This is a genomic window from Pseudoalteromonas sp. L1 (genome assembly GCF_021728095.1).
In the GTDB taxonomy this organism is placed as follows: Bacteria; Pseudomonadota; Gammaproteobacteria; order Enterobacterales; family Alteromonadaceae; genus Pseudoalteromonas.
The window spans coordinates 1-57,671 of the sequence record NZ_JAKKCT010000010.1 but is presented as its reverse complement, the minus strand read 5'-3'; the positions used below and the strand labels follow the sequence as shown (position 1 = coordinate 57,671).

Here is a 57,671-nt window from a genome sequence, read left to right as displayed (position 1 = left end):
TGGCTCATCAACATAAAAATCGACGCTATCAACAAATTCGCTTTTTGCTTGCGTGATGCTCATTACTGTTGGTTGGCCAGTTAAATTTGCACTTGTTGAAACCAGTGGTTTACCAAATTGCTGGCACAATTTTTTTACTGTTGGATGGTTCGTTACACGCACAGCAATAGTATCAAACTGACCTGTTAACCATTTTGGTGTCTGCTTTGCGGCTGGCATTACCCACGTAATCGCCCCTGGCCACTGCGAGAAGATATCTGCCCGCTTATCCATTGGGATTTTAGCATCATCAACATACTTTAATAACTGACCATAATTATCAGCAATTAAAATTAAGCCTTTTTCAATTGGACGCTGTTTAATTGCTAAAAGCTTTTCTACAGCTGCTTGGTTATCAGGGTCACAACCAAGACCAAATACAGCTTCAGTTGGATAAACAATCACACCGCCTTGGTTTAAGGCTTCAATAGGATTGGCTGGTTGAGCAACAGGATCGGACAAGAATATCTCCTAACTATAATAGGGAACGAATATGTTAAGACTCTGCAAGCTTATGCATACAGGCTTTTTGTGGGCATTGTAACACAACGCCCGATGCAGTTTTCTTCTCTGTCATTATAGGCCAATCACAAGCGGGACATGTCTTAGACACAGGTTTGTTATTAAGGGTATATTTGCAACGAGGATAACAGTCGCATGAATAGAATGTTTTACCAAATTTATTGCTACGGGAAACCAACTGGCCTTTTTTGCATTTTGGGCAGCTAGGAAGTGCCTCTGTATCACCAGACTCTTCATCATGCGCAATATAATGGCAATCAGGATAGCCTGTGCAACCAATGAACATGCCATAGCGGCCATTTTTAATTACCAATGGCTTGCTACACTCAGGACAAGCACTGTCTTCGAGTACTTTAATTTGCTGACTATCATGATGAGCCAAAGGACGAATAAAATCACACTTAGGGTAGCTTGCACAGCCTAAAAAAGGCCCTGACTTTGAATTTCGCATGACCAATTCAGAACCACATTTAGGGCAAACCTCATATTCTTTCTCTAATGCGTGTTTATCTGCAGAAAAAAGAGAATGATCGATTTTACTCATAAGGTTCCTGTTAGGCTGGCTAATTTTCGCCTAATATACCCAAACTCAACAAAGATACAAGCAAAGTCGAACTAATGAAGCACATCAGCAGGCTCGTCAAAGATCAAATCTTCCATTTGTGCATACGCTTGTTCAGATCCTGGCACATTAAACAGCACCATTAACACCACCCATTTTAAGTCCTCAAGTAAAATAAACGGTTTATCAAGCGCGCATAATCTATCTATTACCATTTCACGCGTAATGCTATTTATGACGCCTATTTGCTCAATAAACATTAAAAAGCCGCGGCACTCCGTGCACAGCATTTGGCATTCACTGTCGGTATAAATACGCATAGCATGTTGTGGCTGCGCGTTTAGGTACGGATACACGTCACTTTGCTGCAAGTCAGCCAATTGCTCAAGCCAGTCAAGTGCTTTATAAATTTCAGGTTTATTAAACCCAGCTCGAACCAACTCATCAGTAAGCTCGTTCTCTTCAGTAAAAATTTCAGCTTCACTATGGATATAGTTTTCAAAAAGATACATGAGGATGTCAAACATGTTTATGTCCTCCAAGTCTTATATAGCCATCTAGCACTCGCTCTACTTTATCTGCGAGCTCTAGGTCAAGTAACCGAGCTTGTACTTCATCAACAGGTAACTGAGTGCGTTGAGTAATAACATCGACACTTGTTACCTCGAACCCGATACTTTGAAACACGGGACAGTCGTGTTCTTCGATGATGGGCTCTTCTGTTATATATAGACTGTTTTCACAAAAAAAGCTCACTTCATCAAGAATATCACTTATATTTTCGACTAATTTAGCACCTTGCTTTATCAAAAAATGGCTAGCTTCTGAAAGCGGGTTTTTAATTGAGCCGGGCACTGCAAAAACATCCTTATTTTGCTCAAGTGCATAACGTACAGTGACTAAAGAGCCGCTTTTTATTTGTGCTTCAACAATTAAAACACCAAGTGAAAGACCTGATATTATTCGGTTTCTACGAGGAAAATTCGCTGCATTAGCAGCTGTACCAGGCAAGAACTCCGATATAAGCAATCCTCGTTCTGCTACCTGCTTTGTCAGTAGTTTATGACGTTTAGGGTAAGCAATATCTAACCCTGTACCAAGCACAGCAATGGTTTTTCCAGAACCAGCCAGAGCCCCTTTATGTGCCGCACCATCAATGCCAAGTGCCATACCAGAAGTGACTGTAATGCCTGCACAACTTAATTGGTGTGCAAATTCAGCGGCGATCTCGAGCCCTGTAGGAGTTGCATGTCGGCTGCCAACAATCGCAACTTGTGGTGAAGTTAAAAGTTCAATATTCCCCACACAAAATAGTAATAAAGGTGCACTGGCAATTTCCTTTAACTGTGTGGGATAGTGATCATCAAAGTAACAAATGGTGGTTATTTGGTAAGCATGAATAAGTTCTTCGTAGTAAGCGACTTTTTGCCAATCAGTATTAGCGAGATTATCAGCTTGGTTTTTTGTTAAACCTAAATTCTGCAGCTGTGTACTTGTAAGCGAAAAAAGCTCACTTAAGATGTGGTTTTGGGCCAATGCTATAAGGCTTTTAATTCCCAGCCCTTTACATAAATAAAAGGCAAGCCAATGAGATAGCTTGCCTGAAACCTGTTCCATGCTCCCTCCTTAGAGCATCCTGAGTGTGGGTTAGTTTATGACAGCATAGTCACCAACTCGAATAGGATGCTGATTTTTCACAATCAATGCATAGCTCACGTTATCGTATACCTTAAACACCATGAGTTCGCCTACTTTCTCTTTAGGCATGTGCCATACCTTGCTATCTTTGTCTGCTTCCACACCAAAGTACTCATTGGTATCTGTGATTAGCTTCTCAAGACTCGTTGAGTCTTCACGATAACGAGGGCCACTTCGACCATCAAATACCTCTGGAGATTGACGCTCAATATCAAGTACAAAGCCAGGCTTGACCTGTTCTGCACCTAAATTTAAAACAACAATATCCATGGTGCTAAATTCTCGCAGCTCACTTACTGACGCGATAATTGTACCGTTCAGCTCACCTTCTGGACGTTTCATATTGAAATAGGCTGGTAACATTTGTCCATCCATTGCAGGCATTAAGAAATCATTCGGTTTAATTTCTTGTTTTACCATCTCAATCTTAACGGACGCTGGTACACCATGTTCAACATCACCACTTCTAAAGGCACGTACAATTGCAACTAATTCAGCTTTATTGGCTAACACTTCATTTGTATTAGGGTCTACTAACTCATTTCCTTTACGATAAACGCCATATGCTTCATTTAAATTTAAATTACCTTTCACATAAAGAATATGACCCATGGTATTCATTTTTGTATTCACACTAGCACCTAAAATATATGGCTTATCTGCCATAACCTGACGATCAATTGCTTGCTCGTAGGTCAAATATGGGCGCAGTAGTTCAAGGGGTAATGTGGGTACAGCCTGTTTACCTTTAGGTGTAATACGCCCCTCTGGAGAGAGTTTTTTATACCGGCTATTTTTAACTAAACGCGGTTTTCCATCTTTATCGTAAATTAAAGTAAGCGCATCACCTGGGTATATTAAATGAGGATTGGCTATTTGAGGGTTCATTTGCCATAGCTCTGGCCATTGCCATGGATGATTAAGATATATACCTGATATATCCCAAAGCGTGTCCCCTTTTTTTACAACATATTGTTTTGGAGCATCTTTTTTTATTGTTAACACATCAGCTGCTGCTGAAAATGCACAGCTAATGGCTAATAAAGCCGCAACTAACGGATATTTCATTTGGCTTCCTAGTGTTGTTTTTAGATTATTATCAACCAAAACCTGTTAAAGGTGAACACGAATGGCTAAAATAAAAGCATACAATACCCTAAATGAATCACAAGTGTAAAAGGTAACTATGGCTAGGTTAGATGTTTTAAGATTTCCGGATGAGCGTTTACGTACAATCGCGAAAGAAGTACCAGAAGTAAACGATGATGTTCGTCAAATCGTCAAAGACATGCTTGAAACTATGTATGACGAGAACGGTATCGGCTTAGCAGCAACGCAAGTAGATATCCACCAGCGAATTGTGGTGATCGATGTCTCAGAAGAGCGCGACCAACCGCTAGTATTAATCAACCCAGAAATCACCAAAAAAGATGGCTCAACGGTGAGTGAAGAAGGTTGTTTATCTGTGCCTTATTCTTATGCGAAAGTTGACCGTGCAGAAACAGTGACTGTAAAAGCACTGAATGAAAATGGTGAGGAATTCAGCCTAGACGCTGACGAGCTATTAGCGATTTGTATTCAGCATGAGCTTGATCACCTAAAAGGCACTCTATTTATTGATTATTTATCGCCTCTAAAGCGCCAACGTATCCGTAAGAAGCTTGAGAAAGAAGCGAAGCTGGCAGCTAAATCATAAATTAATCAATAGGAATACCTGTGACACAACCATTACGTATTATTTTTGCTGGTACGCCGGATTTCGCCGCGCGCCACTTACAAGCCTTAATAGACTCAGAGCATGATATTGTTGGTGTTTATAGCCAACCAGATCGCCCTGCTGGCCGTGGCAAAAAGCTTAAAGCCAGTGAAGTAAAAGAACTCGCACTTGCTCACGATTTACCCGTATTTCAACCGCAATCGCTAAAATCAGATGAAGCACTTGCAGAGCTTACAAGCCTGAACGCCGATATTATGATTGTGGTGGCATACGGCTTACTGCTACCAAAAGCAATTTTAGATGCACCGCGCTTAGGCTGCTTAAACGTGCATGGTTCTATTTTACCACGCTGGCGTGGTGCTGCACCAATTCAACGCGCTATTTGGGCTGGCGACAGTGAAACCGGTGTAACAATAATGCAAATGGACGAGGGATTAGATACAGGCGATATGCTACACATCAGCCGCTGCCCTATTTATAACACAGAAACCAGTAGTTCTTTATACGATAAACTGGCTGCACTTGGACCTGATGCTCTGATCAGTACTATAAGTCGTCTCGCTGCAGGTGAAATCACCCCAGAAAAGCAAGATGACGCACTAGCAAATTACGCCAAGAAGCTATCAAAAGACGAAGCTAATATTGATTGGTCAATGGATGCTGCGCAAATTGAGCGTAATATCCGTGCCTTTAATCCATGGCCTGTTTGCTTTACTGAAATGGCAGGACAAACGGTAAAAATTTGGCAAGCAGAGGTTGTATCGCAAACTGCACAAGCAGGTAAAATCATTGCTGCTGATAAGCAAGGTATTACCGTTGGCTGTGGACAAGATGCACTTAAAATCACCCTTCTTCAACCACAAGGTAAAAAACCAATGTCTGTAACTGACTTTTTAAATGGTCGCAGTGATTGGGTAGCGCCTGGCTCAGTATTAGGTCAAAGCAATGAGTAATGTAAGAGCACTGGCTGCTGAAACCCTTTACAACGTGGTCGATAAAGGCGCGTCGCTTAATCAAGAGTTGCCTTTTGCAAGCCAAGGTTTATCACCGAAAGATAAAGCCCTACTGCAACAAATTTGCTACGGTGTGCTGCGCTATTTACCTAGTTTAGAGAATTATTGCCAACAACTTTTAGATCAACCGCTAAAAGGTAAGCGCCGTATTTTCCAGTTCTTGTTGTATGTAGGTATTTACCAACTTCAACATATGCGTGTACCGCCTCATGCAGCAATCAGCGAAACAGTAAACGCACTTCAGCAAATGCGTGCACTGGGTTTAAAAGGCCTGATTAACGCTATTTTACGCAGTTTCCAACGTGAACAAGCTGAACTTGAAGAAAAAGCAAAGCAAATTCCGGTTTGCAAATTTAACCACCCTGGTTGGTTCATCAAACAAGTAACCGCTGCCTACCCTGACAACTGGCAAGAAATCCTTGAAGCGAATCAGCTACAAGCTCCTATGTGGTTACGGGTAAACCAAGCGCAATACAGCACCCAAGAATACAGCGAGATGCTAAAAGCGAATGATATTGAGCATACCCTTAATGCTGATTTTCCTGATGGTATTAAACTAGCAAAACCATGTGATGTATACGCATTACCAGAATTTGATACCGGTGCCTGCTCTGTACAAGATGCTGCGGCACAATTAGCGGCACGCTTTTTAGATCCACAAAATGATGATGTCATTTTAGATGCGTGTGCGGCGCCAGGTGGTAAAACGTGCCACATCCTAGAGCTTGCCGATGCCGACGTATTAGCACTTGATAGCGACAGCGAACGCCTAGAACGTGTTAAACAAAACTTAGTACGTATTGGTTTAGCTGCCGATCTACAATGTGCCGATGCTTCACAACCCCATATTTGGTGGGATGAGCAGCAGTTCGACCGTATCTTGCTTGATGTGCCTTGTTCCGCTACCGGCGTTATTCGTCGTCACCCTGATATTAAATGGTTACGTCGTGCATCTGATATTGAAGATCTGGCTAATTTACAAGGCGATATCCTAAATAGTATCTGGCCTCTACTTAAGCCAGGTGGTACGTTAGTTTATGCGACTTGCTCTGTATTACCGCAAGAGAACCAACAACAAGTTGCTAAGTTCCTTGCCAATAATCAAAGTGCTGAACACATACCTCTGCATGAAAACGACACCCCGACTTTACCTGGCCTACAATTACTGCCTGGTGAAAGTGACGGTTTCTATTATGCAAAGCTAGTTAAAAAACACTAATAAGAACACGCTATGAAAATAATCATACTCGGTGCCGGACAAGTTGGTGGCACACTGGCAGAAAACCTCGTAGGTGAGCAAAATGAGATCACCGTTGTCGATATCGACGGTAATCGTTTGCGAGAGCTACAAGATAAGTACGACTTACAAGGTGTTACTGGCCACAGTGCGCATCCCGATGTATTGCGTCGCGCAGGCGCAGAAGACGCCGATATGATTATTGCCGTAACCAGTTCAGATGAAGTGAACATGGTTGCATGCCAAGTTGCTTATAGTATTTTTAACACACCAACCAAAATTGCCCGTATTCGCTCAGAGCAATACTTAAAGTACCGTGAAAAGTTATTCCATAACGATGACTTACCTGTTGACCACTACATTGCTCCAGAAGCGCTGGTAACTAAGTATATTCGTCGCTTAATCGACTATCCGGGTGCTTTACAGGTATTACAATTTGCCGATGGCATGTTATCGCTGGTTGCGGTGAAAGCCTATTACGGTGGTTTACTGGTGGGTTATGCACTTTCAGCCTTGAAAGAGCACATTCCGAATGTCGAAACCCGGGTAGCGGCTATTTATCGTCAAGGTAAAGCGATTAAACCACTTGGCACCACGGTTATCGAAGCAGACGATGAAGTGTTCTTTATCGCTGCAACAAAGCATATTCGAGCAGTTATGAATGAGCTGCAAAAGCTCGAACGTTCATACAAAAAGATCATGATTGCTGGTGGTGGTAATATCGGTGCAGGCCTTGCGCGTTCACTTGAGAAAAACCACAGCGTGAAGCTGCTTGAGCGTAATAAAGAGCGTGCAGCACAGCTCTCTGAAATGCTTGATAACACCGTTGTGTTTTGTGGCGATGCCTCCGATCAAGAGCTGTTATCTGAAGAACATATTGAACAAGTGGATGTATTCATCGCAGTGACTAACGACGATGAAGCAAACATTATGTCTGCGATGCTGGCAAAGCGCATGGGCGCACAAAAAACCATGGTGCTTATTCAGCGTGGTGCTTATGTTGACTTAGTACAAGGTGGTGAAATTGATATTGCTATTTCACCTCAGCAAGCCACTATATCGGCGCTGTTAACACATGTTCGCCGTGGTGACATTGTTAATGTTTATTCGTTACGTAAAGGCGCTGCGGAAGCCATTGAGGCTGTCGCTCACGGTGATGAGCATACTTCTAAGGTTGTTGGCCGAGCAATTGCTGATATCAAACTACCCGCAGGAACAACCATAGGTGCAATTGTGCGTAACGATGATGTACTGATTGCCCATGACGATACAGTGATTCAATCGGGAGATCATGTGATTATGTTCTTAATCGATAAGAAACATATTACAGTTGTTGAAAAGCTATTCCAGGTAAGCGCTATATTCCTTTAGTTTTTGGCATAAAAAAAGCAGCAAATCTTAATGATTTAGCTGCTTTACGACTCTTGAAGTGAAAAAACTTAACTATTGAATCTGTGCAAATTCTTCTTTAGAAAGCTCACCATTGCCATCAGTATCTAGCTCTGGGAATAATTTCTCTAGTTGCACATTTGCTGATGCTTCTTCTTTACTGATAACACCATCACTATTAGTGTCAAACGTTGAGAAGCTTACACCTTGTGCAAATGCCGCTGATGAAGTTGCTAGTGCTAAAATTGCAAGTGTTGTATTGATCTGTTTCATAATAATTACCTTCATTTTTTAAGAGTGAAATCCGTTTCTGAGATCCCTGTTTAATGGAAACTGGTTAATTGCGAGTTTGTTTTACTCTGCTTCTGAAAATTCGGCTTCAGTGAGTACGCCATCGCCATCTACATCAAGGGTTTTAAATTGCGCCATGATGTTAGCATCGACAGATGCTTCGCTTTGACTGATAACACCATCTCCGTCTACATCTAATGTATCGAAATCTGTGCCTGCAAATGCTGCTGACGAAGAGGCTAATGCGATAAGTGCTAGTGCTTTGTTAACTGTTTTCATAATCATAATCCTTCAATATCTACTCAAAAAAGTGTTAGCTGATCACACTCTCCTTGCTATCCTTTATCATGGATTCCCTTATCCATTTAGGTTGTCTTTGGCAACTCAGAACTAATCAGCTAAATTAATGGGTTTACTAAATACATCATTAAGCTTTAGAGAACTCTTCTTTTGATAACTCACCGTTACCGTCTGTATCAAGTTCTGTGAAAATACTCATTAACTCTGCATCAACTGATGCTTCGCTTTGGCTGATGGCACCGTTTCCATCCACATCTAATGTGTCAAAATCGCTCATTGCAAATGCTGCAGATGAAGATACAAGTGCGACTAGTGCTAATGTTTTATTTACTGTATTCATAATGTTATTCCTTCAAAGTGTGTTGTCTTGTGTAGAAAATCCTTTTCAGAGTTTCCCTACTGTAAAATTATGCTTTTGCGAATTCTTCTTCAGAAAGTTCGCCGTTGCCATCTGTGTCTAATTCTTTAAACTGACTCATTAAAGTTGCATCAACTGACGCTTCACTTTGGCTAATTGCACCATCGTCGTTAACATCAAGTGTTTCGAAATCTGTCGCTGCAAATGCTGCTGAAGAAGATACTAGAGCTAAAAGTGCAAATGTTTTGTTTACTGTTTTCATAATCACTATTCCTTCAATGTTGTCTTAACTGTGTTAGAGGTGTGAAACTTCTAATCACTTTTCTCTGTGTTCGCTAAGACTATTTCAACTTCGATGCCAAAGTTTAAAATCCCTTAATTTTCATTGAGTTAAAGCGAATTTGGTGATTTTACGTGGAAAATGAGCTAATTTTCTGTTGCTTTTTAGCAACACACATAAAGCTTAAAAAATTATTTCTTTATTAATCATTAGGTTAAAAAATATAAAACAGAGACATTGAGTGCTATTAGCTACCTAAACACTAAAAATGTTCGAACGTGAGTCTAAACCTTGTATGAACGGTGAAAATAATAAAAATAAATAAAAATATTTTTTAAATTTAACTAGCTGATTTATTTGACTTTTTAATAATTTACGAAAATTTTTTTACTTTATTTCCAATAAAAGTATAAAAAACAACCGCTTTGTTGCAAAACGGCGGATCAGGGAAAGTGAATGGCTTCAATCAAGTACTGAAAAGTCTATCAGGTGCTCTTTCATGAATGACTTCATTTGTTCTTCACCCGTATTTAACTGAAGTCCTAATTGGTAGCTAGACGCATTTTTACGAACACTGCACACCTTTCCAGCAAATTCATGTTTATTTAGTACAAGGTTACAGCTTTGTTCTTTTAGAAAGCTGAGATCGACATCACTTTTAATATCAAACTGAACGCCTGTAAGAGAGATATCTTTAATGAGTCCTTGGTATTTCTGCTCATCGGTGTTTAAACAAGCACTGAAGAGTGTTGGAATACGGGTTTCACTGCGAAGACTGAATAACTGAACGTGTTTAGGAAAGTCTAAAAAGATTAAACGATAGGGGTGCGAAGCGACGGCCTTAATTTGTTGGCGAAATGCAATCACCTGCCCACCGCCACTTTCGAGCACTGCGCGCACAATGACCATCACACCTTCTTTGATCAACTCGCCACTATTAATTAATCGCCTTGCTGAGGGGTAATTAAGAATAATATGTTGTTCGTTGAGTAAACCTATAAACTCCGTTTTAACTCGCTTACTATCTATCGGAGTGATTATCTCAACATCAACAATACTACCTGCAGGTATATAAGCTAGCTTATCTAAATTACGCTGTAGCTGTGTCTTTGCCATTTATTAAGTCCTTTAAAATATAAACGGCTCACTAACCACGCCAGAAAGTTGGAGTGAACAATACCAGCAAGGTAAAAATTTCAAGACGACCAAATACCATTGCGATGGTCAATAACCACTTAGCAGTATCGGATATCGCCCCATAATGGGCGGCAACTTCACCCAAGCCAGGACCTAAATTATTTAGACACGCTGCGGTTGCTGAAAACGCACTAATGTTATCCATACCTGTGCCCATTAGTGCCAACATGATAATCACAAACACTAAAGCATAGGCTGAGAAGAATCCCCAGACAGCTTCTACCACTTTATCTGGAAGTGCTTTGCGACCTAGTTTAATTGAATAAATTGCACGCGGATGTACAAGACGATTAAGCTCACGAATACCTTGTAAGTAAAGTAAGAACACACGCACAACTTTCATTCCGCCACCGGTAGACCCTGCACAACCACCAATAAAGCTTGAGAATATTAATAAAATAGGCAAAAACAATGGCCATGCAGAAAAGTTATCTGTAGCGAAACCTGCGGTGGTACTCATTGACACGGCCTGGAACATAGCTTGATCTAATGTTTCGTCACCGTCTGCATAAATGTTATTAGATGACAGTACAGTAAAACAGACAATCACTAGAGCGAGCTGAATAAGTAAGAACACTTTAAATTCAGGGTCACGTAAATAAACACGAATACTGCGCGAGGATACCGCCGCATAGTGCAGCGAGAAGTTTATTGCGGCAATAAGTAAAAACACCACACATATAAAGTTAATCAGTGGACTATCAAACTGCCCCATAGACGCATCATAAGTAGAGAAACCGCCAATCGCAATCGTTGAGAAAGCATGACAAATAGCATCAAACCAGTCCATTCCCGCTCCCCAATAGGCAAGCGTACACGCAATAGTAAGTGACACATAAATGTACCAAAGGTGTTTGGCGGTATCGGCAATACGGGGCGTCATTTTTGAATCTTTAACTGGGCCAGGAGTTTCGGCACGGTACAGCTGCATACCACCGACCCCAAGCATGGGTAACACAGCAACGGCAAGTACGATGATCCCCATACCACCAAGCCACTGTAGTTGTTGGCGATAAAAAAGCACTGATTTTGGTAGGTACTCAATCCCAGTTAAAACGGTTGCCCCTGTTGTTGTAAGGCCTGAAAATGCCTCAAACACAGAGTCAGCTAACGACAAACTTGGCTCTTGTAAAAAAACTAATGGTACAGCCGCAAAGCTGCCAAGTACCAACCAGAACAACACCACAATTAAAAAGCCTTCGCGCGCTTTTAAGTCGCCATGCTCATGGCGGTTTGGGTAATACGCTGCTAAACCAATAACAACACTAAAAATAAACGCAAGAACGAACGGCACACCACCACCATCTTTATAGATTAAAGATACCAGTGCTGGCGGCACCATGGTGATACTAAATAAAGCCACCAGCTGGCCTAGGATTTTTATTATGGTACGAAATTGCATCTGTGCGTATCGCTTTTTAAATATCTGATTTAGCTATTAGAGTTTATTGTCTTACAGGCTTAACTGTAAGTAAACGCTGTATGTTTATTTCATGGCGTATCTTTTTTAACGGCGAACTCAACGGCACCATGTGTTAACTCATGTATCTCTTTGATTGCCAGCTCTACTTGGCGACTATCTATTTGGATTTTCCAAGCAATATTTTCAGCAAACTGTTTTTCTATATTTAATACTTGATATTGGCTTTTCAATAACTGCTCTATAGCTCCCTGAGCGCTGTAATCACTGTATCCGACTAACTCAACGCTCGGTACTTTGGTGATTGTTTTAAGCTCACGCATGGCATTGTTTAAACTTCCGCCATAAGCACGCACAAGTCCACCGGTACCCAGCTTAATACCGCCAAAATAACGCGTTACAACAGCGGTGATCTCACCAATTCCAGACCCCGTCAGCACATTAAGCATTGGTTTTCCTGCGGTGCCATTAGGTTCTCCATCATCTGAAAAGCCATATACATGGCTACCACCTGGGTTTCCTGCAACATGTGCCCAACAGTTGTGACGCGCATCACTGTATTTATTTTGAATCTCTTTGATGAATGCTTTTGCTGACTCTAAGTTAGGAGTATGGGCAATATGCACAATAAATGTACTTTTTTTTATTTCTTCTTGGTAAAAAACAGGCTCTGCCGGATATTGATATTCAGACATATTCTTCTATCCAAAAAAATGGGGCCATTTGGCCCCTCTTGTTAATCTCGTTTTTATTAGTCTAGATGCAGATCACGGGTCATGTTTTCTAAGCGATCATCATGAACGATAATATTATCTTCAATACGGATACCGCCGAATGGTTTAAGCGCTTCAACTTTTTCCCAGTTAATAAACTGTTTATTATCGGTTTGCGCAAGGTCACCCAGTAACGATTCAATAAAATATAAACCCGGTTCAATAGTAAAGACTTGGTTCTTTTCGATTAAGCGAGTGCAACGTAAGAACGGGTGTCCTTCAGGTGGTGCTTGATGTGCACCTTTATCATCAGCCATAAAACCACCCATATCATGCACTTGTAAGCCGAGGTGATGGCCAAGACCATGCGGGAAGAAGGTTGACGTAATACCACGTTCAACAATTTCAGCCGCCGGTAGCTTCACAATGTTAAAGTCGCTCAACACCTGTGCTATACGCTGATGACAGTCCAAATGCAATTCGCCATATAACATACCTGGTTTTAATGCTTTACCTAAGGCAATTTGATGCTCCGTCATGACCTTAATTAAGTCACTAAACTCACCCGACTGATTAAAATCATAAGTACGCGTGATATCAGCTGCGTAGCCATTAAAATTTGCACCAGCGTCAATTAGGAATGAGCGATGTGTCTCTGGCGCTTTAGGCTCAAAGTGCGTGTAGTGTAAGATTGCACAGTTTTCATTAAGCGCAACAATATTACCGTATGGCATTTCATTTTCACTTTGACGCGTCGCCATTAAGTAAGCCTGTTGAATATCAAATTCAGAGCCACCAGCAAAGAAAGCATCACGTGCCGCTTTATGACCATCGACGGCAATACGGTTAGCTTGACGTAAACACTCAAGCTCGTATTGTGTTTTATAGGCACGATGAAAGTGCAAATAGTTCATAACTGGCTCTGGGTTCATAATGCTAAAGCCCAGCGCTTGCGCTACGTCTAAATATTCACCGATATAGGCAAATTTTGCCTTATCGTAAGGAAGCAGTTTTTCTACCTGATCTGGCTGTACTAATAATTCAATATCAAAATACTCAGCCCAAAAATCACGAGGCTCATCAGGTACTTTATGCCAAAAATCAACTGGGCGATAAAATATCAGCTTTGGTTTAGATGCACCGTCTACAACTATCCAACAATGAGGGTTATCAATTACAGGTAACCAAGCTTTGAATTGCGGGTTAACCTTAAACGGGTAGTACATATCATCTAAAAACTGGCGCTTTGCCTGACCAGAGTGAATAACAAGGCCTTCTAAACCTTCACGCTCTGTAATTGTACGCGTGCGCTGTTGCAAGGTTGCAATATGTTCGGCATATAACACCGCTAATTTATCCATAGTAAACCCATATAAGTAAATTCGACTTAGTCGCAGTCTATCATAGTCGACCTTAACGCCCAACACAGGGGGTTAAGGTCAATTAGTCAGCCGCCCATTTTCATATCTAAAATTGGCGCAAGCACATTACCATCTCGCCCTAAACGCGTATGGTAAACTTGCCTGTAAGCAAATACATTCTTCACGTAATTGCGAGTTTCAGTATAAGGTATAAGTTCAATCCATAACTCTGCAGGCATTGCTTGTTCAGGGATCCAACGTTTAATACGGTGATAACCTGCATTATAAGAAGCGGTTGCTAATATTTCGTTGCCACGATTTTTCTTTTTTAAATATTTCAAGTATTCACTTCCTAAACGAATATTCGTTTTAGGGTGAAACAATTTTCGGCGTGAAACAGTACTTCTATTAATGTATTTAGCAGTACTCGGTAATAACTGCATTAAACCATAGGCGTTTGCATGAGAGCGGGCATCGGGCGCAAATGAGCTTTCACGACGTGAAATTGCAATACTCCATGCCATGTCTATATGATTACGGTTACTGTAGCTCTCAAATACATCTTTAAACGCAAATGGGAAACGCAAATCAACATAATCCCATTCTTTAATTTGTGCCAAGGTATAAATAGTGCTGTCATACCAATCAAGCTCAGCAGCAAGTATTGATGCCGCGAGTTTTTCTTCTTTGGTTGATGTACCTGTTAAGTAATTCCACTCCCTGCGAGCTGACGTGTAGCGCTCAAGCTCATAGAGTGCACGCGCACGCTTAAAGCCTGGTGCATTTGCGACCTCTAGTTGGAGCTTATCAGAAATTTGCAACTGTTGATTGTTTAAACTAACCGGAATACCTAATCGGGCAGACGCTAAAAAGCCGTAATAATCGCGCTCTTTGGCAACTTTTTGCCAAAGAGTGCGGGCATCTTCAACTTCGCCACGCTGATTTAAGCTATATGCTAACCAATATTGCTGACCTAGGCTTAGGTTTTCTTTACCGGTAAAAAACGCCACAATACCAGACCAATCTTGCAGTTCGAGCATATTAGCAAGCTGCCACTGCATTAACTTCGTTGTTTGACGCTCTTTAGGCACCTTATTTAACCAAAAGCGAGCTTGTTTATGCCCACTTGAGGCAAGCGATAGTGCAAAGTTGTAGTACACATCTGCTTTTTGTTCTTCCGTGTAAACAAACATTTTTTCAAGCTTTTCCCATGCTCGAAGCGCTAACTCTTTATCACGCCAAACTAAGCGTTTCACCCCGTATAATGCTATTTGCCCTTCTTTGGCTGTCTTTTTCTTGAAGCGATATAAACCAGCCGAAGCACTCGGGTCTTTGCGTACTTTTAAATATAAATCAGCTAGGTACTGCTCACCTTTAGGGAGTAATGACTTTAGGTAAGGCAATAAGCTTGACGTACCGCCTTCTGCAGCGAGAGAAACTCGTTGCCAAATACGTTCTTGTGTTTGATAACCTTCTTTTTTCCAAAGTGAAAAAAGTGTGTCGCATTCTTTTGGTTGAGAATGCCCTACCACCCATAAATCACTAACTTGATTCATTATTGCTTCTTTAGGCGCACCTAAGTCCAATTGAAAGCTTAAATAAGGACAAGTCAATTCGTTATTACTGGTCTCTCTGTAATTACGAATATAAGCGGCTTTTTTATTGTACTGTTTTAAATAGTTAAGCCATGCTTTACGCACAGGCCACTCTAATGGCGTATTACGATAAACATTAAGATAGTTTTCTATTTCTGTTTGATGCTTCAAACTTGGGTTTCGTTGCCAATAGGCTTTTTCGACGTAAGGCTTTAGCGGGTGGTCTAATCCATTGGCCGCCTCTTTCATATCGTCATAATCACCGTATCGCGCCTTTTTTTCTGCTTTTAAAAAAGCGTCATGTTTGTCGTTGGCTTCAGCTGCAAAAAAAGGAAAAAGTAATGCGGCAGCTGTCCAACCAAGGAGTTGTTTTTTCATGATGACCTTTAACAAAAATTAAAGAATTAATAACAAAAAACTTCTTCTACACCTTAGCACCAAACCAGCTATATTTTAACCAATAGCGATAAAGCGCAGTAAATTTTTCGTTGCATTTTCATTTTAAAGCAAGCACACTGATTGAAATGCAAACTCATCGTACCAGTCTTAGTTAATAAACTAGGGAGAATAATAATGTTATATAAAAGCGATTCATTTGAAGTTGCTTTCATCAAGGACAACATCGCCGAGTTTAAGTTCTGTGCAGACGGCTCAGTAAATAAACTTTCGCAGCAAACCTTGCAAGATTGCGCTTTAGCATTAAAAGAATTGGCAACAAACTCAGATATCAAAGGCATGGTGTTCACCAGCGATAAAGATCATTTCATTATCGGTGCCGACATTTTCGAATTTTTACCTACTTTCACTAAACCGCAAGAAGAATTGGTTGCATGGATCAAAAATGCTACTGACGTTTTTGACGCGATTGAAGATTTACCTTTCCCAACGCTAAGTGCTGTAAATGGCATGGCGCTTGGCGGTGGATGTGAGTGGGCACTTGCTACCGATTATCGTATTGCTAGCTCTAACGCTAAAATTGGTCTACCTGAAGTAAAATTAGGCATTATGCCTGGTTTTGGTGGCACAGTTCGCCTTCCACGCCTTATTGGCGCTGATAATGCGATGACATGGATCACCACAGGCAAAGAAAACCGTGCAGCGGATGCCCTAAAAGTAGGTGCATTTGACGCAGTAGTTAGTGCTGACAAACTTTTAGAGTCAAGTATTGCAACACTTGAGCAAGCAATTGCTGGCAAGCTAGATTGGCAAGCAAAACGACAAGTAAAATTACAGCCACTGAAAATGAACCGTGTTGAGCAAGGTATGAGCTTTGCGATGGCGGAAGGCATGGTAATGGGTCAGACAAAAGGTCACTACCCAGCACCTGTTATGGCTGTAAAAACAATCAAAGCTGCAGCAAACTGTGAACGCGCTGAAGCAATGGCGATTGAAAACGCTAACTTTGCAAAACTTGCAGCAACAAGCGAAGCAGCAGCACAAACCGGTATTTTCTTAGCTGACCAATACATTAAAGGTAAAGCGAAGAAGCAAGCTAAGCACAGTGAACTTGAAATTAAACAAGCCGCTGTATTAGGTGCAGGTATTATGGGCGGCGGTATTGCATACCAGTCTGCTTATAAAGGCACACCTATTATCATGAAAGACATCAACCAAGATGCACTTGATTTAGGTATGGGCGAAGCATCTAAGCTACTTGGTAAAAAAGTACAACGTGGCCATATGGCGATGGAAAAGATGGTTGCTACATTAGGCAAGATCAAACCGACGCTAAATGATGCAGACCTACAAAGCGCTGACATCGTTGTTGAAGCCGTGGTTGAAAACCCTAAAGTGAAGCAAGCCGTTCTTGCTGGTCTTGAAAAAGATTTACCAGCGGGCACTATCCTAACTTCAAATACCTCAACAATTCGTATTGACGAGTTAGCATCTGCACTTGAAAAACCAGAAAACTTCTGTGGTATGCACTTCTTTAACCCAGTGCCAAAAATGCCATTAGTAGAAATCATCCGTGGTGAAAAAACATCAGAAGCAACAATTAATGCGGTTGTTGATTACGCATTAAAACTGGGCAAATCACCAATCGTTGTAAACGACTGCCCAGGCTTCTTTGTAAACCGCGTACTTTTCCCTTACTTTGCAGGTTTCAGCAAACTTGTTGTTGAAGGTGCTGACTTCACTAAAGTTGATAAGGTAATGGAAAATGTATTTGGTTGGCCAATGGGTCCTGCCTATCTTCTTGATGTTGTAGGTATCGATACCGCTTACCATTGTACTGGCGTAATGGCAGATGGTTTCCCTGAGCGTATGGCTCGCCAAGATAAAGACCCTGTTACTGTATTTGCAAACGAAAAACGCTTTGGTCAGAAAAATGGTGCTGGTTTCTACCAATACGCGCCAGACCGTCGTGGTCGCCTGAAAAAAGCAAAAGATGCAACAGCAACAGAGTTACTAAGTGCTATCACTGATGCACCTAAAGATTTCGACAAACAAGAAATCATTGACCGTTGTATGATCCCGATGATCAACGAAGTACTACTTTGTTTACAAGAAGGTATCGTAGCGTCTCCACAAGAAGCTGACATGGCGCTAATTTACGGCATTGGTTTCCCTCCATTTAGAGGCGGTGCATTCCGTTACTTAGATCAAACTGGTTTAGCGAACTTTGTTGCAACAGCAGATAAGTACGCTCACTTAGGTGCGATTTACCAAGTATCTGATGAAACTCGCAAGTGGGCCGAAGAAGGCCGTGTATTCTATAAGGTGGAAGGATAATTAACATGAATAATCCAGTAATCGTAGATTGTATCCGCACACCAATGGGTCGTTCAAAGAACGGCGTATTCAAAAACAAGCGTGCGGAAGATTTAAGTGCTCACTTAATGAAAGGTTTGTTAGACCGTAACCCAGCCGTTGATCCAGCATCAATTGATGATATTTACTGGGGCTGTGTACAACAGACTTTAGAGCAAGGTTTTAACATTGCTCGTAACGCAGCACTACTAGCCGGTATCCCTCACTCAGTACCAGCAGTAACAGTTAACCGTCTATGTGGTTCATCAATGCAAGCATTACACGATGCAGCACGCGCTATTATGACTGGCGCTGGTGATACCTACATCATTGGTGGTGTTGAGCACATGGGTCACGTACCTATGACTCACGGTAATGATTTTCACCCAGGTTTATCAACGTCTGTGGCACAAGCTGCTGGCGTAATGGGTTTAACAGCAGAGTACCTTGCAACGCTGCACGGCATTAGCCGCGAGCAACAAGACGAATTTGCTTACCGCTCACACCAACGTGCACACGCTGCAACAGTTGAAGGTCGTTTCCGTCGTGAAATCCTAGCAATGGAAGGTCACGATGCAGATGGTTCTTTAATTTTAGTTGAAGACGATGAAGTAATCCGCCCAGAAACAACTGTTGAAGGCTTATCGCAACTACGCCCTGTATTCAATCCAGCATCAGGTAGCGTAACTGCAGGTACTTCATCTGCACTTTCTGACGGCGCGTCAGCAATGCTTGTAATGAGCGAAGAGAAAGCTAAAGAGCTTGGTTTACCAATTCGTGCGCGTATTAAATCAATGGCTGTGGCAGGTTGCGATCCATCAATCATGGGTTACGGCCCTGTTCCTGCCTCGCAAAAAGCACTTCAACAAGCAGGTATCACTATTGACGATATCGATGTTGCAGAGCTTAACGAAGCGTTCGCAGCGCAATCTCTACCAGTATTAAAAGACCTAGGCCTGATGGACGTGGTAGATGAAAAAGTTAACCTAAATGGTGGTGCAATTGCACTTGGTCACCCACTTGGTTGTTCTGGTTCACGTATTAGCACAACGCTTGTTCACCTAATGGAAGACAAGAACGCTAAATACGGTCTAGCAACTATGTGTATTGGTTTAGGCCAAGGTATTGCAACTGTATTTGAGCGCGTAGAATAACGAGCTCACACCAAACATCTTGGTGATAAAAAGGCGTACTGAATTACTCAGTGCGCCTTTTTTATTTGCTTTGCTTTCGGTTATTGAAACTGGCGGCAATAGAAAGTTAAAATAGCCGCCTATTAATCGTCTCTTTCACCTAAAAGGTCAGCCATGAGTTTTGATAATCCCGATCACCAATTAGATGCACTTGGCCTACGTTGTCCAGAACCTGTCATGATGGTACGTGGCGCAGTACGTAAAATGAAAGATGGCGAAACCTTACTTATCATCGCCGATGACCCATCAACCACCCGCGATATCCCAAGCTTTTGTACTTTTATGGATCACACGCTAGTGGCTAAAGATGTTGAGCAAGCACCGTATCGATACTTAGTGAAGAAAGGGTTATAACGAGCTATCAGCTATCAGCTATCAGCTATCAGCTATCAGCTATCAGCTATCAGCTATCAGCTACAAGCTAACAAGGCTGATTGATATCATATTTATTTAACAGTCTATAAGTTTCATTCAAACTAGTTTTGACTTCTACATTTTCATTCAAGTTGAACAGTAAAGCTTGGTTTAATTTTGCAAGCAGGAATGACATCAAGAAATACAGCATTTCTGTATTTACTCTCTTTTTTATACCATTTTCATCTTCAGCCAATTGAGCATATGAATCATAGCCAGAATGTGAAAAGCCACATAAATATGAATATTGCATTTTAAAGAATTTAGGTAATGATGTTTCTTCCAATCTACTAGTTATGGATCTTGCTTGCCAGCCTTTCTCAATAATTTTATTTATATGAGCTTTGCTCTTACCTAATTCAGCCCCTTTAGATTCAATCACCTTTTTTAAATTCTTCATTGCAATCGCTTCTTTGCTTATTTTTTTCCTCACTTCATCACTTGAAATATCATTATGATTTAGTTTTTGTCGACTTTTCAAACCAGAGTATTTAAATACTGTAAACCTGAATTCCTTTTCTCTTAAATTTTCATTTCCCTGAAACCAATATAGCGAAGTAAGTGTTACATATATCTCTAAGGCACTTCTCAGTAACACCTTTGCTGAAGAATGATCTACTTGGTCACTATTTTCGATAGCTTCAAAGTAAGTTCCATTCAAAATAACTGATGCACTATTACAATGATTTAAAAGTTTCTTTATAGATAGGTATAGTAATCGACCTTCTTCTGAGTTTTGATAATAAAAACGATAGGTCTCTTGAAATAAAAGAGCAGCTTCTTTTAGGATGTTTTGAAACTCATTTTTAGTTATATATTCAATCTCCATATAGTTCATTTGACCTCCTTGTCACCTATCTTAAAATAAACTTCATTCAGCTTAAAACTGACAGCTGAAAGCTTAAAGCTATTTCTTCGTTACTGTCACTTTTGGCTTATTACTATTGCGGTAATCAAAGCTCACTACATACACGCCTTTTGTAGCTGGTTTAAAACTAAAGTAGTTGTAAATAGTATTACAATCGGCGATGGCAGCCTGACCTAATAATAGTGCTTGTCCTGCGGGGTCCATGTCACTGTAACCACAGTTATAGCCTTGACTAAAGTTAGCATCAGCTACTTTAAATTCATAGACTTTCCCTGGTGTTGAGAACGTTACTTCTGCTTGGAAGATACCTGATGCAACTTGCTCAAGTATATATTGTGGTTCAGCATCCCATAACGTAAAGTCGCCACGCAAGTACATGGTACGATCTAAGTCTTTGCTGGGCAGCATGTCGTCGATGCTTGGCATTTGTATTTGGCTCGTACAGGCTGTTAATAAACCTGCTAATGCTAAAGTAATTACACGTTTCATTACTGTTCCTTATGCTACTAAAAAGCCAGCACAAAGCTGGCTTTTATTAATTGGCTACTACTTACTTCTGAAGTACAGAAATATCAGCAATATCTAAAAACAGACGGCTTAACTGACTTAATAATGCTAAACGGTTTTGTTTAACCGCTTCATCATCTGCCATTACCATGACGTTATCGAAGAAGTTATCAACACTCTCACGGATACCCGCAAGTTGTGACAATGCTTCTTGATAATCGCCATTTGCATATAGAGGTGCAAGCTCAGTTGCAAACTTAGCAACGTGTGACGCTAATACTTTTTCTGCATCATCGCTTAATAGGCTCTCATTTACATCACCTTGCGTTGTGATGTCATTCTTAGCCAAGATGTTGCTTACACGTTTATTTGCTGCTGCAAGCGCTTCTGCTGCGTCTAGTGTACGGAAGTGACTTACCGCTTTAACACGACGGTCGAAGTCAACTGGTTTAGTTGGACGACGTGCTAGCACAGCTTGAATGACATCAACTTCAATACCTTCATCTTGATACCATGCGCGGAAACGGCCTAGCATAAACTCAAACACATCTGTTGATACGTTTAGGTTTGTTAGCTTTTCACCGAATAGCGTTTGTGACTTAGCAACAAGGTCTAAGATATCTAGCGGTAATGATTTTTCTACCATGATGCGTAATGCACCAATGGCAGCACGGCGAAGTGCAAATGGGTCTTTGTCGCCTTTTGGCGCTTGACCAATACCAAAAATACCCACCAGCGTATCAAACTTATCAGCAATTGCTACAGCACAGCTGATCACATTTGTTGGTAAGTTATCGCCCGCAAAGCGTGGCATATATTGTTCGTTTTGCGCAAGCGCTACTTCTTCGGCTTCACCGTCGTGACGAGCGTAATGCATACCCATTACACCTTGTACGTCAGTAAACTCCATAACCATTTCGGTCATTAAGTCTGTTTTACTTAATAAACCTGCTCGCTTAGCAAGCTCGGCATCGGCACCTAATTGCTCTGCAATGTAACCTGCAAGTTCACTAATACGCTCAGATTTATCTTTCAGCGTACCAAGTTGCTTTTGGAATAAAACAGTATCTAGCGATTCTAGGCGACTCTCTAGCGTTTTCTTCTTATCCGTTTCGTAGAAGAACTGTGCATCAGCTAAACGAGGGCGAACAACTTTTTCGTTACCGGCAATGACCACACTTGGATCTTTACTTTCGATATTAGAAACAAACAGGAACTTGTTAAGTAAGTTGCCATCTTGGTCTAATAACGGGAAGTACTTCTGGTCGTCCTTCATGGTATAGATTAGGGCTTCTGAAGGAACATCTAAGAATGCTTCTTCGAATGTTGCTGTCAGTGTTACTGGCCATTCTACCAACGATGTTACTTCTTCAAGTAAGTCTTCATCCATCGCTACTTTTGCATTTACAGCGCTAGCTGCTGCTTCAATCTGTTCGCGAATTTGTGCTTTACGCGCTTCGAAGTCAGCGACAACGTAAGCAGATTTCAGCACATCAAACACATCATCAGCGTGGTTGATTGCGACTTTTTCTGGATGATGGAAACGGTGACCTTGTAATTGGTTGCCAACTTGCTTACCAAGGATTTCACCTTCGATTAGCGTGCTACCAAACAAAATAGTTGCAGTGTGCACTGGGCGAATAAATTGTGTTTTATTTGCACCCCAACGCATTGGTTTAGGGATAGGTAATTTAGCAAGTGCTTTGTTTACAGCATCACTCATAAGCGATGTCGTTGCTTGACCTTCAACCTGTGCTTTATGTAATAACCAAGCGCCTTTATCTGTTTCTAGTGTTTGCGCATCGCTTACATCGATACCACAACCACGAGCCCAACCCATTGCTGCTTTAGTTGGATTACCATCGGCATCAAACGCTGCTGCAACTGCAGGGCCGCGCTTTTCTACAACCTTGTCACTTTGCTTAGCTTCAAGTGCAGTAACACGTAACCCTAAGCGACGAGGTGATGCGTACCAGTTAACGCCTTGATGATTTAACTCTAAGCTTGCAAGCTCAGCTGCTAAGTTCTCAGCAAACGACTCAGCAAGTTTACGAAGTGCTTTCGGTGGCAACTCTTCAGTGCCAATTTCTACTAATAAATTTTCTGCTGACATGCTAATTCTTAATCCTTACAAAGCGGGAAACCAAGAGCTTCACGGGCATCATAGTAACTTTGCGCACATGCTTTTGATAAAGCACGAACACGTAAGATATAACGTTGACGTTCTGTTACTGAGATAGCGTGACGAGCGTCTAATAAATTAAACGCATGTGATGCTTTCATTACTTGCTCATAAGCGGGTAATGATAAGCCTGCTTCAATTAGCTTTTCGCTTTCTTTTTCACAATGATCAAACTGTGCAAATAAGAACTCAACATCCGCTTGTTCGAAGTTATAAGCTGACTGCTCTACTTCATTTTGATGGAATACATCACCGTATGTCACACGACCCATAGGACCGTCTGCCCATACTAGGTCATAGATACTATCTACGCCCTGAATATACATTGCTAAACGCTCAAGACCATAAGTGATTTCACCGGTTACTGGTGAGCACTCTAATCCACCAACTTGTTGGAAGTAAGTGAACTGAGTTACTTCCATGCCGTTTAACCAGATCTCCCAACCTAGACCCCAAGCACCTAATGTAGGTGACTCCCAGTTGTCTTCTACAAAGCGAACTTCATCAGTTAGTGTATCGATACCAACAGCAGCTAATGAGCCTAAATACAGCTCCTGGATGTTTTCTGGTGATGGCTTTAATACTACTTGGAATTGGTAGTAGTGCTGTAAACGGTTCGGGTTTTCACCATAACGACCATCAGTTGGACGGCGGCATGGTTGAACATACGCGCTCGACATTGGCTCAGGGCCAATTGACTTTAAGAAAGTTAACGGATGAAATGTCCCTGCTCCCACTTCCATATCGAGTGGTTGAGCAATCACACAGCCTTGCTGTGCCCAATAGTCCTGTAAAGCCAGGATCAAACCTTGGAAGGTTTTAACGTCATATTTTTGCATATTTGGCTTATAGTATCTGGTGCGTTTAGTCTGAAAATTGCTCTCAGTATACCTTGTGTGCAGAAAGGTTTTAAGCAGTTTGTGCTTTTTCAGCAATAAAAAAAGGAGCCTGTAGGCTCCTTTTTAATTCTTAATTTAGCGTTATACGTCTAGGTTAACTACACGTAGCGCATTCGTTTCGATGAAGTCACGACGCGGCTCAACTTGGTCACCCATTAGAGTCGCGAACAATTGGTCTGCAGCTACGGCATCTTCAATTGTTACTTTCAACATGCGACGTGCATCTGGGTCCATGGTGGTTTCCCAAAGCTGATCTGGGTTCATCTCACCAAGTCCTTTATAACGTTGAATATAAAGACCACGCTTCGATTCATTGATCAACCACTCTAATGCATCCACAAAGTTATCAACAGCTAAGGTCTTTTCACCACGTTGAACATATGCGCCTTCTTCAAGTAAGTTAGCAATGTTTACGCCTGTCGCTGCAATGCGTTTGTAGTCACGAGATGTGATGAAGTCATGGTTTAGTACATGTGCTTTATCCACACCATGCTGGCGAATATTCACAACAGGATAATACATGTTGCGCTCAGTATCGTGCTCAGTGCCGGCGTGGAAGATAGTTGCATCTTCATCACGTGCAATTAAGTCGTCAACAAGGATGTTAGTCCACTCTTTAACTTTTGCTTCATCTGCTAAATCAGCTTCGGTAATTTCGCTTTGATAAATTAAACGTTCCATAACCGAATTTGGATATTTACGTTTTAAGCGCTCAATCACTTTAACTGTATTTTGATAGTCGTGAACAATTCTTTCTAATTCTCCACCTTCAAGTGCAGATGCACCTTCGCTTGTATAAAGTGCAGCATTGTTTAATGCTAATGATGTTAAGTAATCAACAAGCGCTGGGTCATCTTTAATGTAGCGTTCTTGCTTACCTTTTTTCACTTTATAAAGTGGCGGTTGTGCAATATAAATAAAGCCTTTCTCCACAATCTCTGGCATTTGACGATAGAAGAAAGTCAGTAGTAAAGTACGAATGTGAGAGCCATCCACGTCCGCATCGGTCATGATAATGATACGATGATAACGTAGTTTTTCTGGGTCATATTCATCACGACCAATGCCACACCCTAATGCTGTAATGAGAGTTGCGACTTCTTGAGAAGAAAGCATCTTATCAAAGCGTGCTTTTTCTACGTTAAGAATCTTACCTTTAAGTGGCAAGATAGCTTGGTTTTTACGGTTACGACCCTGCTTAGCTGAACCACCTGCAGAGTCACCCTCCACTATGTATAGTTCAGAAAGTGCTGGATCTTTTTCTTGGCAGTCTGCCAATTTACCTGGTAAACCAGCTAAATCCATTGCACCTTTACGGCGTGTCATTTCACGAGCTTTACGCGCTGCTTCACGAGCTCGTGCTGCATCAATAATTTTGCCAACAACTGTTTTCGCATCAACAGGGTTTTCTAATAAGAACTCTGTTAGTTTTTCTGCCATTGCTTGTTCTACAGCAGACTTAACTTCACTTGATACTAGTTTGTCTTTAGTTTGCGATGAGAACTTAGGATCAGGAACTTTAACACTTACAACCGCAGTTAAGCCTTCACGCGCATCATCGCCCGTCGCATTGCTTGTTGTTTTTGCTTTTTTGTTAAAGCCTTCTTTTTCCATGTAGTTATTTAGCGTACGCGTTAATGCCGCTCTAAAGCCAGCTAAGTGCGTACCACCATCACGTTGTGGAATGTTGTTTGTGAAACAGTAAATGCTCTCTTGGAAACCATCGTTCCACTGCATTGAAACTTCTACACTAATACCGTCTTCTTCACGCTCATGGGTAAAGTGGAAAACACTTTTATGTACAGGTGTTTTGTTACGGTTTAGATATTCTACGAATGCTTGGATACCACCGTCATATTTGAAGTGGTCATTCTTAGATTCTTCACGCTCATCAGTAAGAATGATACTTACACCTGAGTTCAAGAACGAAAGCTCACGTAGACGCTTAGCTAAAATATCGTAGTGAAAGTTAAGGTCAGTGAATGTTTCACCACTTGGCCAGAAACGTAGTTCAGTACCTGTGTCTGTTGCATCACCAATTACAGCTAATGGCGCATCTGGTACACCCATAGTATAAGTTTGTTGATGTACTTTACCTTCACGGCGAATTGTTAGTTGAAGCTTTTCAGAAAGAGCGTTTACTACCGAAACACCTACGCCGTGTAAGCCGCCCGATACTTTATATGAGTTATCATCGAACTTACCACCAGCATGAAGTACTGTCATGATAACTTCAGCCGCTGACACTCCCTCTTCTTCGTGAATAGATGTAGGAATACCACGACCGTTATCTCTTACAGAGACTGAACCGTCTAAGTGAATCGTTACAAAAATATCATCACAATGACCAGCTAAGGCTTCATCGATAGAGTTATCAACAACCTCAAACACCATGTGGTGAAGGCCTGTACCGTCATCGGTATCCCCTATATACATTCCTGGACGCTTTCTTACAGCGTCTAATCCTTTAAGTACTTTAATACTCGACGAATCGTAATTCTCAGACATGGTTAATCCCACTTATCTTGTTATTAGGTTGCCATGTTTCACGTGGAACATTTTTAGTTCTCGTTGCATGGGTTCCACCACAGCAGAAATACTTTCAGATAAAATTGATGAGATAAAAAGTTGCGAATCGCAATGAGTCAAAAGCTGACCCACTTTTTCTTTTGTATCTTCACCTAATTCTGAAGGTAAGTCATCTATTAGCAATATAGATTGCTTATCTGTTTCTGACTCAATTAAGCTATTTTGCGTTACTTTTAACGCATAAAGCAAGAGCTTCAATTGACCACGAGAAAATGTATTTTCTACACTGTTACCAGAAACACTAAAACTAAAATCAGCTTTATGCGGACCTTTACTTGTGAAACCTTGTTTGGCATCACGTTCAAAGCTTTGCTCAAGCGCCTCTGAGAGCGTTTCACTCTCTTTCCAGCCCGCATGAAAGTTAATTTCTAAATCGCTTACAAGCGTTAATTCTGCACACATTTTATCAAAAAACTGCTGCTTAAACCTACTTATATACGCGATTCTTAAATTATTTATTTGTTCAGCTAGTCTAACAAATTCTTTGTCCCAAAACTTGATCTGTTCGAAATAATCTCTAGGTTTACTTTTCAATAAAGCATTACGCTGTTTAAGCACTTTATTAAAGGATTGCCATAAATAAAAAAAGTCATGTTCCACGTGGAACAATCCTAAATCGAGAAATTTTCTGCGCTCTTTTGGGCCACCAAAAAACAATGAATAGCTTTCTGGAGTAATAACTTGCACAGGTACTAGCTGGGCTAACTCAGAAATTTTACGGCTCGTTTTACCCTGAATCTTTAAAGATGTTTCACCCGCTTGGTTTTTACTTATACCAATCGGAATAGACAAATCATGCAGCGCTTTGCGACCATGAATCACAAACTTGTCTTGTTGATGCTGAATAATATTTTTATGTTTGGCGGTACGAAATGATTTACCATGAGAAAGGAAATATATCGCCTCAAGGAGGCTGGTTTTTCCGCTGCCATTCTCGCCATAAATTATATTAATTCCATTTACTGGCTCAAGTGTCAGCGCCTCAATATTACGAAAATTATTGAGGCTTAAATGACTTAAACTCATACAAGCTTATAGGCGCATCGGCATAACAACGTACATAGCTTCTTCGTCGCCCGCACCTTCAATTAGCGCACTGCTATTAGAGTCTGCAAGCGTAAACGTTACATCTTCGGTTTTTAATGTATTCAGCACATCAAGTACGTAAGAAACGTTAAAGCCAATTTCAAGTTCGCCGCCTTGGTACATTACTTCAACTACCTCTTCAGCTTGTTCTTGCTCAGGGTTATTTGCCGTAATTTTCAATAAACCTTCAGACAGATTTAGTCGTACTCCACGGAACTTTTCATTCGATAAAATAGACACACGTTGGAAAGCACTACGTAACCACTCTCTGTTAGCAGTAATGACTTTGTCACCTCCACGAGGAAGTACACGGCGATAATCAGGGAAACGACCATCAACCAGTTTACTGGTAAACGTAAATTCAGTATCAATAATACGAATATGGTTAGCACCAAATTGAATGGTTACTAGCTCATCATCAGCCACCATTAGGCGCATAATTTCTTGCACACCTTTACGTGGAATAATTAACTGACGCTGCGTATTTAAAGATTGTGGTAATTGTTTTTGTGCAATCGCCAAACGGTGACCATCTGTCGCCACTGTCTTAATATCTGTGTTATCAACCTCAAATGACATACCGTTCAAGTAATAACGGACGTCTTGATTCGCCATAGAAAAATGCGTGCTTTCTAAAAGCTTACGCAGCTCTAAACGTGTTAGTTGAAATTCAACTTCACCATCCCACTGCTCAAGATTCGGAAAATCTTCAGCAGCCAACGTTGTTAAAGAAAAACGGCTTTTACCACTTGTTAGTAGTAACTGATGATCTTGGCTACTTAACGTAAGGTCAGAGCCATCGGGTAAACTTTTACAAATATCGAGTAATTTTTTAGCTGGTAAAGTTAGCTTGGTATCTGCCGTATCTTCACCAACAAAAACACTGGCCACTAACTCAATTTCAAGGTCTGTGCCTGTCATTGAAAGTTGCCCGTTTTCAACAACTAACAAAACGTTCGATAAAATTGGTAAGGTGTGCTTACGCTCAATCGCACCTGACACTTGAACTAAAGGTTTTAAAAATTGCTCTCTTGATATTGTTATTTGCATAATAAAGTCGGCCTTAAGATGACAAGGTTCTTATTAAGTTTTGATAATCTTCTTTCACTTCGTGGCTTTCATCACGTAGTGATTTAACTTTACGACAAGCGTGTAATACAGTTGTGTGATCACGACCACCAAATGCATCACCTATTTCAGGTAAACTATGATTTGTTAGCTCTTTTGACAATGCCATCGCCACTTGGCGTGGTCTTGCGACTGAACGGCTACGACGTTTAGATAGTAAATCTGACACACGAATACGGTAATACTCAGCAACAGTACGTTGAATATTATCTATCGTTACCAGTTTATCTTGCAGCGCAAGTAAGTCACGTAGCGCTTCTTTTACAAAGTCGATTGAAATTGGACGACCAGTAAAATTTGCATTAGCAATAACGCGGTTTAACGCCCCTTCTAATTCACGCACATTTGAGCGTAACTTTTTCGCGATAAAAAAGGCAACTTCGTGAGGTAAATTTATTTTACTTTGCTGCGCTTTTTTCATCAAAATAGCAACGCGCGTTTCAAGTTCTGGCGGCTCAATAGCAATTGTTAAGCCCCAACCAAAACGTGATTTAAGGCGATCTTCAACCCCTTCGATCTCTTTTGGATAGCGGTCTGAAGTTAATATAATCTGTTGATTTCCTTCAAGTAAAGCGTTGAAGGTATGAAAGAACTCTTCTTGTGAGCGTTCTTTATTAGCGAAAAATTGAATATCATCGATCATCAATGCATCAACACTTCGGTAATAACGTTTAAATTCTTCGATGGCATTATTTTGTAGCGCTTTAACCATGTCTTGCACAAATCGCTCTGAGTGCATATAAACAATTTTCGCGTCTGGCTTATTAGCCATAATACCGTTACCAACAGCATGCAATAAATGCGTTTTACCTAAGCCAGTACCACCATATATAAATACAGGGTTAAATGCTGAACCTGGGTTATCTGCAACTTGAGTCGCTGCAGCTTTTGCTAATTGGTTTGATTTACCTTCAACGAAGCTATCAAAGGTGTAATTTTCTTTAATGTTTGATTTATAGCCTGATTTAGGAGCAGGCTCTACTGCTTTTTTCTCAGGCTTTGGCTGTTGTTTTTCAGTTGTGTGTTGTGCATTCACTGGCGCACTTACTTCAGCAGCAGCGGGCATCGTTGCCGCTTGGGCATTTAGAATAGGCTTACTACCAACATCAAAACGAAGTTCAGGTGCTTCATCGCCACAAATTTCAACAAGCAATTCATTAATACGGTTTAAATATTTTTCTCTCACCCAATCTAATACAAAACGATTTGGTGCATATATAGTTAACGTATCTTCGGTACTTTCTGCTTGAAGTGGTCTTACCCACATACTGAATTGCTGCGACGGCAATTCATCTTGCAATACATATAAACAACTTTGCCAAACCGACAGATACACTATTAAACTCCTAGAGATTTAATTTTATTCCCGTTCATCTTAAATGATGGAAAATCAAACATTTATTGCTAATCTTTGACCGATTTTATCGACCCAGACCGACTATTATGAAGGCACTTTATCCACAAGTACAAGATTGATTTTTCTGAAAAATATGATCTCGCGCAAAAAAACAAGTAACACCATGATTTATAGAGTATTTATTTTTTAAGCCTGAACACTGATCATAGCAAATTTGCAGGCGGATCGCGATCGAAATCTACGATCTAATTTACTTTTCCCAAGCTTTTATTCACTTTTTATACAGAGGCTGTGGAAAACTTCTTATTTATGATGATCCTATATGATCAAGGTAAAGGATCCTTTATAATTACTACCTCTGCAGCGTTTTAATGATTGACTTTTGTGGTCTTCATCTATAATATCTCGCGCTCGCAATGGCACCTGTGCCAGGATCGCGACCTGCATAGGATGTTTTAACCTTAACCGATCGGATGGAATTGTTATGAAAAGAACTTTTCAACCTAGCGTTTTAAAACGCAAACGTACACACGGTTTCCGTGCTCGTATGGCATCAGCAAATGGCCGTAAAGTATTAGCTCGTCGTCGTGCTAAAGGCCGTAAAGTACTTTCTGCTTAATATATAAGTGGAAGACTTTAGCTTCAGCAGGGAGTTACGTTTGTTAACTCCCTCGCATTACTCCCGCATTTTTAATGAACCAGCACGCGCTGCGACTCCTTTCTTTACTTTATTAGCCAAACGCAATGACCAAACTAATCCTCGATTAGGTCTTACGGTTGCAAAAAAACGCGTTAAAAAAGCCTGTCAACGTAATCGAATTAAACGCCTTGCTCGCGAAAGTTTCCGTTTAAATCAACATAAACTCGATAACATTGATATAGTGCTCATGGTTAAAAGCGGTATTGATGAGCAGTCAAACGAAGAGCTAACCAAACAATTGAATAAATTGTGGCGAAAAATTAATGAACGCTGCAAGCCAGGTGCTCCAAAACCACCTCCTTTTAAAAAACGCCCCAATAAATCGGCTAAATCTAATAAACAAGCCTGATAGCAATAGAATTACAGGCTTAATTAGGGTATCTTTAGCTCACCTTTTAATCATGCATTTAAAATTCTACATTGGGAATTTAAATTCATGGTATCCATTGACTAAATTAACGCAGGGGCTGACACATCATGAGGTTACTTAAACCACTTGTTGCTATTCCAAAGCGCTGTTTAGTCATGCTTATACGTGGCTATCAAAAGTGGATAAGCCCGTTATTAGGCCCGCATTGTCGTTTTAACCCAACCTGCTCAAGTTATGCTATTCAAGCAATTAATTTGCATGGAAGTGTAAAAGGCAGTTGGTTAGCTGTTAAACGCATATTAAAATGCCACCCTTTACATGCTGGTGGGGATGATCCCGTACCGGCAAAAAATCATATTAACCACCAACACGAGAAATAAGAGCTGTTATGGAATCGCAACGCACGTTTTTATTAATCGGCTTGATGCTTGTGTCGTTTTTATTATTCCAAGAATGGAATAACGACTACAATGCACCAAAAGCTGATCCAAGTGCCACAACACAAACACAAGGCGCAACAACACCAGAATCAGATGAGTTTATTCCGGCATCATCTGACGGTGAAGTACCTGCAGTTACAACAGCAAAGCGCTCAGTTATTGATGTAACAACTGATGTGTTTACTGTAAAAATTGACACCCGCGGTGGTGACATTATTGAAGCAGACCTACTTCAATATGAAGAGACAAAAGGTAGTGATACTCCTTACATGCTCCTAGGTGTGTTTGACGGTAAACAATACTTCTCACAAAGTGGCTTGATAGGTTTAAATGGCCCCGACGCAACAGTCAAAGGCCGCCCTGTTTATAAAACCACACAAAAAGCATTTACATTAAATGGTGATGAGCTGCGTGTTCCACTTGAATTTACTGACAGTAAAGGTGTGACATTTACTAAAACCTATATATTCAAAAAAGGCGACTACGCTGTAGGTCTAGAGTACACAGTAAACAACGTAACAGCAGATCCTATTCAAGTTCAGCTATACACGCAAGTTAAGCGTACTGTACAAGAAAAAGGTAGCTTAGTAGATCAAAACTACTTAGGGGCAGCTTACGGTACTGAAGAAGAGCCATACGAAAAGTATAGCTTCTCAGACATGGCTGATAAAAACCTCAACATCACCACATCTGGCGGTTATATCGCATTTATCCAACATTACTTCGTAAGTGCATGGGTGCCAAAGCAAGATCAACAAAATACCCTTTACAGCAAACTAGTTGCTGGTAATGCAGCCATTATTGGTACTAAAGGTGAAGCGGTAAACGTTCAGGCAGGCACACAAACTACTCTTTCTTCTACTTACTACATGGGCCCGAAAGAGTCTGATGTACTAGAAGCAATTCACCCAGACTTAGACCTCACAGTAGACTATGGTTGGTTATGGTTTATCTCACAACCATTATTCGTATTACTGAAGTGGTTACACAGCATCTTAGGTAACTGGGGTCTGGCAATCATTGCAATTACGGTTATCGTTAAAACTGCAATGTACCCACTGACAAAAGCGCAATATACGTCAATGGCGAAGATGCGCGCATTACAACCTAAAATGGCTGCACTAAAAGAGAAGTATGGCGATGATCGTCAAAAATTCGGTCAAGCTATGATGGAAATGTATAAGAAAGAAAAAGTGAACCCTATGGGTGGCTGTTTCCCTCTTTTACTGCAAATGCCTATTTTCTTAGCATTATTCTACGTATTCCTAGAATCAACTGAGCTACGCCATGCTGAATTCGTTTTATGGTTAAATGACTTATCAGCAATGGACCCATACTATGTATTACCAATTCTATTTGGTTTAAGTATGTTCGTTACTCAGAAGCTGCAACCTATGACAGTTCAAGATCCTATGCAGCAAAAAATGATGACCTTTATGCCTGTAATATTCTCAATTTTCTTCTTGTGGTTCCCATCTGGCCTAGTACTTTACTGGTTAGTATCGAACCTTATCTCAATCGCACAGATGCTAATCATCTACCGCGGTATGGAGAAAAAAGGTATTAAGGTAAGAGGCTAAACTCTTAACTCAATAAAAAAGGCGCTAACTGCGCCTTTTTTAATGCCTGAAAATGGCTAACCCAGAATAGGAGAATAAACCTGATTGGGTACACTGCGCTCAGTAAAGCTCAAACTTGTTGTGAGTAGCGAAGCAACCACCAAACCGATTGCAATCACCCCAGATAAACCAAGCCACTTTATAGCCGTTGTTTTACGCTTAACCCTAAGCCAACTCATATAGATACCAGCAGCACTTACAAAGCTCATCAATGCACCAAATAACCCCCAAATAAGCTTAGTACCAATTCCTGCAAAGTTGCCAAAATGTAGTGGATCAGCGGTATCGATGATTCTTGCGACAATAGGTAATTGTTCCCCTTTTTGTATGCCAAGAACTTCACCGGAGCTTGGCTCCAAATACACACGATTAGCACGTAAACGAAGTAAAATATCATCGTTATATCCACGCACTTCAATAGGCTGATCCGCTTTATTAGGATAGCGGATATAGCGAATATCAAGGCTCGGAAACGCCTGCTTAGCTGCCTCATATGCTGCAGTTAAACTAATTGGCGATAGATGCTTTTCAATACGTTGTTTTTTAAAGTCACTTACCGCTTGTGGTAAAGAAACTGTGTGCGGCACTTTAGCGGTTTGCAGCCCATGTTCGACTAAATACCAAATCCCAGTAATGGCCATCACCGCAATAAACCATAAACTCCAAAGTCCAAACAGTTTGTGCCAATCAGCCCAACTACTGCGCTTATCAAGGCAAAGCGCAGCAGGCTTTTTCATAAAGCCTTGCCACCAGCGCCGATACACATAAAAACTCGAGACCAATAAAATAACGAGTAACACACTCAAACTGGTGACGATTAATTTACCCGTCCAGCCCATCGACAAGTTCATATGCCAGTTACGTAAAAACCGCGATATCCGCGCCCACTCTCCTTCACCGAGTAAGGTGCCAGTAGCGGCATCTAAATAAACAAAACGAAATGAATCACCGGCTTTAAGGGCCGCCTCAGTGGCAAGGTAATCTTGTTTATGGCGTTGTATATAGAGTATCTGAGCTTGCGGATAATGCTTATTAAGGGTGTTTTCGATAGCTGAGTAGTTAGTAGAGGCAGAAGAACTTAAAGCACGGTATTTTGCGTCTGTTAAGTACTCGAGTTCATGGCTTAACGTAGCGAGTGTGCCCGATACGCAAGTAACAAAAAGCAGGGCTCCAACAAAGAGCCCTGACCAAGAATGTAAGTTAAACCAACTTTTAGCGTTCACACGCCACCATTAAAAGCTATATTTAGCACTTAAATAGACACGGCGCGGTTCACCAGGAAAGTGCCCTGTTCGCTCGATAAAGCCGCTGCTTGCGTATTCTTTATCAAACACGTTCTTAACTGATAGCTGCCATTGCCAGTTATCAACCCTTGTTTGCCACGCCATGTTGTAAACAGTGTAAGGTTTAACGTGTTGGCCACCTAAACTAAGCTGTTCATCAACATAATCTAGGCCAGCAGAAATAGATGATGATAAGCGAGGTAGCTCATAGCGTGTCCATATACCTAGGGTATTTTGCGGCGCGTTAGCAAATTTATCGCTATCAGGAATTTGGTTACTAATGCTGTCGTTGGCTTTAGTAATACGGGTATCATTATAAGCGTAGCTTGCAGTAACTACCCAGCGCTCAGTGATGTCACCAACCACCTCAAGTTCAAAACCCTTACTTTGTACTTCACCAACGGCAACTAAGTCATCAACGCCGTCACCTGCAACATCACCTAATAAGCTAGGCTGTAGGATGTTTTCGCGGACAATATCGTACACAGCCATATTAACAGCAAGCGTATCTGCTAATAGCTTGGTTCTTAAACCTAACTCGTTAATACGGCTAGTCTCTGGCGAGAATGGGCCGCCTTTAGCTGATTCCTGATTACTGGCACTTTGCGGTACAAAGCCAGTACCATGTAACGCATAAGGGAAGAACATATTGTTAATGTTATAGCTAGTACCAATACGGTAAGTGAGGTCGCTATCAGAAAACTCTGTTTGATTTAACAGATCTTTATCTTCAAAACGGTCATACCTTAAACCAGCTGTCACGCTCCAATTAGCTGTGATATCTAGTTGATCTTGCAAGTAGGCACCAAAGCGGGTGCTATTCGTTTTGCCAAGCCTTGGTGTAATACTATCAAGGTTATAATCAGCAGCAGAGGTTAAACCATACTCAGGGTTATTAAGATCAAGTCCTGGTACTGGGCCACCTTTACTTTGTTGCGTAGCTGTACGGTAAACGCTTTCAAAATCATGTTCATACCAATCACTACCAAACAACACTTGATGCTGCATGTCTGCAACTATAAATTCTGCAATCGCATTAGCTGTTAAGCTAAAACCTTCGTTCTCACGTACTTGATCACGAAACTCACGGTGGCTCCAATCAACAATACCGTCGTCATCTGTATCTACGAGGCCTCTTGGTTCATGGTAGTTTTGCACTTCTTTGTTATCAAAATAACGTGCTGTAACATCTGTGCGCCAAACATCATTAAACTCATGTTTTAAAGTAGCCTGATAAACATGGGCTTCAACATTTTGAAAGTCTGTCGCCTCGTTATGGTTCCAGCTAATATCAGTTAGAAAACTGCCATTATCATCAGCAGGAACACCACGTAAACGTGCCCCACCCAACTCTTGCTCTATATAGGTATACTGAGTGGTCAATTCGGTTGCACTATTTATAAGCCACGTATAACCAAGATCAACAATGGTATTATCGCTGCTAGTATTTGCACGAAATGGTTTTTCAGTATCACGGTAAAGACCAACACGATAAGCATGGTTATCAAGTGACTCACTTAAAGTCCCCGTGCTTTCTAATGCACCACTGAAGAAGTCATCATTCCCCACTTCCACTTCAATACTGTGCTCACTGGTGAATTTAGGCTTCTTAGTTACATAGTTAATAATACCGCCCGGATTCCCACTGCCGTATATAGCACCAGCAGGTCCTTTTAACACCGCAACTTGTTCTATATTAAATAATTGCGGTACAGCAAAGCCATTGAAAGGATCGCCCTTCACACCATCGTATAAAATCTCATCTTGGCGAAAGCCACGGAATGTCACGCCCGAATAACTAAAAGCATTAACACCAGCAATATTGCTATAAAGGTCGGTAATTTGGCGAGCAGCCTGATCACTGATCAGCTCCTGCGGTAAAATTTGAATTGACTGAGGAATTTTCTCCAAAGGTGTATTGGTACGAGTAGCAAAGCTTGATTCAGTTGGGCGATATAAAGAGAACGCACGGCCAACAACTTCTATTTTTTCGAGTTCTTTAGAATCATTTTGATCAGAAGTAGTCACTTCATTTTGAGCATGGGCAACGCCCGAAAAACCAGCAGCAAGTGCAATAAAAACAGCAGAAAGACGCATAATAAAAACAATAAGATTTAGAATGCGAAACATGGTAATGAATATAATTATCATTTGCAATGGGCATTTATTATTAATTAAAGCTAAATAAAGTATTACTTACATCAGACTTTTGCTACTTCATTACTCAAACAGCTATTCGCATGAAATTAAGCCATAGGTTACAATAGAGCCAGCATTCATTCTTTTATTGGCATTATTTCATCGCATGATTAATCAAGACACAATTGCAGCACAAGCGACCGCACCAGGTCGTGGTGGGGTTGGTATTATTCGCGTCTCTGGCAGCTTAGCTAAAACAGTGGCAGAACAGATTATTGGCCGTTGTCCTAAAACACGTTACGCAGACTATGTACCATTTAAAAGCTTGAACGGTGAACAGCTTGACCAAGGTATTGCTATCTACTTCCAAGGGCCAAATTCATTTACCGGCGAAGACGTACTAGAACTACAAGGTCACGGCGGCCCTGTCGTTTTAGATATGCTATTAAAAGAAATTAGCCAAATTGACGGTGTACGTTTAGCAAAACCAGGTGAGTTCTCTGAGCGCGCATTTATGAATGACAAGCTAGATTTAACTCAAGCAGAAGCAATTGCTGACCTTATCAATGCAACCAGTGAACAGGCAGCAAAAAGCGCCCTCCAATCACTGCAAGGTGAATTCTCTAAACATATTGAAACGCTGGTGGAGAAAGTCATTCACCTACGTATGTATGTTGAAGCCGCAATTGATTTTCCAGATGAAGAAATCGACTTTTTATCAGACGGTAAAGTATCCGCAGATCTCAATGCCATTATTGATCAATTAGAGAATGTTACTCAGCAAGCTAAACAAGGTAGCATCATGCGTGAAGGTATGCGTGTTGTTATTGCTGGTCGCCCTAACGCTGGTAAATCAAGCCTACTTAATGCGTTAGCTGGCCGTGATGCTGCTATCGTTACCGAAATAGCCGGTACAACACGTGACGTATTACGCGAACATATCCACATTGATGGTATGCCACTACATATTATTGATACCGCTGGCCTACGTGAAAGCCCAGATAAAGTAGAGCAAATTGGTATTGAACGCGCATGGGAAGAGATCAATCAAGCCGATCGCGTACTATTTATGTTAGACGGCACAGATACATCAGCCACCGACCCTCATGATATCTGGCCGGAGTTTATGGCCAAGTTACCAGAGGGTATGGGTGTGACTGTGATCCGAAATAAAGCCGATATTTCCGGTGAAAATGTCGGTATGGATGAACATGATCAATATCCAGTGATCCGCTTAAGTGCTAAAAATGCAGAAGGTATAGAGTTAGTTCGTACTCACTTAAAGGCATGTATTGGTTTCCAAGGTGCCACAGAAGGTGGATTCATGGCACGCCGTCGTCACCTAGATGCACTCGATCACGCAGCCTATCATTTAAACACAGGTAAAGAGCAATTAGAGATGCATATTGCTGGTGAGATCCTCGCTGAAGAGTTACGTCTAACTCAACAGTTCTTAAATGAGATAACGGGTGAATTTACCTCTGATGACCTACTAGGGAAAATCTTTAGTTCGTTCTGTATCGGTAAATAATTTCCGGACATCAATATTTATAAAAAGAGTCTTTCGACTCTTTTTTTGTTTTTAATCCAGCAATCAATTATCGGTTCAGGGCCGAAATCAGCCAGTAATTAATTTCATATCAATTAGTCTAGCGATGTTTTTAAACGGAGGACATCATGGACAAATATCAACTCTTTCATCAATTACACCACCAGCAAAGAGGCTTTGTACTCGCTAATGCGTGGGATCTTAGTTCAGCACAATTCATCCAAGCTGCGGGAGCTAAAGCTGTAGCAACAACCAGCTGGGGGATTGCTGCCAGTTTGGGTTTAGCTGATGGTGAGAACATCTCTTTTCAAACTCAGTTAGCGCTGGTTAAAAGCTTGACCAAACACCTTCATATTCCGCTCTCTGTCGATATAGAGTCAGGCTACAGTAATAATCCGCTGCAAATTAGCCAAAACGTTTTAGCGTTAGCAAGTTTAGGAGTTGTAGGCATCAACATAGAGGACTCAGACAAAGACACTAACGCACTGAGATCTATCGAACAGCAATGCACTATTATTAGTGAGATAAAGAAAGTACTTAACGAAAATGGCTTCGGTCGTTTATTTATAAACGCCAGAACCGATACCTACTTTCTAAGTGAATCCCCTTTTCAAGCAACATTAGAGCGCGCAAAAGCGTATCAAGATGCAGGAGCAGATGGTCTGTTTGTACCCGGTCTCACTAACATAGAGCAAATAACCAGCTTAGCAAACGCGATAGATATTCCACTAAATGTGATGGCAATGAATAATTTTAACTCAGCAAAAGCCGCTTTTGCTGGTGGCGCAAAACGTTTTTCATTGGGTAATTCTCTCTATGATCTAGTTGGGAATACGATAAAAACCAGTTTAACTCAGATCGAAAACTAACTTAGCGAGCTAAAAAATTAGATCAAAACAGCTTTTAAGATCGAATTTAGCTAAAAATGTTATCCACATTTGGGGGTTTTTTAGATCTAAAGGCTGATTTGATCATAAAAAAAACGCAGAAATTTAAATTTATTTGTCATCAACAGCCATTTTTCACCGTTAATTTTCTTTAAAATAGCCTTTATAGGCACTTATTTAGCATTTTTTCGATCTATTTTATTGATCGCATATTGCAAACCGATCGTTATCAACAAGCGATCTATCCACAAAACGATCATGACCCGAACTTTACCTTGATCTAAAAATAAAAGCGCTTACACACAATTAAAGATCAACAACTTAGCAAAGTTATACACTTTCCAATATTTAGCTTGATCAGAACTTTCCCCAAATTTATTAACAGCTTGATCAAAGGGTTTAATTTATTATGATATTTAAAAAACCATTAAAAACAGTACTTTAAAATTATTATTAAATTAAAGCCTGTATTTTGAGCTTAAAAACTTATTCAGATCGTAATTCAACGCTTTACTCACACCCTAACTTCGTTATCATGTGGCCACTTATTTAATTACATGATCAAACACATGCAATCAGTAAATATCATTGTTGGCAGCCAAATGGGATCTGCTGAATACGTAGCAGAGCAACTAGCAGAAGCCCTTGAACAACAAGGGATCCAAGTGCAGCTTTATGAACAGCCTGTGTTTGATGATATTGATCAGCAAGATACTATTTGGTTGATGTGTACATCGACATATGGTGCGGGAGACTACCCTGAGAACCTACTGCCATTTGTTGAATCTATTAACCAACAAGCTGATCTTAAAGGATTAAACTACAGTGTGATCGGTCTAGGTGACACCAGTTACGACACCTATAACTATGCTGGCCGTAATCTTGATGAGTTATTAGCGAGTAAAGGCGCAAGCCGCGTCGCAAAACGCTTAGAGCTCAATATTCTTGATGAAGCATTGCCAGAAGACACGGCATTAGCCTGGTTACCAAGCTGGATCGAATCAGTAGGACTCAGTTAAGCCGATCGGTGTTGATCGTTGTTATAAAAGTTACCCACAATTTACTGATAATTTAGATCGGATTGTGGATAAGCACTGATCTAACTGCGATTTTAAGCTAATTTATCCCTTGGATAAGATCCAATCGATATTGCCCTGTGAATAAATAGCCCTTTTGATCAAAGCTTGTACGCTGGAAGATCCGATCATATTAACACCTTTAGATCTGCTTTAAGATCATGTTTTAAAAAGCAAAGCAGACATTATCAACAGATCTGCTGAGTACTAATAGTAAAAACAACAAAAGATCTCTTTAAAAGATCCTTTATATTATTAGAGATCACCCACTTAGATCTTGAGCACTGTTTAATCATTTATCTTCTCTAAATTTCTAGGTAGAATACGCTCCCTTTACAAAGTTTTGCTGGTCGATTAAGTAGGATCCCATAAATGATTTTTCACGAACGTTTTGATGTTATTGTTGTAGGTGGTGGACATGCAGGTACTGAAGCTGCATTAGCATCTGCTCGCATGGGCATGAATACCCTATTGCTAACTCATAATATGGATACCCTTGGTCAAATGTCTTGTAACCCGGCAATAGGCGGCATTGGTAAAGGCCATTTAGTTAAAGAGATCGATGCACTTGGTGGTGCTATGGCTCAGGCTATCGATAAAGGCGGTATTCAATTTCGTACTTTAAACTCATCTAAAGGCCCTGCTGTACGTGCTACACGTGCACAAGCAGACCGTGCTTTGTATAAAGCGGCTATTCAACATACATTACAACATCAAGAAAATTTAAAGATCTTCCAACAATCATGTGATGATCTGATTGTTGAAGGCGATCGAGTAGTCGGTGTTGTAACGCAAATGGGTCTTCGTTTTAGCGCGCCTTCAGTTGTACTTACAGTGGGCACTTTCTTAGGTGGCCAGATCCATATTGGTTTAGAGAATTACAAAGGCGGTCGTGCTGGCGATCCACCTTCAATTGCTCTTGCACAGCGTTTACGTGAATTACCATTCCGTGTTGATCGCTTAAAAACAGGCACGCCACCTCGTATTGATGCGCGTACTGTTGATTTTAGCAAGATGCAAGAACAGCCTGGTGATACCCCTACTCCTGTATTCTCGTTTATGGGTAAACAATCGGATCACCCACAGCAGATCCCGTGTTACATCACTTATACAAATGAAAAAACACATGATGTGATCCGCAATAACCTGCATCGCTCACCTATGTACTCAGGTGTTATCGAAGGTATTGGTCCACGTTACTGTCCTTCAATTGAAGATAAGATTGTACGTTTTGCTGATAAAGACAAACATCAAATCTTTGTTGAACCAGAAGGCTTAACATCATACGAATTATATCCAAATGGTATCTCAACGAGTTTACCGTTTGATGTGCAACTTGAAATTGTGCAATCAATCACTGGTTTTGAAAATGCACATATTTGTCGCCCTGGTTATGCTATTGAATATGACTTCTTTGATCCACGCGACTTAAAGCAATCATTAGAAACGAAATTTATTAATGGTTTATTCTTCGCAGGACAAATTAATGGTACAACCGGTTACGAAGAAGCAGGCGCGCAAGGTTTAATTGCGGGTATGAACGCGGCATTACAAGTACAAGGTAAAGAGTCTTGGACACCTCGTCGTGATGAAGCATACACAGGTGTACTAATTGATGACCTAGCAACATTAGGTACTAAAGAACCGTACCGTATGTTTACTAGCCGTGCTGAATACCGTTTATTACTTCGTGAAGATAATGCCGACATTCGTTTAACAGCTAAAGGCCGTGAACTTGGCTTAGTTGACGATGCTCGTTGGGCTGCCTTTAACGAAAAAATGGAAATCATCGAAAAAGAAACGCAACGCTTAAAAGAAACGTGGATCCATAAAGATCATGTTGCTGTAGAACAAGTAAATGCGTTACTTAAGACTCCATTGACGCGTGAGGCAAGCCTTGAAGATCTGATCCGTCGTCCTGAAATTCGTTATAACGACCTAATGGCAATTGATGGCTTAGGCTCAGAGTTTGATAATCAAGCTGCACTTGAGCAAGTTGAAATTCATACTAAGTACGCAGGCTATATTGCTCGTCAACAAGATGAGATCAATAAACAATTGCGTCATGAACAAACTGTATTACCAAAAGACTTTGATTATTCAACTGTTTCTGGTTTATCAAATGAGGTTATTGCAAAGCTTACTGATAGTCGTCCAGACACAATTGGTCAAGCGTCACGTATTTCAGGTATCACCCCTGCTGCTATTTCGCTATTATTAGTTTATCTGAAGAAGCAAGGCTTACTGCGCAAGACTGCGTAGTCGGTGAGGAATACAGTGTTACAACAACAATTAACTTCACTGTTAGCGCAAACTGATATTGCGCTAACAGAAAAACAGCAACAACAACTTGTGCAATATGTTGAATTACTCGACAAGTGGAACAAAGCATATAACTTAACCTCTGTTCGTTTACCTGAAGAAATGATGGTTAAGCATATTATGGATAGCTTAGTTGTTGCACCACACCTTAAAGGCAAACATTACATTGATGTAGGTACGGGGCCTGGTTTACCGGGTATCGTATTAGCCATCGCTTTACCTGATACACAATTTGTGTTGTTAGATAGTTTAGGGAAACGCGTGCGCTTTTTAATGCAAGTAAAACATGCTCTTGGCCTTGAAAATGTAACCCCAGTGCAGTCTAGAGTTGAAGAATATCAACCAAGTGTTAAATTAGATGGTGTATTAAGTCGTGCATTCGCTTCATTGCAAGATATGGTTGACTGGTGTGCGCACTTGATTGATCATTCAGGTAAATTTATCGCCTTAAAAGGCGTATTTCCAAGCGAAGAATTAGACTCATTACCTAAAGGTATTAAGTTTGATGAAAAAATCAGCTTAGAAGTACCTGAGTTAGATGCACAAAGACATCTAATCATTCTATCTAAAGACTAGGGATCAGACACTGTGGCAAAAGTCATCGCATTAGCAAACCAAAAAGGGGGAGTTGGTAAAACAACCACCGCTGTGAATCTTGCGGCATCTATGGCTGCGACGAAGCGTAAAGTGTTATTAATCGATCTTGATCCGCAAGGAAACGCTACCATGGGTAGCGGTGTCGATAAATACGGCGATGTAGCAACGATTTACGATTTATTAATTGAAGAAACTCCAATTGAAGAAGTTATTAATAAAGAAACGTCAGGTGAATATCATTTAATTGCAGCTAATGGCGATGTGACAGCCGCAGAAGTTAAATTAATGGAATTGTTTGCACGTGAAGTTCGCTTACGCAATGCACTTGAACAAATTCAAGACCAATACGATTTCATTTTTATCGACTGCCCACCTTCACTTAATATGCTAACGGTTAATGCGATGGCTGCCGCAGATTCGATTTTAGTTCCGATGCAATGTGAGTATTATGCCCTTGAAGGTTTAACCGCATTGATGGATACCATCACACAACTGTCTAAGTTAGTAAATCCAGCGTTAACAATTGAAGGTATTTTACGCACCATGTATGATCCGCGTAATCGCCTTGCAAATGATGTATCTGAACAACTAAAACAACATTTTGGCGATAAAGTTTATCGTACCGTTATCCCACGTAATGTCCGTTTAGCAGAAGCGCCAAGTTTTGGTGCTCCTGCCATGTATTATGACCGTGCATCAAGTGGCGCTAAAGCATACTTAGCCCTTGCCGGTGAAATGTTACGTAGAAAAGAGAAAACTTCTTCAGCAGTAGCCTAACTTTGAGGTAAAAAAATAACATGTCTGCTAAAAAACGCGGTTTAGGCCGAGGACTCGATGCTTTATTAAGTTCATCAAAACCTGCCCCTAGTGCAGATAATCAGCAACAAGCTACAGCAAAGCCAGAACAAGTCTCTGAGGTTGTTGCAGAGCAAAGTAAAGGTGAACTGCAAAAGTTAGCGATTGAGTTTTTACAGTCGGGTAAATATCAACCTCGTAAAGACATGTCTGAAGAAGCGCTAGAAGAGTTAGCCAGCTCAATTCGAGCACAAGGTATTATTCAGCCGATTGTTGTGCGCCCTATTAGTGCAAATAAATACGAAATTATCGCTGGTGAGCGTCGTTGGCGCGCTGCCCAATTAGCAAAGTTAGATACTGTGCCTTGTATCATCAAGGACGTACCAGATGAAGCCGCTGTTGCTATTGCCCTTATTGAAAACATTCAACGTGAAGACTTAAATGCAATGGAAGAAGCGATTGCTCTTAATCGTTTGTTGAATGAATTTGAACTGACTCATCAACAAGTCGCGGAAGCCGTTGGTAAATCTCGTACGACTGTCACTAACTTACTGCGTCTGAATAACCTTAACGACGATGTTAAAATATTGTTAGAGCATGGCGACATTGAAATGGGTCATGCGCGCTGTTTATTAGCACTTGAAGGTGAAGCGCAATCTGATGCCGCAAGATCGGCTGTCGCTAAAGCATTAACAGTGCGTGAGACAGAAAAATTAGTACGCTCTATTTTAGAACCTGCACCTGAAAAAGAAGTGCAAGAAAAAGATCCAGATGTCAAACAGTTAGAGCAAAAGCTCGCTGAAAATTTAGGCGCTAAAGTTGAAATAAACTACAACAAAAAGGGCAAAGGCAAGCTGGTTATTTCATATACAAATCTTGATGAGTTAGATGGCATTTTAAGCCGTATAAATTAAGACTATTCCCGTCATTAATTAATAACATGTCCAAAAAGAGACATTTGTGGTGTTTTTGCACTACAAAGGGTCGACTCAAGTTGCAAAACTGGTAGGAATCAGTATAATTTCGCCAGTTTTCATACCCTGACAATTTGAACGTTCACAAGGTTAATAAAACGTGACTAATAAGTTAGCAAAGCCATATCGGCTTGCCGCATTTAAATTAATTTGTCTTCAGGGTATCGTAGCGCTTATCGCTGCAGTAATTGTTTTTGTAGGTTGGGGAGTCAATGCCGGCCAGTCAGCGCTTGCTGGCGGAGCTGTTGCACTACTCCCTAATTTTGTATTTGTCGTCTATGCATTTAGATATATGGGTGCTAGTCGGACAAATCAAGTGTATGCCTCGCTCAAGCGCGGCAACGGATTAAAATTTATGCTAACAATCGTATTGTTCGCACTAATACTGAAGTCTTATACGGTTATTTTATTACCGTTTTTTTGTGTGTATGTATTGGTGTTGTTCAGTGGATTGTTTGCGCCCGTTTTTTTTAATCATTAACTTTTGGGATATAACATGGCTGCAGAAGAAGTAACTCTATCAAGCCATATTCAGCACCACTTAACGAACGCTAAGATGTGCTCGACCGACGCTGGTCTTGCCTTCAACAAAGCGTGTGCAGACAGTGGTTTCTGGACATGGAATATAGATACCCTTGCATGGTCAATCGGTTTAGGTCTTGTATTTTTATGGATCTTCCGTAGTGCCGCTAAAAAAGCAAATACCGGTGTACCTGGTAAATTTCAGTGCTTCATTGAAATGATTGTTGAGTTCGTTGGCGACAACGTACGTGACACATACCACGGTAAAAGCGCATTAATCGCTCCATTAGCTCTGACGATTTTCGTTTGGGTGTTCTTAATGAACTTAATGGACTTGATCCCGGTTGATTTCCTACCTGCATTCGCTGGCTTCGTTGGCGAGCAAGCATTTGGTATGGACCCTCACGACGTTTACATGAAGATTGTACCGACAACAGACATCAACATGACAGCTGCACTGGCTATTGGTGTATTCATTCTGATGATCGGTTACGCAATCAAAATCAAAGGGATTGGCGGATTCATAGCTGAATTAACGCTTCACCCATTTAGCTCTAAAAACAAGCTAGCGATGGTGTTCTTAATCCCATGTAACTTATTACTAGAAACAATCGCTTTAGTTGCTAAGCCATTCTCGTTAGCACTGCGTTTATTCGGTAACTTATATGCTGGTGAGTTGATTTTCATCTTGATCGGCGCAGTTGGTTTAATGCAACTACCGTTGCACTTTATTTGGGCTGTATTCCACATCTTAGTGATCGTATTACAAGCATTCGTATTCATGATGCTGACTATCGTTTACCTAAGCATGGCAAGCTCAGATAATCACTAATTTTTACACTTTTAAAATTTAATTTTAATTTACAATTGAAACTTTGGAGAAAAAAATGGAACTAGTATTAGGTCTTAAGTATATCGCTGTTGCTCTACTTATCGGCTTCGGTGCAATCGGTACTGCAATCGGCTTCGGTAACATGGGTGGTAAATTCCTAGAAGCATGTGCACGTCAACCTGAGCTTGCACCTTCATTACAAGTTAAGATGTTCATCCTTGCTGGTCTAATCGATGCCGTAGCTATGATCGGTGTTGGTATCGCAATGGTATTGTTGTTCGTACTTTAATATTATTTTTTGAACAGCTTACTATTTTAAGGAGGAGCGGTCGTGAACTTAACAGCCACTCTTATCGGTGAATTAATTGCATTTACGGTTTTCGTACTTTTCTGTATGAAATACGTATGGCCACCACTAAATGGTGCAATTGAAGCTCGCCAGAAGAAAATCGAAGATGGTTTAGCTGCCTCTGATAGAGCCGAAAAAGACTTAGAACTTGCGCAAAAGAAAGCTGCTGAGCAGCTTAAAGAGGCAAAAGCTCAAGCGGCTGATATCATTGAACAAGCTAAAAAGCGTGCCACGCTAATCGTTGACGAAGAAACTGTTCGTGGTCAACAAGAGCGTGAAAAAATTATTGCTCAAGGGCACTCTGAAATCGAAGCAGAGCGTAACCGTGTAACAGAAGAACTACGTAAACAAGTAGCGACGCTGGCAGTGGTTGGTGCTGAGAAGATTTTAGAGCGCGAAATCAATCAAGCCGCACACAGTGACATCGTTGAAAAACTTGTCGCTGAGCTGTAATTAGGAGGGTATGAGCATGTCTGAATTGGCTACTATCGCTCGCCCATACGCTAAAGCGGCTTTTGAACTTGCCGTTGAAAAAGGCACTGTTGAAAGTTGGAACGACATGCTGTTCTTTGCTGGCCACGTTGCCAGCAATGAGCAAGCCGCTGCCGCGCTAGCTGGATTGCCTACTGCTACTGAACAAGCCGATCTGTTTATCAAGATCTGTGCAGAGCAGCTCAACGAACAAGGTCAGAACCTAATCAAGGTGATGGCTGAAAATGGACGTTTAGTTGCACTGCCTGCTGTTGCTGAGTTATTCGCTGAATTTAAAGCGGACTACGACAAAGAAATCGACGTCGATGTGGTTTCTGCAACACCGCTTGCTGCTGAGCAGCAAGCATCATTGGTAGCGGCACTTGAAAAACGTTTCGCACGCAAAGTTAAGCTGAATTGTAGTGAAGATACTACAGTTGTTGGCGGTCTTATCATTAAGGCGGGTGACACTGTAATTGACGGCTCTGTACGTGGCAAATTAGCCCGCTTAGCTACATCACTACAATCGTAATTGGGAAAAAGAGCATGCAACTTAATTCCACTGAAATTTCAGATCTGATCAAACAACGTATTGAGCAGTTCGAAGTTGTAAGTGAAGCTCGTAACGAAGGTACTATCGTATCTGTTACTGACGGTATCATCCGCATCCACGGTCTTGCTGACTGTATGCAAGGTGAGATGATTGAGCTTCCTGGCAACCGTTATGCTATCGCACTAAACCTTGAGCGTGACTCAGTAGGTGCAGTAGTAATGGGTCCTTACGCTGACCTTAAAGAAGGCGTAAAAGTTAAATCAACTGGTCGTATCCTAGAGGTTCCTGTTGGTCGTGGTCTACTTGGTCGTGTTGTTAACACACTAGGTGCACCTATCGATGGTAAAGGCGCTTTAGATAACGACGGTTTTGAACCTGTTGAGAAAATCGCACCAGGCGTTATCGAACGTCAATCAGTAGATGAGCCAGTACAAACTGGTTATAAATCTATCGATGCGATGATCCCAGTAGGTCGTGGTCAACGTGAGCTTGTGATCGGTGACCGCCAAACTGGTAAAACTGCATTAGCAATCGATGCTATCATCAACCAAAAAGGTACAGGCGTTAAGTGTGTGTACGTTGCAGTTGGTCAAAAAGCATCTACTATCGCTAACGTAGTACGTAAATTAGAAGAGCACGGTGCATTAGAAAACACGATTGTTGTTGTTGCATCTGCTTCTGAATCTGCGGCACTTCAGTACTTAGCACCATTCTCTGGTTGTACTATGGGTGAATACTTCCGTGACCGTGGTGAAGACGCGCTAATCGTATATGATGATTTATCTAAGCAAGCTGTTGCTTACCGTCAAATCTCATTACTACTTAAGCGTCCACCAGGCCGTGAAGCATACCCAGGTGACGTATTCTACCTTCACTCACGTCTTCTAGAGCGTGCATCACGTGTAAACGCTGATTACGTTGAGAAGTTCACGAATGGTGAAGTGAAAGGTAAAACAGGTTCATTGACGGCATTGCCAATCATTGAAACTCAAGGCGGCGACGTTTCTGCGTTCGTACCGACAAACGTTATCTCTATCACCGATGGTCAGATCTTCTTAGAAACTGACTTATTCAACTCAGGTATCCGTCCAGCTGTTAACGCTGGTATCTCGGTATCGCGTGTTGGTGGTGCAGCGCAAACTAAAATCGTTAAGAAACTAGGTGGTGGTATCCGTCTAGCGTTAGCTCAGTACCGTGAATTAGCTGCGTTCTCGCAGTTCGCGTCTGACCTTGACGATGCAACACGTGCTCAATTAGAGCATGGTGAGCGCGTAACAGAGCTAATGAAGCAGAAACAGTACGCACCAATGTCTGTTGCTGAAATGTCTCTGTCGCTATTTGCTGCTGAAAAAGGCTACCTAAAAGATATCGAAATCGCGAAAATCATGGATTTCGAAGCTGGCCTAATTTCTTACGCAAACAGCACATACGCAGAGCTAATGGCTCAAATCAATGAAACTGGTAACTACAACGCTGAGATTGAAGCTCAACTTAAAGAACTTCTAGAGAAGTTCAAGTCGACGCAAACTTGGTAATTTAGTTATGAATGGTGAGCTTTAGGCAACTAAAGCCCACCTGATTCGGAGAGAGAGTCATGGCCAGCGGAAAAGAGATTAAAAGCAAGATCGGGAGTATCAAGAATACTCAAAAGATCACCAGCGCAATGGAAATGGTTGCTGCGTCTAAAATGAAAAAAGCGCAGGAACGTGTGGCGTCAAGCCGTCCATACGCTGAAAACTTACGCCAAGTGATTGGTCGTGTTGCTCAAGCAAATCTTGATTTTACTCACCCTTTTCTAGAAGAGCGTGAAGTAAAACGAGTTGGTTATATTGTTATCTCTACTGACCGTGGTCTATGTGGTGGCTTGAACTCAAATGAGTTCAAAAAAGTTGCCCTAGACGTGAAAGCGTGGAAAGAAAAAGGCGTTGAAGCTGAATTTACTACTTTAGGTAGCAAAGCAGCTGGCTTTTTCCAACGTTTTGGCGGTAAGTTAGTCGCTAAAAAAGCGAACTTAGGAGATACACCTTCACTACAAGACGTGATTGGTCCTGTAAAGACAATGCTAGATGCATACTCTGAAGGTAAAATTGACCGCTTATACGTCGTATTTAACAAGTTCGTTAATACGATGAAGCAAGAGCCAACAATCGATCAGTTACTCCCTTTGCCAAAAGCTGAAGAAGAAGTATCTCAACATTCTTGGGATTACTTATATGAGCCAAACCCAGAAGCTATTTTAGAAGCTCTGTTAGTACGCTTTATTGAGTCTCAAGTATACCAAGGTGTAGTTGAGAACGCTGCCTCTGAACAGGCTGCCCGTATGGTTGCAATGAAAGCTGCAACTGATAACGCTGGCGACCTTATGGATGAGTTACAGCTTGTTTATAACAAGGCTCGTCAAGCTGCAATCACACAAGAAATCAGTGAGATTGTTGGCGGTTCGGCAGCAGTTTAACGCTTCGGCAAAGTTTAATGAGAGGAATAGACATGAGTTTAGGTAAGGTCGTCCAAATTATCGGCGCCGTTGTGGATATCGAATTTCCACAAGACAACGTGCCAGCCGTATATGACGCACTAAAAGTAACAGATGGCGACTTAGCGGGTTTAACTTTAGAAGTTCAACAACAGCTAGGTGGCGGTGTGGTACGTGGTATCGCACTTGGTACTACTGACGGTTTACGTCGTGGTACTGCAGTAGAAGGTACAGGTCAGCCAATCCACGTTCCAGTAGGTACGAAGACACTAGGTCGTATCATGGACGTATTAGGTAACCCTATTGATGAAGCTGGTCCAATTGGTGAAGAAGAGCGTATGTCTATTCACCGTGCAGCACCTTCTTATGAAGAACAATCAAGTTCAGTAGAACTTTTAGAGACGGGTATCAAGGTAATCGACCTTGTATGTCCATTCGCTAAAGGTGGTAAAGTTGGTCTATTCGGTGGTGCCGGTGTTGGTAAAACCGTAAACATGATGGAACTTATCCGTAACATCGCAATCGAGCACAGCGGTTACTCAGTATTCGCAGGTGTTGGTGAGCGTACTCGTGAGGGTAATGACTTCTACCATGAGATGAACGACTCAAACGTACTAGACAAAGTATCGCTAGTATACGGTCAAATGAATGAGCCACCGGGTAACCGTTTACGCGTAGCGTTAACGGGTCTTACTATGGCTGAGAAGTTCCGTGACGAAGGTCGTGACGTTCTTTTCTTCGTTGATAACATCTACCGTTATACTCTAGCGGGTACAGAAGTATCAGCACTTCTAGGTCGTATGCCTTCAGCAGTAGGTTACCAACCAACTCTTGCTGAAGAAATGGGTGTACTTCAAGAGCGTATCGCATCGACTAAGACGGGTTCAATCACTTCAATCCAAGCGGTATACGTACCTGCGGATGACTTAACTGACCCATCTCCAGCAACAACGTTTGCTCACTTAGATGCAACAGTAGTACTTTCTCGTGATATCGCTTCACTTGGTATCTACCCTGCGGTAGACCCACTTGATTCATCTTCACGTCAACTTGACCCACTAGTAATCGGTCAAGAGCACTACGATACTGCGCGTGGCGTTCAAACAGTTCTTCAACGTTATAAAGAACTTAAAGACATCATCGCAATCCTAGGTATGGACGAGCTTTCTGACGAAGATAAGCAAGTTGTATCTCGTGCACGTAAAATCCAGCGTTTCCTATCTCAGCCGTTCTTCGTTGCTGAGGTATTCACAGGCGCGCCTGGTAAATACGTGTCACTTAAAGACACAATTGCTGGCTTCAAAGGTATCTTAAACGGTGAGTTTGATGATATGCCAGAGCAAGCGTTCTACATGGTTGGCTCTATTGAAGAAGCTCAAGAAAAAGCCAAAAGCATGTAATTAGGAGGGTAGTATGGCGGCTATGACTGTACATCTTGACGTAGTAAGCGCAGAAGAGAGCTTGTTCTCTGGTCTGGTTGAATCGATTCAAGTGAGTGGTAGTGAAGGTGACCTTGGTGTTAACTATGGTCACGCTCCATTATTAACTGCCCTAAAACCTGGTATGGTACGTTTAGTTAAGCAATTTGGTCACGAAGACGTGATGTATATTGCTGGCGGCACGCTAGAAGTTCAACCGGATCGCATCACGATTCTTGCAGATACTGCAGTACGTGGTGAAGACCTAGACGAGCAAGCGGCTGAAAAAGCGAAACGTGATGCTGAAGAGCAAATGGCGAATACGTCAACTGCTGAGTTAGATTATCAACAAGCTGCAGTGCAACTTGCTGAAGCAATCGCTCAACTTCGCGTAATTCAACAATTACGTAAAAAGTAAGCCTACTCGGTTTTCGAAAAGCCCACTTCGTGTGGGCTTTTTTGTGTCTAAGCATAAATTTTTCGTAAAGATGGTGTTATCACACTTATATCCTTCACCAAACCCCGATAGAATGTCCTGTATTAAAAGTAAGTGGGTTTTTCATTTAAGGTTCAGTCCTGAGCATTAGGATTGAGTATTTGCACATGAGGTGACTTACGTAACCTTGGGTAATTAATTACTTACTCCAATCAGTAAATAAAACAAAGAAAGAAGGATATTGTTTTAATGTCTCTGACAACCGTTATTCTTGCTGCGGGTAAAGGCACTCGTATGCGCTCAGCACTACCAAAGGTGTTACATAAAGTAGCTGGTAAACCTATGGTGCAACACGTGATTGATAATGCCACTGCCCTTGGTGCTCGTGAAACAAACCTTGTCTACGGTCATGGTCGTGATCAGCTACAAGCTGCCCTATCACACAATCAAGTAAACTGGGTATTACAAGAAGAGCAACTTGGTACTGGCCATGCGGTCGCTGTTGCTAAGCAGCACATTGCTGATGACGACACTGTGTTGATTCTCTATGGTGATGTGCCATTGACCAAACGTGCCACATTAGAAAAGCTACTTGCTGCGACCCCTAAAAATGGTCTTGCAGTATTAACGGTCACTCTAGACGACCCTTATGGGTATGGCCGTATGCTTCGCGAAAATGGCAAGCTAGTCGGCATTATTGAACAAAAAGATGCTTCGCCTGAGCAACTCGCAATTAAAGAAATCAATACCGGTATTATGGCTGCCAATGGTGAGTTACTTAAACGTTGGTTAGGTAATCTATCTAACAATAATGCCCAAGGTGAGTACTACCTTACAGATATCGTTGCGATGGCACACAGCGAAGGGGTTGAAATTACTTCTGCACAGCCTGAGCACCCGATGGAAGTTGAAGGCGCTAACAATCGAGTGCAATTAGCGGCACTTGAGCGTGCTTATCAAGCATGGCAAGCAGAAGAACTAATGCTGAACGGCGCAACTCTTGCTGATCCTGCTCGTATTGATGTGCGTGGTGAAGTAACAACAGGCGAAGATGTACTCATCGACGTTAATGTTATTTTCGAAGGCAAAGTAACATTAGGTAATAATGTTCAGGTTGGCCCTAACTGCGTACTTAAAGATTGCACTATTGGCGATAACGTCATTATTAAAGCTAATTCAATTGTTGAAGAAGCCACGGTTGCAGCTAAATGTACTTTAGGTCCTTATGCCCGCCTTCGCCCTGGTGCGATTATGGAAGAAGACTCACACATTGGTAACTTCGTTGAGATGAAAAAGACCCGCTTAGGTAAAGGGTCAAAAGCTAATCATCTTACTTATTTAGGCGATGCTGAGATCGGTGAAAAGGTCAATATTGGTGCGGGTACTATTACCTGTAACTATGATGGTGTAAATAAATCAAAAACCATCATCGGTGATAACGCCTTTATTGGGTCTAATTCATCACTTGTAGCACCTGTCAATATTGGCTCAACAGCAACGGTTGGTGCTGGTTCAGTTATAACAAGTACAGTTGAAGACGAACAGCTTGCAGTAGCTCGTGGCAAACAACGTAACCTAACTGGTTGGAAGCGCCCAACTAAAAAGTAGGTGTAGAGTTCCTGTTTCAGACAGCGGGCTTTTTTAGCCCGCCTTATGTATTTCATTTAAGTGTTTTAGAATAACCTCAATGGATCAAATGAAATACTAAAGGGTTTACTCAGCTTACGCTTGTCGTGCTATTGAATATAGACAACGCCTAAACAAATCATAACCCTTTTCGCTCGTAGCAGGCATGTAGGTGTTTTGTTCTCTTGGTTCTTTTCTGATACCTCTAGTTATGTAAATTTTTTATCTGAGCGTTTGCGGATAAGCGAAGAAAATATCCGAGCAGGTAAAATACGAGTTACTAACCAAATACAAAAAATTGAAAATGACTATAATGATAACCCTATAGATTTTTTGAAAAAAGTATTTGGGATTCCAACTATAAATAAGAGTCCTATTCGATGAAACTAATGGAATGGACAGACCTTGAAGCTAAATATGCACAAGCTCGTTCAAATGAAGCAACATCTAAAAAAATTTTACTCTTTATAATTACAGTCTTAATTATTTTGACAGTTACAGCTTCTTTATCTGAGTTTCAAGAACTCTTTTTTTATAATGATGATCATTTTTTTGTAAAAGAGAGTAGTAGTACAGTTCTACTTATCTTGTTATTGCCATTTTGGCTCTACTTTTGGATTGCAACTTTGCAGTTCTTATTAAACTATAGTTTTAAATTATCCATGACTCTAGCTATCAAAAGTGGTGTCTCAGGTTGCTTGCTTTTGATTATCAGGTTTTATCCTTTTAATTATTATGTTGAGACGACGCTTATCGACAAAGGGTATGTCTATTGCAATTGGTTAACTGGTTCATCAGTTAGAGCTCCTGATATTTGGTTGAAAAATGAATATTTGTGCTTACAAGACGGCTCTGTCGTTTTGAGTGATGTGTATAAGTGGTTCGAAATACATAATGAGAAAGGCATTGAGCCAAAATTAGAAGAATTAGAAATTCTCATTCAAAAAGCCAGATCTGAAATAAATCGGTGAACTACCTAACAACAGCGCTAAAGATGAGCGTTAGGTTACTAATTTATAAAGAAAGCGAGTTTATACTCGCTTTTTTTGTGGCTGATTTATTCTCATAAAAGTGCCATATAGCTGTAATGCCTGCGTGTTGTAATTGGGTCAATACAATACGAAGGAAAAATAATAATGTTAAAAAGATCAATTATTGCGCTATCACTTTTAACCATTCTTACTGGCTGCTCATTAGACGGTGACGACGGCAAAGACGGCCTACAAGGTGAACAAGGTTCAGCAGGTCAAGACGGAGCAAATGGCGAAGATGCAAATTCTACTTTAAATATAAATCTTATCGGCCGTGCAGTGCTGAACGCAGAAAGCCCTGAAGGGGCAGCAGAAATTGTCGCTTATCAAACTTCTAAACAACGAATTTTTGCTATTAATAGTTCCGGTGATTCTGCCGTTGTGAATATCATAAAAGCCGATAGTTTTGACCGTGCAGCTTTAGTTAAAGATAACGAAGGGGTTATAAACGGCACTAATTTAACCTCAGAGATGACCCTTGCACTGAATGAGCACAGTGCTGGCGATGCAAACAGTATCGCTATTGATGCTAATAATGAACTTTTAGCCGTCGCAATGGCTGCAAGTAATACCGGTGATGCAGGTTTAATCGCATTTTATGATATCAGCGGTGATCAGCCTCAGTTTATTAAAAATGTCACGGTAGGCGCCCTGCCCGACATGGTGACGTTTAGCCATGATGGCAATAAGGTACTGGTTGCAAATGAAGGCGAACCTAATGGTGATTACAGTATTGACCCTGAAGGCTCTATCAGCATTATTAATATCAATGATGGTGTAATTGCAGATACTGCTATTAGCATTACTTTTTCAGCTTATAACGACAAACAAGCAGAGCTTGAAGAGTTAGGAATTGTATTTGCGAATCCGACTGGCCGTACAATCAACGGTAACTTGATTAATACAACCGTGGCTATGGATTTAGAACCTGAATACATCAGCATTTCAAAAGACAATAAGTTTGCCTACGTGTCACTACAAGAAAATAACGCCCTTGCTATCGTCAATCTTGAAGATAATAGCCTCGAGCTTAAAGGTTTAGGTTTTAAAGATTGGTCTAATTTACTCTTTGATGCATCAGATAAAGATGGTGGCGTTAATTTTAAATCGTACCCTGGTCTCTATGGCATCTATCAACCAGATACTATTTCAAGCTTTACTTGGAAAGGTGCTAACTTTATTGTCACAGCGAACGAAGGTGATGCACGCGAATACTTCTTTGATACAACCGACGAAGCTGATTGTTTAGCAAAAGGTGGTCTTGATTACGATGAAGATGATGGCTGTTTATCCTATATAGATGAAACTAGAGCTAAAGACTTAACATTGACAAGCAATTTTGACTACCTGAACAATGACAACAGTGATATTGGCCGTTTAAAAGTGACCACTGTTAAAGGTGATGAAGATAACGATGGCGAATATGAATCACTCTATGCATATGGTGCCCGCTCTTTTACCATCTGGGATAGTAACGGCATGGTGGTTTTTGATTCAGGCGATCAAATCTCACGCATTACTGCATCAGTTCACGGAGCAGCATTCAATAATAACGAAGATGAAAATGCCGGTGACAGTCGCTCTGATGACAAAGGTGCTGAACCTGAAGCATTAGCACTGGGTACGATTGGCGAACGTACATTTGCATTTATTGGTTTAGAGCGTATGGGTGGCATCATGGTGTTTGATATTACTAATCCATACAATGTGACATTCCAAGATTACTTTTTTAATCGTGGTCTAGAAGCTGATGCAGATATAACCGGTGATCTTGCCCCTGAAGGTATGGCATTTATACCTGCAGAACAAAGTGCAACGAATGAAGCATTGCTAGTTGTTGGTAATGAAATTTCGGGTTCAATCGCTGTTTGGGAAATCTCGACTAACTAATCTGCCTTATAGAAATAAAAAGCGACATAGCTAATTTACAGTATGTCGCTTTTTCTATGCTATTTTATCCTCACAAAAATGACTGTTTTTTGAGCTAAAACCCCTCTGTAGCCCTTTATTTGTATGGTTATTGTACTAATTTGAAAATAATCAAAAAAACCTTCAAAAAGTGCTTGCGTTAAAAATCCATCTCCCTATAATGCGCATCCACTGACACGGCGGGCAGCAATGAAAAGCGCTGAACAAAGTGACAGAGAGTTAAGTAAAACTTCGGTTTAAAACGGTCTAAAAAGAAAGTTTGAAATTAAGTGTTGACTCGAAAAATTAAGGATGTATTATACGCATCCCTAGCGACAACGTCGCAACGTTCTTTAACAATATAAAGCAATCATCTGTGTGGGCACTCGTACAGATTGAGTTCTAACAGCGAAGCTTAGTTTACTAAGTGGAGCAAACAAATTTAGAGTCTCAAATGTAACTGAGTGACTTCATAGTCAATTCGATTTCTCTTTATTTATAGAGAGTAATCAAAATTCAGAATTCATTGAGCATGTCCTTAGGGACAGAAAAAACTTTTAATTGAAGAGTTTGATCATGGCTCAGATTGAACGCTGGCGGCAGGCCTAACACATGCAAGTCGAGCGGAAACGAAG

54 protein-coding genes and 1 rRNA gene (1 of these 55 running past the window's edge) are annotated in these 57,671 nt (G+C 41.1%); 31 read left to right on the top strand and 24 right to left on the bottom strand.

From position 1 onward, the window contains the following. The 5 genes from L3V38_RS19745 to L3V38_RS19725 all read right to left on the bottom strand — a co-directional run. A protein-coding gene (locus tag L3V38_RS19745) for an L-threonylcarbamoyladenylate synthase (RefSeq protein ID WP_237120492.1) crosses the window boundary here: on the bottom strand, positions 1-501 show its 5' portion. It extends 66 nt beyond the left edge of the window; only the first 501 of its 567 coding nucleotides appear in the window; the start codon lies at positions 499-501; its stop codon lies off the left edge, out of view. Positions 502-535: 34 nt separating this feature from the next. After that, positions 536-1,105 carry a topoisomerase DNA-binding C4 zinc finger domain-containing protein gene (locus tag L3V38_RS19740; protein ID WP_237120490.1) on the bottom strand — a complete coding sequence of 190 codons (570 nt, stop codon included), beginning with the start codon at positions 1,103-1,105 and terminating at the stop codon, positions 536-538. Between the two features lie 71 nt (positions 1,106-1,176). Then, the gene (locus L3V38_RS19735) at positions 1,177-1,650 is read right to left on the bottom strand and encodes a DUF494 family protein (RefSeq protein WP_062568435.1); all 474 of its coding nucleotides are present in this window, start codon (positions 1,648-1,650) and stop codon (positions 1,177-1,179) included. After that, on the bottom strand, positions 1,643-2,740 hold the full coding sequence (dprA, locus tag L3V38_RS19730; protein ID WP_237120488.1) for a DNA-processing protein DprA: 1,098 nt from the start codon (positions 2,738-2,740) through the stop codon (positions 1,643-1,645). Before dprA ends, L3V38_RS19735 begins: the two co-directional genes overlap by 8 nt. 30 nt (positions 2,741-2,770) lie before the next feature. Then, positions 2,771-3,889 carry a LysM peptidoglycan-binding domain-containing protein gene (locus L3V38_RS19725; protein WP_237120486.1) on the bottom strand — a complete coding sequence of 373 codons (1,119 nt, stop codon included), beginning with the start codon at positions 3,887-3,889 and terminating at the stop codon, positions 2,771-2,773. Between the two features lie 118 nt (positions 3,890-4,007). On the opposite strand from L3V38_RS19725, the gene def reads away from it, so the two are divergent. Genes def through trkA form a run of 4 tightly spaced genes read left to right on the top strand, consistent with a single transcriptional unit; the run spans position 4,008 to position 8,159 of the window. Continuing rightward, the gene (gene def, locus L3V38_RS19720; protein WP_062568438.1) at positions 4,008-4,517 is read left to right on the top strand and encodes a peptide deformylase; all 510 of its coding nucleotides are present in this window, start codon (positions 4,008-4,010) and stop codon (positions 4,515-4,517) included. Positions 4,518-4,537: 20 nt separating this feature from the next. After that, positions 4,538-5,491 carry a methionyl-tRNA formyltransferase gene (gene fmt, locus L3V38_RS19715; RefSeq protein WP_237120485.1) on the top strand — a complete coding sequence of 318 codons (954 nt, stop codon included), beginning with the start codon at positions 4,538-4,540 and terminating at the stop codon, positions 5,489-5,491. Beyond that, positions 5,484-6,770, top strand: a complete 1,287-nt coding sequence (gene rsmB, locus L3V38_RS19710; protein ID WP_054554772.1) for a 16S rRNA (cytosine(967)-C(5))-methyltransferase RsmB — start codon at positions 5,484-5,486, stop codon at positions 6,768-6,770. The genes fmt and rsmB overlap by 8 nt, the downstream gene beginning before the upstream one ends. A 12-nt stretch (positions 6,771-6,782) precedes the next feature. Then, positions 6,783-8,159 (top strand): Trk system potassium transporter TrkA, encoded by a 1,377-nt coding sequence (gene trkA / locus L3V38_RS19705; RefSeq protein WP_054563775.1) that lies wholly within the window; start codon positions 6,783-6,785, stop codon positions 8,157-8,159. A 72-nt stretch (positions 8,160-8,231) separates the two neighbouring features. On the opposite strand, the gene L3V38_RS19700 is transcribed toward trkA, so the two are convergent. From L3V38_RS19700 to L3V38_RS19660, 9 genes are all read right to left on the bottom strand, one after another. Continuing rightward, positions 8,232-8,450, bottom strand: coding sequence for an EF-hand domain-containing protein (locus L3V38_RS19700; RefSeq protein ID WP_062568441.1), 219 nt, complete (start codon positions 8,448-8,450; stop codon positions 8,232-8,234). Between the two features lie 81 nt (positions 8,451-8,531). Next, positions 8,532-8,747 carry an EF-hand domain-containing protein gene (locus L3V38_RS19695; protein WP_062568442.1) on the bottom strand — a complete coding sequence of 72 codons (216 nt, stop codon included), beginning with the start codon at positions 8,745-8,747 and terminating at the stop codon, positions 8,532-8,534. Between the two features lie 148 nt (positions 8,748-8,895). Continuing rightward, positions 8,896-9,108: an EF-hand domain-containing protein gene (locus tag L3V38_RS19690; protein ID WP_062568443.1), complete on the bottom strand. Its 213-nt coding sequence runs from the start codon at positions 9,106-9,108 to the stop codon at positions 8,896-8,898. A gap of 67 nt (positions 9,109-9,175) precedes the next feature. Beyond that, positions 9,176-9,388 carry a calmodulin gene (locus tag L3V38_RS19685; RefSeq protein WP_193988073.1) on the bottom strand — a complete coding sequence of 71 codons (213 nt, stop codon included), beginning with the start codon at positions 9,386-9,388 and terminating at the stop codon, positions 9,176-9,178. 480 nt (positions 9,389-9,868) lie between these two features. Then, positions 9,869-10,522, bottom strand: a complete 654-nt coding sequence (locus L3V38_RS19680; protein WP_062568446.1) for a flagellar brake protein — start codon at positions 10,520-10,522, stop codon at positions 9,869-9,871. Between the two features lie 31 nt (positions 10,523-10,553). Beyond that, entirely contained in the window at positions 10,554-12,005 is a 1,452-nt protein-coding gene (locus tag L3V38_RS19675) for a TrkH family potassium uptake protein (protein ID WP_130149237.1), read from the bottom strand. A gap of 89 nt (positions 12,006-12,094) precedes the next feature. Continuing rightward, positions 12,095-12,718 carry a YigZ family protein gene (locus L3V38_RS19670; RefSeq protein ID WP_130149238.1) on the bottom strand — a complete coding sequence of 208 codons (624 nt, stop codon included), beginning with the start codon at positions 12,716-12,718 and terminating at the stop codon, positions 12,095-12,097. Between the two features lie 56 nt (positions 12,719-12,774). After that, the gene (pepQ, locus tag L3V38_RS19665) at positions 12,775-14,097 is read right to left on the bottom strand and encodes a Xaa-Pro dipeptidase (RefSeq protein WP_237120483.1); all 1,323 of its coding nucleotides are present in this window, start codon (positions 14,095-14,097) and stop codon (positions 12,775-12,777) included. A gap of 86 nt (positions 14,098-14,183) precedes the next feature. Next, the gene (locus L3V38_RS19660; RefSeq protein ID WP_237120481.1) at positions 14,184-16,070 is read right to left on the bottom strand and encodes a transglycosylase SLT domain-containing protein; all 1,887 of its coding nucleotides are present in this window, start codon (positions 16,068-16,070) and stop codon (positions 14,184-14,186) included. A gap of 195 nt (positions 16,071-16,265) precedes the next feature. Between L3V38_RS19660 and fadB the strand changes: the two genes are divergently transcribed. From fadB to tusA, 3 genes are all read left to right on the top strand, one after another. After that, a complete protein-coding gene (gene fadB / locus L3V38_RS19655; RefSeq protein ID WP_237120479.1) occupies positions 16,266-18,425 on the top strand; it encodes a fatty acid oxidation complex subunit alpha FadB in 2,160 nt (719 codons plus the stop codon). A 5-nt stretch (positions 18,426-18,430) separates the two neighbouring features. Continuing rightward, entirely contained in the window at positions 18,431-19,597 is a 1,167-nt protein-coding gene (gene fadA / locus L3V38_RS19650; RefSeq protein ID WP_062568452.1) for an acetyl-CoA C-acyltransferase FadA, read from the top strand. Positions 19,598-19,750: 153 nt separating this feature from the next. Beyond that, positions 19,751-19,990, top strand: coding sequence for a sulfurtransferase TusA (gene tusA, locus L3V38_RS19645; RefSeq protein WP_054554785.1), 240 nt, complete (start codon positions 19,751-19,753; stop codon positions 19,988-19,990). A 67-nt stretch (positions 19,991-20,057) separates the two neighbouring features. On the opposite strand, the gene L3V38_RS19640 is transcribed toward tusA, so the two are convergent. The 8 genes from L3V38_RS19640 to dnaA all read right to left on the bottom strand — a co-directional run bounded on the left by L3V38_RS19640 (position 20,058) and on the right by dnaA (position 30,645). Beyond that, positions 20,058-20,888 (bottom strand): DUF5677 domain-containing protein, encoded by an 831-nt coding sequence (locus tag L3V38_RS19640; RefSeq protein ID WP_237120478.1) that lies wholly within the window; start codon positions 20,886-20,888, stop codon positions 20,058-20,060. 69 nt (positions 20,889-20,957) lie between these two features. Beyond that, positions 20,958-21,407 carry a hypothetical protein gene (locus L3V38_RS19635; RefSeq protein WP_130149243.1) on the bottom strand — a complete coding sequence of 150 codons (450 nt, stop codon included), beginning with the start codon at positions 21,405-21,407 and terminating at the stop codon, positions 20,958-20,960. A gap of 61 nt (positions 21,408-21,468) precedes the next feature. After that, complete coding sequence (glyS, locus tag L3V38_RS19630) at positions 21,469-23,538, bottom strand: glycine--tRNA ligase subunit beta (RefSeq protein WP_237120477.1); 2,070 nt, start codon at positions 23,536-23,538, stop codon at positions 21,469-21,471. An 8-nt stretch (positions 23,539-23,546) separates the two neighbouring features. Then, complete coding sequence (glyQ, locus tag L3V38_RS19625) at positions 23,547-24,446, bottom strand: glycine--tRNA ligase subunit alpha (protein ID WP_237120476.1); 900 nt, start codon at positions 24,444-24,446, stop codon at positions 23,547-23,549. 141 nt (positions 24,447-24,587) lie between these two features. Continuing rightward, on the bottom strand, positions 24,588-27,014 hold the full coding sequence (gene gyrB / locus L3V38_RS19620; protein ID WP_237120475.1) for a DNA topoisomerase (ATP-hydrolyzing) subunit B: 2,427 nt from the start codon (positions 27,012-27,014) through the stop codon (positions 24,588-24,590). 12 nt (positions 27,015-27,026) lie between these two features. Further along, a complete protein-coding gene (gene recF, locus L3V38_RS19615; protein WP_054563761.1) occupies positions 27,027-28,121 on the bottom strand; it encodes a DNA replication/repair protein RecF in 1,095 nt (364 codons plus the stop codon). A gap of 6 nt (positions 28,122-28,127) precedes the next feature. Then, positions 28,128-29,231 carry a DNA polymerase III subunit beta gene (gene dnaN, locus L3V38_RS19610; protein ID WP_130149247.1) on the bottom strand — a complete coding sequence of 368 codons (1,104 nt, stop codon included), beginning with the start codon at positions 29,229-29,231 and terminating at the stop codon, positions 28,128-28,130. Positions 29,232-29,244: 13 nt separating this feature from the next. After that, complete coding sequence (gene dnaA / locus L3V38_RS19605) at positions 29,245-30,645, bottom strand: chromosomal replication initiator protein DnaA (protein ID WP_237120474.1); 1,401 nt, start codon at positions 30,643-30,645, stop codon at positions 29,245-29,247. A gap of 505 nt (positions 30,646-31,150) precedes the next feature. Here dnaA and rpmH point away from each other — a divergent pair. The 4 genes from rpmH (at position 31,151) to yidC (ending at position 33,756) form a co-directional block, all read left to right on the top strand. Then, positions 31,151-31,285, top strand: a complete 135-nt coding sequence (gene rpmH, locus L3V38_RS19600; RefSeq protein ID WP_045980711.1) for a 50S ribosomal protein L34 — start codon at positions 31,151-31,153, stop codon at positions 31,283-31,285. Between the two features lie 7 nt (positions 31,286-31,292). Next, entirely contained in the window at positions 31,293-31,715 is a 423-nt protein-coding gene (gene rnpA, locus L3V38_RS19595; protein ID WP_058583673.1) for a ribonuclease P protein component, read from the top strand. Between the two features lie 128 nt (positions 31,716-31,843). Continuing rightward, the gene (yidD, locus tag L3V38_RS19590; RefSeq protein WP_054563758.1) at positions 31,844-32,116 is read left to right on the top strand and encodes a membrane protein insertion efficiency factor YidD; all 273 of its coding nucleotides are present in this window, start codon (positions 31,844-31,846) and stop codon (positions 32,114-32,116) included. 8 nt (positions 32,117-32,124) lie between these two features. After that, on the top strand, positions 32,125-33,756 hold the full coding sequence (yidC, locus tag L3V38_RS19585; protein WP_237120473.1) for a membrane protein insertase YidC: 1,632 nt from the start codon (positions 32,125-32,127) through the stop codon (positions 33,754-33,756). Between the two features lie 56 nt (positions 33,757-33,812). Here the strand turns inward: yidC and L3V38_RS19580 are convergent, their stop codons facing one another. Next, positions 33,813-35,018, bottom strand: coding sequence for a PepSY-associated TM helix domain-containing protein (locus L3V38_RS19580; protein ID WP_237120472.1), 1,206 nt, complete (start codon positions 35,016-35,018; stop codon positions 33,813-33,815). Positions 35,019-35,027: 9 nt separating this feature from the next. Beyond that, positions 35,028-37,175, bottom strand: a complete 2,148-nt coding sequence (locus L3V38_RS19575; RefSeq protein ID WP_237120470.1) for a TonB-dependent siderophore receptor — start codon at positions 37,173-37,175, stop codon at positions 35,028-35,030. 208 nt (positions 37,176-37,383) lie between these two features. Between L3V38_RS19575 and mnmE the strand changes: the two genes are divergently transcribed. The 20 genes from mnmE to L3V38_RS19475 form a co-directional block, all read left to right on the top strand. Then, the gene (gene mnmE, locus L3V38_RS19570) at positions 37,384-38,748 is read left to right on the top strand and encodes a tRNA uridine-5-carboxymethylaminomethyl(34) synthesis GTPase MnmE (protein ID WP_237120469.1); all 1,365 of its coding nucleotides are present in this window, start codon (positions 37,384-37,386) and stop codon (positions 38,746-38,748) included. A 146-nt stretch (positions 38,749-38,894) separates the two neighbouring features. Then, positions 38,895-39,635, top strand: coding sequence for an isocitrate lyase/phosphoenolpyruvate mutase family protein (locus tag L3V38_RS19565; protein ID WP_237120467.1), 741 nt, complete (start codon positions 38,895-38,897; stop codon positions 39,633-39,635). A 587-nt stretch (positions 39,636-40,222) separates the two neighbouring features. Beyond that, positions 40,223-40,672 carry an FMN-binding protein MioC gene (gene mioC / locus L3V38_RS19560; RefSeq protein ID WP_237120465.1) on the top strand — a complete coding sequence of 150 codons (450 nt, stop codon included), beginning with the start codon at positions 40,223-40,225 and terminating at the stop codon, positions 40,670-40,672. A 429-nt stretch (positions 40,673-41,101) separates the two neighbouring features. Next, a complete protein-coding gene (mnmG, locus tag L3V38_RS19555; protein WP_130149255.1) occupies positions 41,102-42,991 on the top strand; it encodes a tRNA uridine-5-carboxymethylaminomethyl(34) synthesis enzyme MnmG in 1,890 nt (629 codons plus the stop codon). A gap of 15 nt (positions 42,992-43,006) precedes the next feature. Beyond that, the gene (gene rsmG / locus L3V38_RS19550) at positions 43,007-43,627 is read left to right on the top strand and encodes a 16S rRNA (guanine(527)-N(7))-methyltransferase RsmG (protein WP_054554802.1); all 621 of its coding nucleotides are present in this window, start codon (positions 43,007-43,009) and stop codon (positions 43,625-43,627) included. Positions 43,628-43,639: 12 nt separating this feature from the next. Beyond that, complete coding sequence (locus L3V38_RS19545; protein ID WP_237120464.1) at positions 43,640-44,425, top strand: ParA family protein; 786 nt, start codon at positions 43,640-43,642, stop codon at positions 44,423-44,425. A 20-nt stretch (positions 44,426-44,445) separates the two neighbouring features. Next, the gene (locus tag L3V38_RS19540) at positions 44,446-45,357 is read left to right on the top strand and encodes a ParB/RepB/Spo0J family partition protein (protein ID WP_237120463.1); all 912 of its coding nucleotides are present in this window, start codon (positions 44,446-44,448) and stop codon (positions 45,355-45,357) included. A 160-nt stretch (positions 45,358-45,517) separates the two neighbouring features. Next, positions 45,518-45,898, top strand: coding sequence for an ATP synthase subunit I (locus L3V38_RS19535; RefSeq protein ID WP_062568481.1), 381 nt, complete (start codon positions 45,518-45,520; stop codon positions 45,896-45,898). A 15-nt stretch (positions 45,899-45,913) separates the two neighbouring features. Next, a complete protein-coding gene (atpB, locus tag L3V38_RS19530) occupies positions 45,914-46,771 on the top strand; it encodes a F0F1 ATP synthase subunit A (RefSeq protein WP_237120462.1) in 858 nt (285 codons plus the stop codon). A 55-nt stretch (positions 46,772-46,826) separates the two neighbouring features. Next, positions 46,827-47,060 carry a F0F1 ATP synthase subunit C gene (gene atpE / locus L3V38_RS19525; protein ID WP_004335261.1) on the top strand — a complete coding sequence of 78 codons (234 nt, stop codon included), beginning with the start codon at positions 46,827-46,829 and terminating at the stop codon, positions 47,058-47,060. A 42-nt stretch (positions 47,061-47,102) separates the two neighbouring features. Then, entirely contained in the window at positions 47,103-47,573 is a 471-nt protein-coding gene (gene atpF / locus L3V38_RS19520) for a F0F1 ATP synthase subunit B (protein ID WP_054554807.1), read from the top strand. Between the two features lie 16 nt (positions 47,574-47,589). Continuing rightward, positions 47,590-48,123 (top strand): F0F1 ATP synthase subunit delta, encoded by a 534-nt coding sequence (gene atpH / locus L3V38_RS19515; RefSeq protein WP_062568483.1) that lies wholly within the window; start codon positions 47,590-47,592, stop codon positions 48,121-48,123. 14 nt (positions 48,124-48,137) lie between these two features. Beyond that, entirely contained in the window at positions 48,138-49,679 is a 1,542-nt protein-coding gene (gene atpA, locus L3V38_RS19510; protein WP_054554809.1) for a F0F1 ATP synthase subunit alpha, read from the top strand. A 59-nt stretch (positions 49,680-49,738) separates the two neighbouring features. After that, complete coding sequence (atpG, locus tag L3V38_RS19505; RefSeq protein WP_054554810.1) at positions 49,739-50,599, top strand: F0F1 ATP synthase subunit gamma; 861 nt, start codon at positions 49,739-49,741, stop codon at positions 50,597-50,599. Between the two features lie 32 nt (positions 50,600-50,631). Next, entirely contained in the window at positions 50,632-52,017 is a 1,386-nt protein-coding gene (gene atpD / locus L3V38_RS19500) for a F0F1 ATP synthase subunit beta (RefSeq protein ID WP_054554811.1), read from the top strand. 13 nt (positions 52,018-52,030) lie between these two features. Continuing rightward, entirely contained in the window at positions 52,031-52,453 is a 423-nt protein-coding gene (locus L3V38_RS19495) for a F0F1 ATP synthase subunit epsilon (protein ID WP_054554812.1), read from the top strand. 267 nt (positions 52,454-52,720) lie between these two features. Further along, on the top strand, positions 52,721-54,079 hold the full coding sequence (glmU, locus tag L3V38_RS19490; protein WP_237120461.1) for a bifunctional UDP-N-acetylglucosamine diphosphorylase/glucosamine-1-phosphate N-acetyltransferase GlmU: 1,359 nt from the start codon (positions 52,721-52,723) through the stop codon (positions 54,077-54,079). A gap of 407 nt (positions 54,080-54,486) precedes the next feature. Continuing rightward, the gene (locus tag L3V38_RS19485) at positions 54,487-55,068 is read left to right on the top strand and encodes a DUF1240 domain-containing protein (RefSeq protein WP_237120460.1); all 582 of its coding nucleotides are present in this window, start codon (positions 54,487-54,489) and stop codon (positions 55,066-55,068) included. Positions 55,069-55,233: 165 nt separating this feature from the next. After that, a complete protein-coding gene (locus L3V38_RS19480) occupies positions 55,234-57,018 on the top strand; it encodes a choice-of-anchor I family protein (RefSeq protein WP_237120459.1) in 1,785 nt (594 codons plus the stop codon). Between the two features lie 576 nt (positions 57,019-57,594). Beyond that, positions 57,595-57,671, top strand: a 16S ribosomal RNA gene (locus L3V38_RS19475); the annotation flags it as partial.

Bases quoted from the DNA above. Each gene is read 5' to 3' on its own strand.
- L3V38_RS19740 (WP_237120490.1), bottom strand. From the start codon at position 1,105: ATGAGTAAAATCGATCATTCTCTTTTTTCTGCAGATAAACACGCATTA.
- L3V38_RS19735 (WP_062568435.1), bottom strand. From the start codon at position 1,650: ATGTTTGACATCCTCATGTATCTTTTTGAAAACTATATCCATAGTGAA.
- dprA (WP_237120488.1), bottom strand. From the start codon at position 2,740: ATGGAACAGGTTTCAGGCAAGCTATCTCATTGGCTTGCCTTTTATTTA.
- L3V38_RS19725 (WP_237120486.1), bottom strand. From the start codon at position 3,889: ATGAAATATCCGTTAGTTGCGGCTTTATTAGCCATTAGCTGTGCATTT.
- def (WP_062568438.1), top strand. From the start codon at position 4,008: ATGGCTAGGTTAGATGTTTTAAGATTTCCGGATGAGCGTTTACGTACA.
- rsmB (WP_054554772.1), top strand. From the start codon at position 5,484: ATGAGTAATGTAAGAGCACTGGCTGCTGAAACCCTTTACAACGTGGTC.
- trkA (WP_054563775.1), top strand. From the start codon at position 6,783: ATGAAAATAATCATACTCGGTGCCGGACAAGTTGGTGGCACACTGGCA.
- L3V38_RS19700 (WP_062568441.1), bottom strand. From the start codon at position 8,450: ATGAAACAGATCAATACAACACTTGCAATTTTAGCACTAGCAACTTCA.
- L3V38_RS19695 (WP_062568442.1), bottom strand. From the start codon at position 8,747: ATGAAAACAGTTAACAAAGCACTAGCACTTATCGCATTAGCCTCTTCG.
- L3V38_RS19690 (WP_062568443.1), bottom strand. From the start codon at position 9,108: ATGAATACAGTAAATAAAACATTAGCACTAGTCGCACTTGTATCTTCA.
- L3V38_RS19685 (WP_193988073.1), bottom strand. From the start codon at position 9,388: ATGAAAACAGTAAACAAAACATTTGCACTTTTAGCTCTAGTATCTTCT.
- L3V38_RS19680 (WP_062568446.1), bottom strand. From the start codon at position 10,522: ATGGCAAAGACACAGCTACAGCGTAATTTAGATAAGCTAGCTTATATA.
- L3V38_RS19675 (WP_130149237.1), bottom strand. From the start codon at position 12,005: ATGCAATTTCGTACCATAATAAAAATCCTAGGCCAGCTGGTGGCTTTA.
- L3V38_RS19670 (WP_130149238.1), bottom strand. From the start codon at position 12,718: ATGTCTGAATATCAATATCCGGCAGAGCCTGTTTTTTACCAAGAAGAA.
- pepQ (WP_237120483.1), bottom strand. From the start codon at position 14,097: ATGGATAAATTAGCGGTGTTATATGCCGAACATATTGCAACCTTGCAA.
- L3V38_RS19660 (WP_237120481.1), bottom strand. From the start codon at position 16,070: ATGAAAAAACAACTCCTTGGTTGGACAGCTGCCGCATTACTTTTTCCT.
- fadB (WP_237120479.1), top strand. From the start codon at position 16,266: ATGTTATATAAAAGCGATTCATTTGAAGTTGCTTTCATCAAGGACAAC.
- fadA (WP_062568452.1), top strand. From the start codon at position 18,431: ATGAATAATCCAGTAATCGTAGATTGTATCCGCACACCAATGGGTCGT.
- tusA (WP_054554785.1), top strand. From the start codon at position 19,751: ATGAGTTTTGATAATCCCGATCACCAATTAGATGCACTTGGCCTACGT.
- L3V38_RS19640 (WP_237120478.1), bottom strand. From the start codon at position 20,888: ATGAACTATATGGAGATTGAATATATAACTAAAAATGAGTTTCAAAAC.
- L3V38_RS19635 (WP_130149243.1), bottom strand. From the start codon at position 21,407: ATGAAACGTGTAATTACTTTAGCATTAGCAGGTTTATTAACAGCCTGT.
- glyS (WP_237120477.1), bottom strand. From the start codon at position 23,538: ATGTCAGCAGAAAATTTATTAGTAGAAATTGGCACTGAAGAGTTGCCA.
- glyQ (WP_237120476.1), bottom strand. From the start codon at position 24,446: ATGCAAAAATATGACGTTAAAACCTTCCAAGGTTTGATCCTGGCTTTA.
- gyrB (WP_237120475.1), bottom strand. From the start codon at position 27,014: ATGTCTGAGAATTACGATTCGTCGAGTATTAAAGTACTTAAAGGATTA.
- recF (WP_054563761.1), bottom strand. From the start codon at position 28,121: ATGAGTTTAAGTCATTTAAGCCTCAATAATTTTCGTAATATTGAGGCG.
- dnaN (WP_130149247.1), bottom strand. From the start codon at position 29,231: ATGCAAATAACAATATCAAGAGAGCAATTTTTAAAACCTTTAGTTCAA.
- rpmH (WP_045980711.1), top strand. From the start codon at position 31,151: ATGAAAAGAACTTTTCAACCTAGCGTTTTAAAACGCAAACGTACACAC.
- yidD (WP_054563758.1), top strand. From the start codon at position 31,844: ATGAGGTTACTTAAACCACTTGTTGCTATTCCAAAGCGCTGTTTAGTC.
- yidC (WP_237120473.1), top strand. From the start codon at position 32,125: ATGGAATCGCAACGCACGTTTTTATTAATCGGCTTGATGCTTGTGTCG.
- L3V38_RS19575 (WP_237120470.1), bottom strand. From the start codon at position 37,175: ATGCGTCTTTCTGCTGTTTTTATTGCACTTGCTGCTGGTTTTTCGGGC.
- mnmE (WP_237120469.1), top strand. From the start codon at position 37,384: ATGATTAATCAAGACACAATTGCAGCACAAGCGACCGCACCAGGTCGT.
- L3V38_RS19565 (WP_237120467.1), top strand. From the start codon at position 38,895: ATGGACAAATATCAACTCTTTCATCAATTACACCACCAGCAAAGAGGC.
- mioC (WP_237120465.1), top strand. From the start codon at position 40,223: ATGCAATCAGTAAATATCATTGTTGGCAGCCAAATGGGATCTGCTGAA.
- mnmG (WP_130149255.1), top strand. From the start codon at position 41,102: ATGATTTTTCACGAACGTTTTGATGTTATTGTTGTAGGTGGTGGACAT.
- L3V38_RS19540 (WP_237120463.1), top strand. From the start codon at position 44,446: ATGTCTGCTAAAAAACGCGGTTTAGGCCGAGGACTCGATGCTTTATTA.
- atpB (WP_237120462.1), top strand. From the start codon at position 45,914: ATGGCTGCAGAAGAAGTAACTCTATCAAGCCATATTCAGCACCACTTA.
- atpE (WP_004335261.1), top strand. From the start codon at position 46,827: ATGGAACTAGTATTAGGTCTTAAGTATATCGCTGTTGCTCTACTTATC.
- atpH (WP_062568483.1), top strand. From the start codon at position 47,590: ATGTCTGAATTGGCTACTATCGCTCGCCCATACGCTAAAGCGGCTTTT.
- atpA (WP_054554809.1), top strand. From the start codon at position 48,138: ATGCAACTTAATTCCACTGAAATTTCAGATCTGATCAAACAACGTATT.
- atpG (WP_054554810.1), top strand. From the start codon at position 49,739: ATGGCCAGCGGAAAAGAGATTAAAAGCAAGATCGGGAGTATCAAGAAT.
- atpD (WP_054554811.1), top strand. From the start codon at position 50,632: ATGAGTTTAGGTAAGGTCGTCCAAATTATCGGCGCCGTTGTGGATATC.
- L3V38_RS19495 (WP_054554812.1), top strand. From the start codon at position 52,031: ATGGCGGCTATGACTGTACATCTTGACGTAGTAAGCGCAGAAGAGAGC.
- glmU (WP_237120461.1), top strand. From the start codon at position 52,721: ATGTCTCTGACAACCGTTATTCTTGCTGCGGGTAAAGGCACTCGTATG.
- L3V38_RS19485 (WP_237120460.1), top strand. From the start codon at position 54,487: ATGGAATGGACAGACCTTGAAGCTAAATATGCACAAGCTCGTTCAAAT.
- L3V38_RS19480 (WP_237120459.1), top strand. From the start codon at position 55,234: ATGTTAAAAAGATCAATTATTGCGCTATCACTTTTAACCATTCTTACT.